Annotated in this window: 41 protein-coding genes and 1 pseudogene (2 of these 42 running past the window's edge); 12 read left to right on the top strand and 30 right to left on the bottom strand. The window is 54.1% G+C overall.

Annotated features, from left to right (window positions below; genetic code table 11):
• A protein-coding gene (locus M1D70_RS05760) for an RCC1 domain-containing protein (RefSeq protein WP_456289400.1) crosses the window boundary here: on the bottom strand, positions 1 to 2,685 show its 5' portion. Its footprint begins 1,167 nt before the window's first position; the window shows 2,685 of its 3,852 coding nt (coding positions 1-2,685); it begins with the start codon at positions 2,683 to 2,685; its stop codon lies beyond the left edge, outside the window.
• A 192-nt stretch (positions 2,686 to 2,877) separates the two neighbouring features.
• Here M1D70_RS05760 and M1D70_RS05755 point away from each other — a divergent pair, with 192 nt between their 5' ends.
• Positions 2,878 to 5,499 (top strand): LuxR C-terminal-related transcriptional regulator, encoded by a 2,622-nt coding sequence (locus M1D70_RS05755; protein ID WP_456289399.1) that lies wholly within the window; start codon positions 2,878 to 2,880, stop codon positions 5,497 to 5,499.
• Between the two features lie 91 nt (positions 5,500 to 5,590).
• Here the strand turns inward: M1D70_RS05755 and M1D70_RS05750 are convergent, their stop codons facing one another.
• Positions 5,591 to 6,943: an MATE family efflux transporter gene (locus M1D70_RS05750; protein ID WP_012819299.1), complete on the bottom strand. Its 1,353-nt coding sequence runs from the start codon at positions 6,941 to 6,943 to the stop codon at positions 5,591 to 5,593.
• Between the two features lie 396 nt (positions 6,944 to 7,339).
• On the opposite strand from M1D70_RS05750, the gene M1D70_RS05745 reads away from it, so the two are divergent.
• Positions 7,340 to 8,614: a chitinase gene (locus M1D70_RS05745; RefSeq protein WP_456289398.1), complete on the top strand. Its 1,275-nt coding sequence runs from the start codon at positions 7,340 to 7,342 to the stop codon at positions 8,612 to 8,614.
• Positions 8,615 to 8,735: 121 nt separating this feature from the next.
• Here M1D70_RS05745 and M1D70_RS05740 read toward each other — a convergent pair whose 3' ends face one another.
• Positions 8,736 to 9,101: an MmcQ/YjbR family DNA-binding protein gene (locus tag M1D70_RS05740; RefSeq protein ID WP_009594400.1), complete on the bottom strand. Its 366-nt coding sequence runs from the start codon at positions 9,099 to 9,101 to the stop codon at positions 8,736 to 8,738.
• A gap of 147 nt (positions 9,102 to 9,248) precedes the next feature.
• On the opposite strand from M1D70_RS05740, the gene M1D70_RS05735 reads away from it, so the two are divergent.
• Together M1D70_RS05735 and M1D70_RS05730 are read left to right on the top strand one after the other, a co-directional pair.
• Positions 9,249 to 9,641, top strand: coding sequence for a hypothetical protein (locus M1D70_RS05735; RefSeq protein ID WP_456289397.1), 393 nt, complete (start codon positions 9,249 to 9,251; stop codon positions 9,639 to 9,641).
• 80 nt (positions 9,642 to 9,721) lie between these two features.
• A complete protein-coding gene (locus tag M1D70_RS05730) occupies positions 9,722 to 10,477 on the top strand; it encodes a YheC/YheD family protein (protein ID WP_456289396.1) in 756 nt (251 codons plus the stop codon).
• Positions 10,478 to 10,584: 107 nt separating this feature from the next.
• Here the strand turns inward: M1D70_RS05730 and M1D70_RS05725 are convergent, their stop codons facing one another.
• The 3 genes from M1D70_RS05725 to M1D70_RS05715 all read right to left on the bottom strand — a co-directional run bounded on the left by M1D70_RS05725 (position 10,585) and on the right by M1D70_RS05715 (position 12,200).
• Positions 10,585 to 11,094, bottom strand: coding sequence for a CYTH domain-containing protein (locus tag M1D70_RS05725; RefSeq protein WP_456289395.1), 510 nt, complete (start codon positions 11,092 to 11,094; stop codon positions 10,585 to 10,587).
• A 129-nt stretch (positions 11,095 to 11,223) separates the two neighbouring features.
• The gene (locus M1D70_RS05720; RefSeq protein ID WP_456289394.1) at positions 11,224 to 11,688 is read right to left on the bottom strand and encodes a DinB family protein; all 465 of its coding nucleotides are present in this window, start codon (positions 11,686 to 11,688) and stop codon (positions 11,224 to 11,226) included.
• 197 nt (positions 11,689 to 11,885) lie between these two features.
• Positions 11,886 to 12,200: a DUF2628 domain-containing protein gene (locus tag M1D70_RS05715; RefSeq protein WP_456289393.1), complete on the bottom strand. Its 315-nt coding sequence runs from the start codon at positions 12,198 to 12,200 to the stop codon at positions 11,886 to 11,888.
• A gap of 273 nt (positions 12,201 to 12,473) precedes the next feature.
• Between M1D70_RS05715 and M1D70_RS05710 the strand changes: the two genes are divergently transcribed.
• On the top strand, positions 12,474 to 13,448 hold the full coding sequence (locus M1D70_RS05710; RefSeq protein ID WP_009594389.1) for an aldo/keto reductase: 975 nt from the start codon (positions 12,474 to 12,476) through the stop codon (positions 13,446 to 13,448).
• 84 nt (positions 13,449 to 13,532) lie between these two features.
• Here M1D70_RS05710 and M1D70_RS05705 read toward each other — a convergent pair whose 3' ends face one another.
• Positions 13,533 to 17,588, bottom strand: coding sequence for a tail fiber protein (locus M1D70_RS05705; RefSeq protein WP_456289392.1), 4,056 nt, complete (start codon positions 17,586 to 17,588; stop codon positions 13,533 to 13,535).
• Positions 17,589 to 17,855: 267 nt separating this feature from the next.
• Positions 17,856 to 18,794, bottom strand: a complete 939-nt coding sequence (locus M1D70_RS05700; protein ID WP_009594401.1) for an aldo/keto reductase family protein — start codon at positions 18,792 to 18,794, stop codon at positions 17,856 to 17,858.
• A 160-nt stretch (positions 18,795 to 18,954) separates the two neighbouring features.
• Between M1D70_RS05700 and M1D70_RS05695 the strand changes: the two genes are divergently transcribed.
• A complete protein-coding gene (locus M1D70_RS05695) occupies positions 18,955 to 19,293 on the top strand; it encodes a winged helix-turn-helix transcriptional regulator (RefSeq protein ID WP_009594357.1) in 339 nt (112 codons plus the stop codon).
• Between the two features lie 140 nt (positions 19,294 to 19,433).
• On the opposite strand, the pseudogene M1D70_RS05690 reads toward M1D70_RS05695, so the two are convergent.
• The 3 genes and pseudogenes from M1D70_RS05690 to M1D70_RS05680 all read right to left on the bottom strand — a co-directional run.
• A pseudogene (locus M1D70_RS05690) lies at positions 19,434 to 19,640 on the bottom strand (KGG domain-containing protein); the annotation flags it as partial.
• Between the two features lie 72 nt (positions 19,641 to 19,712).
• The gene (locus M1D70_RS05685; RefSeq protein ID WP_009594388.1) at positions 19,713 to 20,564 is read right to left on the bottom strand and encodes a manganese catalase family protein; all 852 of its coding nucleotides are present in this window, start codon (positions 20,562 to 20,564) and stop codon (positions 19,713 to 19,715) included.
• 151 nt (positions 20,565 to 20,715) lie between these two features.
• Positions 20,716 to 21,465, bottom strand: coding sequence for a MerR family transcriptional regulator (locus M1D70_RS05680; protein ID WP_456289391.1), 750 nt, complete (start codon positions 21,463 to 21,465; stop codon positions 20,716 to 20,718).
• Positions 21,466 to 21,649: 184 nt separating this feature from the next.
• On the opposite strand from M1D70_RS05680, the gene M1D70_RS05675 reads away from it, so the two are divergent.
• Positions 21,650 to 22,606 carry an LCP family protein gene (locus tag M1D70_RS05675; protein ID WP_009594405.1) on the top strand — a complete coding sequence of 319 codons (957 nt, stop codon included), beginning with the start codon at positions 21,650 to 21,652 and terminating at the stop codon, positions 22,604 to 22,606.
• Positions 22,607 to 22,651: 45 nt separating this feature from the next.
• Here M1D70_RS05675 and M1D70_RS05670 read toward each other — a convergent pair whose 3' ends face one another.
• Positions 22,652 to 23,431: an AraC family transcriptional regulator gene (locus M1D70_RS05670; protein WP_456289390.1), complete on the bottom strand. Its 780-nt coding sequence runs from the start codon at positions 23,429 to 23,431 to the stop codon at positions 22,652 to 22,654.
• Positions 23,432 to 23,606: 175 nt separating this feature from the next.
• Between M1D70_RS05670 and pyk the strand changes: the two genes are divergently transcribed.
• The gene (gene pyk / locus M1D70_RS05665) at positions 23,607 to 25,022 is read left to right on the top strand and encodes a pyruvate kinase (protein ID WP_009594353.1); all 1,416 of its coding nucleotides are present in this window, start codon (positions 23,607 to 23,609) and stop codon (positions 25,020 to 25,022) included.
• Between the two features lie 146 nt (positions 25,023 to 25,168).
• Positions 25,169 to 26,383: an L-dopachrome tautomerase-related protein gene (locus M1D70_RS05660; RefSeq protein ID WP_456289389.1), complete on the top strand. Its 1,215-nt coding sequence runs from the start codon at positions 25,169 to 25,171 to the stop codon at positions 26,381 to 26,383.
• Positions 26,384 to 26,444: 61 nt separating this feature from the next.
• Here the strand turns inward: M1D70_RS05660 and M1D70_RS05655 are convergent, their stop codons facing one another.
• The 7 genes from M1D70_RS05655 to M1D70_RS05625 form a co-directional block, all read right to left on the bottom strand.
• Complete coding sequence (locus tag M1D70_RS05655) at positions 26,445 to 28,340, bottom strand: cyclic nucleotide-binding domain-containing protein (RefSeq protein WP_456289388.1); 1,896 nt, start codon at positions 28,338 to 28,340, stop codon at positions 26,445 to 26,447.
• 57 nt (positions 28,341 to 28,397) lie between these two features.
• Positions 28,398 to 29,012 carry a hypothetical protein gene (locus M1D70_RS05650; protein ID WP_009594390.1) on the bottom strand — a complete coding sequence of 205 codons (615 nt, stop codon included), beginning with the start codon at positions 29,010 to 29,012 and terminating at the stop codon, positions 28,398 to 28,400.
• A gap of 306 nt (positions 29,013 to 29,318) precedes the next feature.
• Positions 29,319 to 30,281 (bottom strand): phosphotransferase enzyme family protein, encoded by a 963-nt coding sequence (locus tag M1D70_RS05645; protein ID WP_456289387.1) that lies wholly within the window; start codon positions 30,279 to 30,281, stop codon positions 29,319 to 29,321.
• Between the two features lie 46 nt (positions 30,282 to 30,327).
• On the bottom strand, positions 30,328 to 30,672 hold the full coding sequence (locus tag M1D70_RS05640; protein ID WP_456289386.1) for a hypothetical protein: 345 nt from the start codon (positions 30,670 to 30,672) through the stop codon (positions 30,328 to 30,330).
• 21 nt (positions 30,673 to 30,693) lie between these two features.
• Positions 30,694 to 31,659: a peptide-methionine (S)-S-oxide reductase MsrA gene (gene msrA / locus M1D70_RS05635; protein WP_456289385.1), complete on the bottom strand. Its 966-nt coding sequence runs from the start codon at positions 31,657 to 31,659 to the stop codon at positions 30,694 to 30,696.
• A 209-nt stretch (positions 31,660 to 31,868) separates the two neighbouring features.
• Entirely contained in the window at positions 31,869 to 34,466 is a 2,598-nt protein-coding gene (locus M1D70_RS05630) for a glycoside hydrolase family 95 protein (protein WP_456289384.1), read from the bottom strand.
• Between the two features lie 78 nt (positions 34,467 to 34,544).
• Positions 34,545 to 37,325 (bottom strand): discoidin domain-containing protein, encoded by a 2,781-nt coding sequence (locus M1D70_RS05625; protein WP_456290391.1) that lies wholly within the window; start codon positions 37,323 to 37,325, stop codon positions 34,545 to 34,547.
• Positions 37,326 to 37,607: 282 nt separating this feature from the next.
• Here M1D70_RS05625 and M1D70_RS05620 point away from each other — a divergent pair, with 282 nt between their 5' ends.
• Positions 37,608 to 39,428, top strand: coding sequence for a glycoside hydrolase family 97 catalytic domain-containing protein (locus M1D70_RS05620; protein WP_456289383.1), 1,821 nt, complete (start codon positions 37,608 to 37,610; stop codon positions 39,426 to 39,428).
• Positions 39,429 to 39,670: 242 nt separating this feature from the next.
• Here the strand turns inward: M1D70_RS05620 and M1D70_RS05615 are convergent, their stop codons facing one another.
• The 7 genes from M1D70_RS05615 to M1D70_RS05585 form a co-directional block, all read right to left on the bottom strand.
• The gene (locus M1D70_RS05615; RefSeq protein WP_456289382.1) at positions 39,671 to 41,515 is read right to left on the bottom strand and encodes a cache domain-containing sensor histidine kinase; all 1,845 of its coding nucleotides are present in this window, start codon (positions 41,513 to 41,515) and stop codon (positions 39,671 to 39,673) included.
• On the bottom strand, positions 41,512 to 42,537 hold the full coding sequence (locus M1D70_RS05610) for a response regulator (RefSeq protein WP_009594380.1): 1,026 nt from the start codon (positions 42,535 to 42,537) through the stop codon (positions 41,512 to 41,514). The genes M1D70_RS05615 and M1D70_RS05610 overlap by 4 nt, the downstream gene beginning before the upstream one ends.
• 211 nt (positions 42,538 to 42,748) lie before the next feature.
• On the bottom strand, positions 42,749 to 44,329 hold the full coding sequence (locus M1D70_RS05605; RefSeq protein ID WP_456289381.1) for an extracellular solute-binding protein: 1,581 nt from the start codon (positions 44,327 to 44,329) through the stop codon (positions 42,749 to 42,751).
• 138 nt (positions 44,330 to 44,467) lie between these two features.
• Positions 44,468 to 45,340 (bottom strand): carbohydrate ABC transporter permease, encoded by an 873-nt coding sequence (locus M1D70_RS05600; protein WP_456289380.1) that lies wholly within the window; start codon positions 45,338 to 45,340, stop codon positions 44,468 to 44,470.
• Positions 45,341 to 45,356: 16 nt separating this feature from the next.
• A complete protein-coding gene (locus tag M1D70_RS05595) occupies positions 45,357 to 46,307 on the bottom strand; it encodes an ABC transporter permease (protein WP_009594379.1) in 951 nt (316 codons plus the stop codon).
• 413 nt (positions 46,308 to 46,720) lie between these two features.
• A complete protein-coding gene (locus M1D70_RS05590) occupies positions 46,721 to 47,755 on the bottom strand; it encodes a glycoside hydrolase family protein (protein WP_456289379.1) in 1,035 nt (344 codons plus the stop codon).
• Positions 47,756 to 47,762: 7 nt separating this feature from the next.
• Positions 47,763 to 49,577, bottom strand: a complete 1,815-nt coding sequence (locus M1D70_RS05585; protein WP_456289378.1) for an alpha-L-fucosidase — start codon at positions 49,575 to 49,577, stop codon at positions 47,763 to 47,765.
• A gap of 521 nt (positions 49,578 to 50,098) precedes the next feature.
• Here M1D70_RS05585 and M1D70_RS05580 point away from each other — a divergent pair.
• Together M1D70_RS05580 and M1D70_RS05575 are read left to right on the top strand one after the other, a co-directional pair.
• Positions 50,099 to 50,671 (top strand): PadR family transcriptional regulator, encoded by a 573-nt coding sequence (locus M1D70_RS05580; protein ID WP_456289377.1) that lies wholly within the window; start codon positions 50,099 to 50,101, stop codon positions 50,669 to 50,671.
• Positions 50,655 to 51,635, top strand: a complete 981-nt coding sequence (locus tag M1D70_RS05575) for a BtrH N-terminal domain-containing protein (RefSeq protein WP_456289376.1) — start codon at positions 50,655 to 50,657, stop codon at positions 51,633 to 51,635. Before M1D70_RS05580 ends, M1D70_RS05575 begins: the two co-directional genes overlap by 17 nt.
• 131 nt (positions 51,636 to 51,766) lie before the next feature.
• Here M1D70_RS05575 and M1D70_RS05570 read toward each other — a convergent pair whose 3' ends face one another.
• From M1D70_RS05570 to thiD, 4 genes are all read right to left on the bottom strand, one after another.
• Complete coding sequence (locus tag M1D70_RS05570) at positions 51,767 to 53,785, bottom strand: fructose-specific PTS transporter subunit EIIC (protein WP_456289375.1); 2,019 nt, start codon at positions 53,783 to 53,785, stop codon at positions 51,767 to 51,769.
• Between the two features lie 544 nt (positions 53,786 to 54,329).
• Positions 54,330 to 56,282: a BglG family transcription antiterminator gene (locus M1D70_RS05565; RefSeq protein ID WP_009591765.1), complete on the bottom strand. Its 1,953-nt coding sequence runs from the start codon at positions 56,280 to 56,282 to the stop codon at positions 54,330 to 54,332.
• A gap of 251 nt (positions 56,283 to 56,533) precedes the next feature.
• A complete protein-coding gene (thiE, locus tag M1D70_RS05560) occupies positions 56,534 to 57,208 on the bottom strand; it encodes a thiamine phosphate synthase (protein WP_456289374.1) in 675 nt (224 codons plus the stop codon).
• On the bottom strand, positions 57,205 to 57,671 hold the 3' end of the coding sequence (gene thiD / locus M1D70_RS05555) for a bifunctional hydroxymethylpyrimidine kinase/phosphomethylpyrimidine kinase (RefSeq protein WP_456289373.1). 541 nt of this gene lie beyond the right edge of the window; the window shows 467 of its 1,008 coding nt (coding positions 542-1,008); its start codon lies beyond the right edge, outside the window; it ends in the stop codon at positions 57,205 to 57,207. Before thiD ends, thiE begins: the two co-directional genes overlap by 4 nt.

Raw genomic sequence — 57,671 nt, 5'->3', positions numbered from 1 at the left:
CACTGTCTCTAAACGGGCTTCCAGCTTAGCCGTATCCAATTTCATCGATACGATGGTATGTCCATTGGCCTCATGGAACAAACCTGTAACCATCCCTTCCTGAGATTCATCGTTTATCGTAACGTTGACGTCCACGCTATTCGAAGGTACGGCATTGCCCGATAAGCCCGGTATAGCCGATCCTTGGCCGGAACCTCCTGGCGACGAGCCTTCCGGCTCTTCAGGCGTCCCGCCACTGCCTCCGGATGAAGCTCTAGTTACCGTCGTTCTGTATTTCATATGCTGGCCGTCAGGCGCCGTCACCACAACCTCGATGACCTGGCTGCCTACGGCGACGGGGAAGGACGGGCTCTCCTGGCCGGAGAGGAGATCCATTGGCCCCCATATCAAATTTCCGGCCTCGCCGTACACGCTGGCCGTTACCGTCGCCCTCGCATCATATACCTGTGCCGTTACCGTGAGGCGGTCCGTATCGCCGGCGACCTGCGCTTTGTAATCATTGTGATTTCTGGCGAACTCAGGGCTCAGCGCTACTTCTCCGCTCGACGAACGCAGCGCCAATGCTTGCAAATCAGCGTCGTACGCCGGATCCTCATGTTCCCTGACCGTAAAGCTCCAAGCATCCGCCCCCTGAATGCCGGTAAAACCGGTACCCGAATGGTTACCGGTAAAAGCACCCGGCTCGATCTCGACGTAATAGGCTGCCCCTGCATCGAAATCGTTCAGCGGATCTATGCTCGCCGCGTTCCCGAGAATCGTGACGCTCCCTGCATCGGCAGCATCGACGCTCTCGACGACGCGATGATCCGAGGCAAGCCTAATCGTAATCGATTTACCGGATACCGACGTCACTTCTTCATTAAAGACAACCTGCAAGGTTACATCTTTTTCCACGCCGACAGACTGGGGGGACGGCGTGTAAGATACGGCCTTTAGCTCGATCGGTGCCTGGATCGCCTTCCATTGGGCATACAGCGTAACGTCCTCCGTACCGAATATAAGCTTGCCACCGGCAGGATAATCGATTCCGCTTCCGTCGACCTCCGTATTCCAGCCGTCGAAGACATGTCCACCCTTGCCCAGCTGCCCCGTATTGCCCGCCACGACCGCTTCGTCGCCTCTGGCAAACAAACCGCTGCTTACCGGAACATTCCCTTCGGTGTGTCCGTTGCCGTCATAGGTTAACGAGTAGATTTGCGGCCATAGGGTTGTCACCTTCAGCATGCGGTATGCACTTTTCCTGCCGACGGCATCTTTGACCATGACGTTAAAATAATGATCCGTGCCTGCGGCAAGCCCGTTCACCACCATCCCGGTTTGATCCGCCGCGTAGCTTCCGACGGGCTTTCCGTTCCTCTCCATTTGGCTGACGTCCCCGATATTCGGGCTGCCGGACGAATATAACAAATACTGCAATTTGTGCTGCTCCGTCATATTGTCCGAGGCTTTCGGCCATTCCAATGCAACGGAGTCTGACGTGATGCTATGCGGATTCAGGCTCCCGCTGCCCGTATCCGGAGACGTGGTATCCAGCACGGCTTTGGTCAGGGTAGGTATTCCCCTCGTATTGTTGTACGTCCCGTCTCCGAGCTGTCCTCCAGAGTTATAGCCCCAACCCCAGACGGTTCCATCCTTTTTCATAGCTACGCTATGAAAGCCGCCGGCGGAAATTTCGCGTACATGCTCGATACCCGTCACAGGGACCGGAATGAGGCTGGAAGCATTCGAGCTTAGGCCCAGCTGCTGTTGACTGTTATCTCCCCAGCTCCATACGTTTCCTGCCTGGTCCACTGCAAGGCTGTGATAACCTCCACCCGCAACGGCAACGATATGCTGCAGGTTTCGAACCTGCACCGGTCTCGTCCGGTGCGTTCTCGTACCGTCGCCAAGCGTACCGTACGTGTTGTTTCCCCATGCCCACACGGTGCCGTCTTGTCTAATGGCCAAACTATGGGAACCGCCGGCGGCGATCGCCATGACGTCCGTCAGCCCGGCAACCTGTACCGGAACGTGCCGCTCCGTCGTCGTCCCATCTCCAAGCTCCCCGCTTTCGTTCACGCCCCAGGCCCATACGGTGCCGTCCGATTTTAAGGCAAGACTGTAGTATCCTCCAGCCGCAATCGCCGTCACATCGCTTAGACCGGCCACCAGAACCGGGGAGTTTTGTTGTGTCGTCGTTCCATTTCCCAGCTCGCCGTTGTCATTTTTCCCCCAAGTCCAAACGGTGCCGTTCTCTGAAAGCGCCATGCCGTGATAGGCCAATCCGCCCGATATCGCCTTGATCCCGCTCAGACCCGGAACTTGCGCGGGAGCGTTCACATTCGTTATCGTTCCTATCCCTAACTGTCCGTTCTCGTTTGCCCCCCAGGTCCATACCGTTCCATCCTGCCTTAGCGCCATCGAACTGCGGACGCCGGAGTGAATGTCAATGACATGGTTCAAATTCTTCGCCATGACCGGAGTTGTCCGGGTATTCCAGGTGCCGTCACCCAGCTGCCCCCTGTCTCCGTATCCCCATGAGTAAACTTCACCGCTGCTTACGAGCGAAGCGGTATGATAGTACCCGGCTACAAGCTTCGGTGCAACGGCCGCAGCCGCAAAGGCTTGGCGATATCCCAATAACCCATCCAGCTGCAGCAGCAGCAAAGCCGCACACAGCAGGATTTTTCCTGAACGCCTTAGCATAATCTCCTCCTTCGTTTCATCAGCGTTATGATAGCTGCGGCCCGTTTAGGACCGCGGTACCAAGGATGCTATCAAAATTATGGGAGGAAAACGATTGACAAACGTTAACTTTTCATCTTTTTTTTCATATAATCTAGTTATCGCGACTCAATTTCCGTGAAAATAACGTTTCGTATATTGCGAGGGTATCCTATGAAACTACTGACCGACTCACCCATTCTGAAAATAAAAATAAGCCTTCCCGGTCTGAAGGAGCATCTGATTCGCCGGGACCGGCTGCTGCAGGATATGGCAGCAGGCCATAAGGGTCAGCTGACAACCGTCATCGCGCCTGCCGGTTACGGCAAGTCGACGCTGCTGGCCCAATGGGCTCATGAAACCGACGAACGAAGCGCCTGGGTTTCGCTGGATGAACGGGATAACGATCCCGTTCGCTTTTGGAGATACGTGACGGCCTCGCTGGCCTCGATTCTTCCCAAGCCCCAAGGAGCTCGTCTCATGCACCATACGCAGCTGCTGCCAAGCGCCTCGATTGAAAGCTTTCTGGATACGCTGATCAGTGAATTATACGAGGATTCCGAGCCCCTCAATCTCATTCTTGAGGACCTGCACAGTATTCACTCTTCAACCATCCATGGAGGAATTTCCTACTTGATCGACTACCTCCCCGAACATATTCATCTTCTCATCTCGTCCCGGACCGAGCTTCCATTCCCCACGATCAAGGGCGTGGTAAACCATGAGGTCCATCTTATCGGCATGAAGCAGCTGGAATTTACCTACGAGGAGACGGAGCGTTTGTTCCGCCATGCGTCAAACGGCGGCCATCCCATTCTGACCCCGATGGAGCTTGATACGTTACGGAACCAAACGGAAGGCTGGGTTACCGGGCTCCAGCTTGCCGTAATTACCATGCGAACCGGCAGCGCTTTGGAAGGATTCGTGGATGATATGAAGGGGAATCCGCTTCTCGTATCCAAATATCTGTTTCAGGAAGTCGTAAGCAAGCTGTCACCCGACGTGTTCTCCTTTTTGCTCCAGACCGCGGTCCTTTCAGAGCTGCATCCGCAGGTTTGCGATGCCGTAACCGATCTCAGCGACAGCCGTCCGATGCTGGAGGAGCTGCAAAAGCTGAATCTGTTTCTGGTTCCGCTGGACGAACATCATGCCTTCTTTCGTTATCATCATTTATTCTCGCAGTTTCTGCTCGACCTGCTTCAGCGCGAGTTTCGCGTTGAATATACCAAGCGCCACCGGCTCGCCGGGCAGTATTATGCCTCCGTCGGCTCCATGGATGAAGCGATTGACCATACGTTGTCAGCGCAGGACTTCGGGCATGCCCTGAACTTGCTCGAGCAGCATATGCAATCCGTGCTCGAACTTGGAGAGATTGCCACCTTGCTGAAATGGTTTGACCGCATCCCCTCCAGCTATCCGATGACACCCGAAATGTCGCTGGCGCATGCTTTTGTCTTGGTACTGACAGGAGATCTCGAACGTTCCGAGCGCATGCTGTCCCTTATTGAGGAAGCCTGCGCTGCGCTAGAATCATCTGACCGAAGGGAGCAGCTTATGAGTTCCATCCTGTTCGTGCGGTCCAATCTTGTTTTCCTGAACGGTGACTTCGGCAAATGGTTCGCCTTCAGCGAAGGCATCCTCGACAACCTGATGCCCGACAATCCGATGTACTACCAGTTCGATTACAATCGGCGGGAGCTTTACGTCAGGCGTACCTCGCTCGGCATGAAGGGAGCTCTCTCCGCCGATACGGAAAGAATCGCGCATCTGTTTACCGGCGTGCTGGAATCCCACGGGTGGGCGCATTCGCTCATGAACTTATATGTTAAACAATCCTTGTGCGAGGGATATTATGAATGGAACCGGCTGGCGGAATGCCGGCAGCTGCTGGTGCAGATTCGTAACGCGCCGCCCGCCAAAGAAACGATGGGGCTGTTCGTGCCGCTGCATATCACCGAAGCCAGGCTGTTCGCTGCCGAGGGCAAATTCCATCTAGCCCATTATGCTTTGGATGAAGCGTGCTCCGCTGCACATGCCAGAAAATCGAGCCTCTGGCTCGCCCCGTTAAAGGCTGTCAGAAGCTTGATCTATATCCGGGAAGGGCGCATAGCCGAAGCACGGAAGGAAGTAGCCGAGCTCCCCGTTGCCGTCAAGGACAAGCCCGCCTATAGCCGGGAAACCGAATACCTGGCGTTAGTCCGCATGTTAGGCAGACAGCGCAGGGAAACCGAGGCGCTGCGCCTCCTGGAGCTGTTAAAACCTCAGGCCGAGCGCGAACAGCAGCGATCCAGCATCATTGAAATCACAAGCCTGCAAGCGCTGCTGGAACATCAGCGCGGCCAGCGGCAGCAGTCGCTTCAACTACTAGGCGAAGCCTTGCGTGTCGGGGCACAGAACGGTTATGTCCGCACCTTCCTCGATGAAGGGGAGGACATGCGCCAGCTGCTGCAGCTGTATTCGAGCCGCCTCGGACAGGAAGACGGCTTGAGCCTGGAGGAGCTTCAGACGATTGAATATGCACGCACGCTCATGAAGTTTTTCCCGGGTTATTCCGAAGCGGATATTTCATCCGCCGGGACATCCCAGCAAACTCTTCCCGAACAGCTGAATCGGAATGAAATGAATTTGCTGCATCTGATTCGCCAGGGCGCCGCGAATAAACAGATGGCCGCAGCACTCGGCCTGTCCGAAGGAACGATCCGGGTGTATTTGTCCAGATTGTACGGCAAGCTCGGCGTGACGACACGCACGCAGGCTCTGGTTAAAGCCCAGTCGCTGAACCTGCTGGAGGATTAATTGGATAACCCTACAAAAGAACCCCGGGACACGAATTCCCGAGGTTCTTTTTTTACGCTATGGATTTACCTTATAATAACCGTCCGCACCATCATGAGCTGAAGGATCGAATCCATTTGAACCGGTTTACCTTCACGATCGCCACAAAACACTTCAGGATTTGATCCGATTTCAGGCAGATGAATACGGCAAGCGGCGATAAATGGAACACAAAAGCGCATAAGGCGGATGAGGGCAGCACGATCAGCCACATAAATATCAAATCGTTGTACAGCACAAAGCGGGTGTCTCCGCCGCTCCGCACGATGCCCGTCAAAGCCGGCATCTGGTAGGCCGTTCCGACCACGGTGATCGACAGCACCGTCATGAAATGCAGGGCAAGCGTTTTGGCCTCATCGGATATCGAATAGAAGCCCAGCACGAAATCCTTGATCACAAACAGCACGGCCCCCGTCAATAAACCGAGCAGGATATACAGAATCTGCAGCGTTTTGGCATACGATATGATTTTATCCATCATGCCCTCGCCGATGGTCTTCCCGATCAGTACGGCCGTTGCGCTGGCGGAAGCGTACACGATGACCGTCACCATCTGGAAAATCGTTGTTGCAATGCTGTTGGCGGCGATCGCGGATTCCCCCATATGCCCCAGGATGGCGGTTTGTGCCGCCATGGCAAGCCCCCATATCGTATTGGACATCAGAATCGGGGAGCCTACGCGAATGTACTGCTTGAAGAGCTCCATATCGAACTTCAGGAAATCCTGCAACTTTAACAGAATCTTGCGATCGAAACGCTTAACATACACGATGACGATCACGCATTCAATAATCCTCGCCGTCAAGGTAGCGATAGCCGATCCGGACACGCCCAGCTCCGGGAAGCCCATATACCCGTAGATCAGGATGTAGTTCAAGCAGATGTTGATAACCAAGGTGGACAGCGATACCACGAAGCCGATTTTTACCGTTTCCACGCTTCTTAAGGAAGCCAGCAAGGAGCTGGTGACGGCAAAGAAGATATAAGAGAAGCAGATGATGCGCAAATATTCCACACCGGCAGCTATGACGTTCTCTTCCTTGGTAAACAAGGACAATACCTCGTGCGGGAAAAAGAACACGATGACCCATAACACGATGCTGAGAAGGATGGCCATGCGCATGCCGATGCTTGCCGCTTTTTTGATCAAGCCTAAATCCTTGGCTCCCCAGAATCTGGACGACATGATGACCAAGCCTTCGCATACGCCCAGAACCAGCATGTGCAGCAGGAATTGGATCTGGTTCGCCAGCGCGACGCCCGACAGCGCCGACTCGCTGTATCCTCCCAGCATGACGTTGTCCGACAAATTCACGCCGACCGATATCAGGTTCTGCATCCCGATCACAAGCGTCAGCCAGAAAAAACTTTTGTAGAATCCTTTTTCCCGAACAAATAAACTCATGTCAGCTAACCTTCTTCGACTATAAGATGATGAATCTCTAATATATACGAAATTATGCAAATGAACAGAACCAAATGAAGTGAAGCATCCTTCCCGCCGTATAGTAGATTCATAGAATCAAAACATAATAACATTATAATGTTTTTACGGTAAAAAACTAGTCGTCTGGTTGCACTCCATTACGAAAGCCGGTAATCGAACTTCGACGGCATCCTGGAGGATTCCGCAGCAAATCCCCTGCCCCTTGTCTCATCTCTCCCCGCCTGATCGCTCTAAAGGTCATGTAACATGATAAATTCGCGCGATGCCGTGGGATTTCCTGACTATGTACAAAACGACATACCCTATATATGATGGCAATGTAATTCCATCCCAACGATATAGAGGAGAATGTGTATGACCGTGTGGAAATATCCGTTATCCCGCAACATGGTTCAGCGCAGCATGATTGCAGCCCTCAGCGCTGCCCTCCTTATGACCCCGCTTCATGCCCTTGCTGCCGATGAGGCGCTCCAAGCCAAGGCATCACCAATGAAAACGCCGTCCAGCACCCCGTCCGACACCACGGCTTTCGCACAATTCACGGGGAATCCAGCCGATTCCCTGGCGATTGGGGAACATCGTTTGATCAGCCGCAAGGAGATCGATCGGCACTGGGACGGCCTTGATCCGGATTACACGCCGGAGAAGTCGATCGAAGCGGTTAAAGCGCTGCTGTCGGAGGAAGACTTCGAGGCTCTATTTCCTTACAGGCTAGGTTCGGCCGCATGGTTTAACGTCGCCAAGGGCAAAGAATACTATAAAGCCGATCAGACGGACTATTTCTCCTACGACAACCTGATCCACGCGGTGGCCGAGGTGTCCAATCTGAAGATCAAGATCCGCACGCGGCAAGGAGCTCCTTCCGCCCAAGAGATTTACCGATTGGACAAAGATGCCCGGGTCGAAACACTCGTCGTGCGTTCGGCGGATTTCCATTCGGCCGAGAACCTTAACCAAGCGATTGAAACCGTTATCATTGACGGCGGCACCTTTCTCAAGGAAGGGTTCAAGAAGGACCGCAAGCGCGAACTGGCCGCCTTCCTGGCCAATCTCTCCCACGAAACCGGCGGGGGCTGGGCTGCCGCTCCCGGCGGTCCGCTTCGCTGGGGATTGTTCTGGAACGAAAACATCGCGGGCCGGACAGGGATCAACATGGATGCCTTCGTTGATCCGGCAAGCGCAGAGCTGTATCCCGGATCGCCGGACAAGCGCTACTATGGGCGGGGACCGATCATGCTCAGCTGGAATTTCAACTACGGACTCTTCAGCTCCATTATCTATGGGGATAAACGCGTGCTGCTGGACCATCCCGAGATCGTTGCCGCCGACGGCAAGATCGGCTACATGACCGCCATCCTCTTCTGGATGACGCCGCAGGACCCGAAACCTTCCGCCCATGACGTGATGGTCGGCAGATGGAAGCCTTCGCCGCTCGAGAAGTTCAGGGGACTGGGCAGTCCCGGCTTCGGCACTACGGTGATGGTCTTGAACGGCCTGGAAGCGAACCTCGGGGAAACCGAGGGCAGTCCCGTGCAGCGGCGCGCCGGGCATTACCGCGATATCACGGGCCGCATGGGCGTCGATATTACCGGAGAGAAGGTCGATACGTTAGGGATGAGACCGTTCTGATATGGAACCCGCCTGAAGCTTGGATCCATCACGTTTGATGGATCATGCAAAATCGCCCTTGGCGGATGGATGGCTTCCGGCCACCACGCTGCCATAGGGCGATTATGTTCTGAAGCAGCCTTCATACCAGCCGCTGGGATATGGCTGCGCGCTGCGCTTTCGGCAAACTCTTCAGCACCAAATCGTAGGAATGGTCGATCATATCGCGCAGGTCCGCTTCCGTTAAGGAGCCATCGACGGTCACCGTGTTCCAGTGCTTCTTATTGAGATGGTATCCGGGCTGCACGGCGTCATGCTGCTCGCGCAAATTCTCCGCGATGACCGGATCGCATTTCAGGGAAATATGGCTGACCTTCTCCCCTGCCGTTGTGGTAATCAGGGCAAACATTTTGCCGCCGACCTTCATGACGATCGGAAGCGGTCCGAACGGATAATCCTCGGCTGCGGCTTTCTTCGAAAGACAATAAGCAATGAGTGGGCTTCGCACCTGGAAATTCTCTCCTTCAAGATCAGATCTATTTGATTATAGTAGATGATGTTTCCCTGTTCAATTCCGTTTGATATGTTGTTCATGCTCCGTTCATACAACTCTTGTATATTGGGACTGATTCAATATGCAAGGAGGAATTTATCCATGTTGAAGTACAGCAAATGGCTGATGCGCATTGCGGCCATTTATATGCTCATCGGCGCATTGATCGGAGCGGACATGGCAGGCAGAAGCAGCTACAGCATGGTTGCAGGCCACGCCCATATCCTGGTGGTAGGCTGGCTGACCTTGTTTGCCTATGGCATGTTCTACTACGTCTTTCGGGACAAGCTCAGCATGAAAAGAACCGCCGCGATGCACTTCTGGACGAGTTTGCTCGGGGGCGGGATCATGCCGCTGGGCATGCTGATGTATTACCAAATGCAGAATACGGCAACCCTGCTGGCCTTTATCATTCCAGCATCGATTTTGCTTGTCGCAGCAGTTTTATTTATCACCTTATTGTTTTTCGATAAAAAATTGTTTTCGAACACATAGCTTGGCTCAAGGCCATCGTGGAGGCTTGCTCTACTTTATCGGCATATGCTGAACAAAAAAGAGAGGTGAGCCTCTTAACTATGAGCTATAAAAGCAGTACCATCAAAAGCAAGTGGAAGAAAACGAAATGGTTGAACGAAGATGCTTACTTCAGGCAGTACGTACCCCATACGCTGCCGTTCAGCAAAAAAAACCTGAATGCTATGCTGGCGGACTACACCACGGTTTTCTTCAAACCTACGGATGGCTCTGGCGGCAATAACATCATCCGGATCCGCAAAACCGGCGGAGGCTACCAAAGCCAGCTGAACACGACGAAAACGTCGTACTCGAGCTCATCTCAGCTGTACCGCGACCTGAATCGCTTTGCAGGGAGCAGACCTTATCTGCTGCAAAAAGGAATTCGCTTGGCCAAAAGCAATGGCAAGCCGTTCGATATCCGGGTGATGGTCCAGAAAACCCGAGAGGGCGCCTGGGTCGGCACCGCCCTCTTCACGAAGGTCGGCAATCCGAACAAAGTTGCCACCAATTATAATCAAGGCGGCTCCATCGGCACGTTCAAGAAAACGATGAGCGGCGCCAATTTCGACTCGGCCTTCACCCAGCAGCTCGAGTCTGAACTCAAGGGACTCGGCGTTGCCGTAGGCAAAAACTTTGACCGCCATTATAAAGGATTCAAGGAACTTGGCCTGGACGTGGCTATCGATTCCAAAGGGAGACCGTGGATTCTCGAGGTCAACACCAGACCGCAAATTTATCCGCTCAAAAATCTAAAGGACCGCAGCCTCTACCATAAAGTGCTGTCTTACGGTAAGCATTATGGGCGTACGAAATAAACGAGGATACTTCAGTCGCTTAAACCAAACGGCCGGGCATCATGCCCGGCCGTTTTTGGCTGTAATCTCATTTTAAAAACTTATGATCAGGATACCTGGAAGAGCGCTTAGGTTTCCCTGCCTGCTTGAAGCTGCAGATCCCGCCATACCTTCTTGTTGCTGTATTGTTTGTCCGTGCTGATATCTTGTCCGAACCATGCCGGCGGCACAAAGCCGTCAGCGGCTTCCAGGGAAGGAAATTCGACTTCCAGCACAAGCAAGCTTATCTGCGCATAATCGTCGATTTCGATGATCGTGCTGCCCCAACGGGCGGTTACCCGTCTCTTGGTCAACGGAATCGCCCCATGCGCCTTGACTACCTGATCGTAGAGACCTTCGGAAATCGCATATTCAACTTCTTCCCGGGCAATTCCCCACCCTTTTTTGAACGTATGGGTGAATTCGAGCCGACCCGATGTCAGATCCGTTATTTTTCGGACCCGCAGCTCCTGGTCCCCATCCAATGCCAAATACGTCTGCTCGATGAACTGCTCCTTCTCGACCACGATGATTCCTTCCTGAATCAACTCATCGGGATAAGCCTCCAGAAGGTATTTGCGTTCGATTTCAATCGCCATGAGTGTGATATCCTCCATTCGTCATTCCCATTCTGCTGATTCCATTATAAGGACCCGCAGCCCTAGCGACAAATAAAAAGCGATAGAAGGTATACGCTGGGCATACTTCTATCGCTTCGAGTTCATACATTACTTTATCAATTTTCTATAAGCCTTGATCGTCTGCGTGTGCATGCCTTCGTGGTACATGCTGAATGTAAGAAACTCGCCGACGGTTTGGAACGTCACGGGACCGATCGTCAGCGGGTGTGCCGAGGCCTGGTCCAGGCGATTCGAGAAGGTTTCGCGGATCCGGGCGGTTTGCTCCTGCAAAAGCTCTGCCAGCTCAGACAGCGCAGGCGGCTTCGATGTCCAATCGGCCGGCTTGGTTCCGGTTGCAAACCATGCCTCGAATCCTTCCGGAAGACGCGGCTGCTCGCCCGCGGTCGCAAAAGCGAACTGCTCGGTTACGGTGTAGATATGCCCGAGATTCCAGCGAATGCTATTCGTAAATCCTTCCGGGATGATATCCGCTTCCTGTTCCGTTACATGTTCCACTGATTTCAAGGTTGCTCCTCTGGCAAAATCCAATTGGTTGAAAATCGCTTCATTCATAGCATAATCCCCCTTCCAATTCGTACGTAACTATCCTATCGTACTATTCAGCCTATCGCAAGGAGTCCTAAGACAATTCGCGTAACCTTTCGAATTTAGACACGAATCGCTTCATCGATTAGCTAAAGAATATAGTAAAGCCTGGAGCTGTGAATGAAAGATTCACTCAGTTCCAGGCTTTATGCATGCAGATAGAATTATGCCGCTCTAGCGATGATGCGGTTGTTCTCAAGAACGGCTCTAGCTTCCTCCGTGGCAGGACGATAGCCTTTCTCCAACAGCTCCTTAATATAAATCTTGTTATACACGAACGAGAATATGATTCCGCTGATCCAGGCCCCGATTCCCAACGTAAAAGGACCGACTGCGGCAGAGATAATAAACATGATGACTGCCCACTTCAGATCGCCTCGGAACAATGCCGGGAAGAATGCAAAGAATAACGTCGTCCAGCTAAAACCTACCTTCACTTGTTTCGTTACCCCAGCATCATTTTTCAGATAAATCTTCATGATTCACACTCCAACGATTAGTGAAAAAAGAAGTCGTACTCCAACATCCGAAGTAGTTCTTAAGCAGTAAATTTTATGGTTAATCCGAATCTTTTCTCCTACGACTATATTACCATTTCATGGTATGGAAGTTAATCACTTTTTTTAGATATTGTCGAAAAAAGATGTAGAATCTTACATCTTCATCGCGTTTTTGCGTTCGATCCATTTGAAGCGACTCTTGGATCATGTTTATACTATAGGAAATCTATACATAAAGGAGTGGGATCAAGTATGAATTACCGCCGTCTTGGCAGCAGCGGCCTGAAGGTTTCGGAGCTGGGGCTCGGCACGAACGCTTTTGGCAAAAGAGCCGATCAAGAAACATCCACCCGGATCCTGGATCACGCGCTGGACCGTGGCATCAATTTCATCGATACCGCCAATATTTACGCCGGGTCGGAATCCGAGCGCATCATCGGTGAGGCGCTGGCGGGCAAACGCCATAACGTCGTATTAGCCACGAAAGCCGGACTCGTGAACGGCCAAGGACCGAACGAACGGGGCTCCTCCCGCTATCATCTGCAGCAAGAGCTGGAGAACAGCTTGAAGCGGCTGAAAACCGACTACGTAGACCTGTATCAGATCCATACGTTTGATCCGGAAACTCCCCTTGAGGAGACCTTGCGCACGCTGGACGACATGGTAACATCGGGCAAGGTCAGATATATCGGCGCCTCCAACTATGCCGCCTGGGAAATCATGAAGGCGCTCGGAATCAGCGAATTGCGCGGATATGCCCGTTATGTATCGACCCAAACGAGTTATTCCCTGGCAGACCGTACGCCAGAGCTGGAGCTTGTCCCCCTCTGTCTTGATCAGGGCGTTGGCATCATTCCGTATTTCCCGCTGGCCGGCGGCATTCTCACCGGCAAATACGGTCAGGGGGCAAGCAAGCCTGCCGGCTCCCGCGCGGAAACGGACCCGAACTTCAATCGCTTCCTCGAAGAGCGCAATCTGAAGCTCGGTCAACAAGTCAGCCAGCTCGCAGCAGAGCACGGCCATTCTCCCAGCGCACTGTCCATTGCCTGGCTGATGGACCGACCTGCCGTCTCGACCGTCATTGTCGGGGCTACGAAGACCGAACAGCTGGACGATAATCTGAAAAGCCTTGAGATTAAGCTGGACAAGTCCCTGCGTTCGAGCCTGGATGAAATCAGCGACGGCTTTGTTCATGCCAAGCCGTTTGCAACGTATCGGTTGGGGTAACCGCGGTGTTCGATTAATACAAAGAGCTGCTCCGGGACCAACGGCCCTTCGGTGCAGCTCTTTTTCTTCTATACTCGAAAACCACTATTTAGACGGCATATCTCCGATCATCCCCGATGCCGAAAGCATCCGTAGAAGAATCGTTGCCGTTTCCGCCCTGGTCATATCACTCCGAGGTCTCAGCTTGGCATCGTAACCGCTCATGAGTCCGCTGTGAACCGTTTCGGCTGCAGCCCCCTTCGCCCAGTTTGCCAATTCGGCACGGTCTTGGAAAGCAGCCAGCACAGCCTCCGAATCCATGGCCTCTACCATTGGGGAAACCTCAGCGAACTTTAACGCTCTTGCGAAAATAACCATCGCCTCCTGTCTGGAAATCAAGCCATTCGGCAAAAAGGTCCCGTCGGCATACCCGTGTATGAGTCCGTTCCCGCTCGCCGCCGATACGGCTCCCACATACCAGTCCCGGGAAGTTACATCTTGAAACGAGCTTGTATTGCCTTGCTCCGTTAAACCGAGCGAGCGTACCAGCATGGTGACGAATTCCGCACGGGTTACCGGTTCATTCGGATGGAATCCGGCGGCGCTGCCGCCAACGATAAGGCGTGACGCCATCTCGTTCACCGCCGCCTCGGCCCAATGGCCTTTCATATCCGATAGTTCTTCTTCGTGGCTGAGTAAAGCATACGTCCCGCTGTATAAACCTTTTATTATGGCGTAAGTACGGCCTTCCCGCGCAACCAGCCGGGTCGGTGCGTGATGGACCTTCCCTTGATCATCCAGCAGAACCGCCGTTGTCACGATGGCAGCTGACCCCTCTGCCACGGGAACTTCCAGCTCCACATAAGAGGAATAGCTATTTCCGCTCAGCCGTTTTCCTTGATCGTAGGCTGCGACGCTAAAGTCTATGGAGCCGTAATGTTCACCAAAATACTTCCCGTTCCCGACCTGCTTCAGCTTAGCGCTGATCGAGGCGTTGCCATCGGCAAGGACGAGATGGATCGCGCCTTCCTTCGTTTCGGCAAGACTGCCGATCTGTTCGGAAATGGCTTGAACCGGAATACGGACGCTGCTGGCCAAGGTCTCGAATGCAATCATCGCGCCGCTTGCTTCAAGCGCTTTGGCGGATTTCCCGTCCAGAACCACCACGGCTTGATCGAGCTCCTCCGTGGCGCGCAGCCGGACGATCGGTCGGCTGTTCTTCTCCAGTGCCAGCAGCGATTGGAGCCTGTCTCCGTTCACCTTGACGGTCAGCACGGTCTGTCCATTCTCTTTCGTAACCTCCGTTGATATCAAGCCGATCTGTAAAACGTCGTTTACATACGACTTGACGTCGCTGCTGCCTGCCGGGCTCTGCCCTGAGCCTGCCCCTTGACCTGCTTGAGAACTCCCGCCTGCCCCAGGTCCTTGACCTTCCGAAGATCCTGATCCGCCCCCCGGCGTCCCCGGATTGGATGGATTTCCGGGTTCCGGTTCAGGTTCAGGGGAAACGGCTGCCTCTCTGGTCACATCCAACGTGTAAGTCTTCGCAGCTCCATTCTGAGCGGTAACCACGAGATGAATGCTGTTGCTTCCTACCGCTAGGCTGATCGGATCTGATGCCTGTCCGGCGGAGACAGCCTTACCGTTTATCGTCACCGTTGCCTGAGGATCGGAAACGCTCGGCGTTATGCTAATCTCCGTTATACGGTTTCCAACATGGCTAATATATCTGGTGACAGCAGGGTTGAATGCCGGGGCAAGCGTTCCATGCGATAATGCTAATCCGCTTAAATCCGCATCGCCAGAAACGGGTATCTCGGCACCGGCCGGTGTTGCGCTCACCTCTTCCGAAAATGCACTGGAGCCCCCGTCATTTCCGGCTTTCACCGCAAAATAATAGGTCGTTCCGATCAGCAAATCCCCTGCTGAATACGTCGAACCCGTAACCGTTGCGATTGGTGCGCTCCCATATACGCCGGACCCCGTCCCGGAATAAATATCGTAATAAGTCGCACCCGTTACGGTGGACCACCGTAAGGTCACCTCACCATCCCCCGCTGTGGCCGTCAGATTGGCAGGCGCTAACGGTGCTGCGACAGGCTCAGCCTCCGTTGTAAAGCTCCAATCCCCAGTGCCCTTCATGCCTGCATAGAGGTTGCCTGCTGTATCCTGAAATGCGCCCTCCTCTATTTCGACGTAATAACGCGTAAGGTACGATAGCTGTCGCGACAGACTTACCGCAACCTTCTCGTCGATCACGCTGACGCGGGCGCTATCGGTTACTTCGATCGACTCGATCTTTTGACCGTCCGCCGCTCTCATAATCGATATGTATTTGCCGCTGCCTGCGGTAACGGGTTCATCGAACGTGAATTCAAGCTTCGTCCCGATCGGCACGTCATCCGCCAGATGCAGAGGAGCCCGATCCACCACGACAGGCGCATCCGAATCGATCCATTTAGCAAACAGCGTCAGGTCAGCCTGAATCGGCGTCGCGAAATCGAATGGAAACTGGAGGGCTTGATCCGTATACCACCCTCCGAATGCATAACCGGATTTCACCGGATCGACGGGCTTCGTTGCCGCCGTATGATGAGGGACGACCTCGTCTGCCACGGGCGACCCTCCGTTGCTGTCGAACGTCACGGTTTTAGGGAAATAGATCGAGAAACGGACCTCAGTCTTATTCCCTGCACGGTCGGTTACGACGAGATTGAATCCCCCTTCCGTGTTAACCCTGTCTCCGCTCTGGAACGCTTGCTGATTGAGCGTTGCCCTCCCTTCATTGAAGAAGATATGCAGCTCCCGATCATACTGGCCTCCATCCGTCACGCCTGAGACCACAGGTGCGGTTTGGTCGATCTCAAAATCGGCCTTGACCGTTTTGCCGCGAGGCGACTCGACGACCAGTCTATACTGGCCATCCTTGCGGATAGTCGTACCGCTGGCAATTGGCTGCCCGTCCAGCGATCCCGTGCCATGGGTATAAACAGGCGTTACTTCGTGATTATAAAGTCCTCCATCGGTTATTCCGCTTATCCGGGGTTCAGGCTCCGCCACGTGGATGGTAACGCTGGTTACGCTGCCGCTCTTGTTATTGTTGCTAGCGATATATGTAAAAGAATCTGTGCCAACAAAATCGACATCCGGTGTATAAGTAAAGGAGCCGTTTCGATGAAACACGATCTGTCCATGAACCGGCAAATCCACGATGTTGGCGATCATGACATCGGAATCATTTTTCAGAACACCCGGTGCAGAAACGCTTAATACGGTGAACTCCGCCGTCGTGTATTGATCCGGCACGCTAACGGGCTGAACCCGCTGCAAGACAGGAACGATTCCCGTATGGAATACATAATACGTTGTCAGCGGATCGCCTCCAAGATCGGGAATCGCAAACGTTTGATCCGGCGATCCCCCGAAAGCGTTGCCGATTAAGCCGTACAGCGCCATGTTCGAGGCAACATTCAGCAGTTTACCGTCCGCCTTAAAGGAAGCGAGGGCAGGGATATCCAGAGGAAACAGACGCGTCTCGCCTGTGTATACGGCACCGGCCGTACTGGGTTGGATCCCCGACTTAGCGGCGAAATACCGGATTAGGGGCTGCACCGGTTTAATCTCCGGCAATTTAAAGCTCCCCTGCCAGTCTTGGCCGAATGTAGTGCCGTAAACGCCGTACAGAGCTTCAGAACCACTTAAAGCACCCCCATCGGCCGCGACCCAGTTATCATTGAACTCTATGTTATAGGGAAAGAGCCGAAGCTCTCCCAGCATCGTATTGGTGGTCAAGCCATTGTTCCTTGGGTTTAATCCCTCAACCGCTATATAGTACCCCATACCCGGCACGGGTTCTTCCCCCCGTAAATCAGGCACTGCAAACGTCTTTTTTCCATCCCCTCCGAATTGGTCCCCCAAGAATGAATACAAACCCGCATATTCGAGACCTAACGGCAGCTCCTGCCCTGCACAGTATATCCACCCTTCCGGACCATCCCGGTAAGGAAATAGCCGGATTTCCCCCAGATAGTGAGAGTTTGGAGGATTCGCCTCAGCCCTCTTCGGAGACGCGAGCACGCCCAGTGCTACCTCGAAACCTATTAGAATGGACAACATGACCTTCAACCATTTCGCAGATGCCATTTGCCTTCGTTTTTGCATAATGCAGCTTCTCCCCCTAATGCATTTGTCCTATTATAATACTAATAAGTATTATAATATTACTAGAGAGTATTATAAAGGACAACCGGTATTTTTCAAGTATCTAAACCTCCGCCAAGCTGAGTGAAGAAACCAACCTTCCTGACCAGGAGCATGCAAAAAAAGATGGCCCTGAACCAAGTCAGAAGCCACCTAATTAAACCAATCTATTATTTTATCCCCGGGTTCTCTTGATCCCCGGTTCATCGAATAGGGTGCTTTCGCTTCCTATTTCAATATCTCCTCGATGCGAGTCTGAACATCTTCGCTAAGATCGATACCGGATGCCTTCGCATTCTCGGTTACCTGCTCCGGACGGCTTGCGCCGACCAGTGCGCTGGCTACGTTCGGCTGACGCAGAATCCACGCAAGCGCCAGATTGCCCACGGACACGTCAAGCTCAGCCGCAATCTTCTCCAGCTCGCGAACCTTCGCGATTTTCTCTTCGGTAATGCCTTTGCGCATCCATTCCAGCTTCGCTGCTCGGCTGTCAGCCGGAATATCGGAGGCAGAGGTATATTTCCCCGTCAGCAGGCCTTGTGCCAGCGGGGAGAATACGACCTGCCCAATGCCGGAACGCTCGCTGAGCGGAATGATTTCCTTTTCAATATAACGTTCAAACATATTGTAGATGGGTTGATTGACCACGATGCGGTCGAGGAGGTAACGATCCGCTACCGTCAATGCCTCCGCAATTTGCGAAGCCTGCCACTCGCTGACGCCGACATAGAGCACCTTGCCCTGCCGAACAAGGTCGTCGATCGCGCGAAGCGTCTCGTCCAGCGGCGTTTCCGGATCATGGCGGTGGCAGTAGAAAATATCCACGTAATCGTGGCCAAGTCGCTTCAAACTGGCATGTGCCTGCTCCATAATGTGCTTGCGTGACAAGCCCCGGTCGTTCGGGCCGTCGCCCATCGGCCAGAAGGCCTTTGTCGCCAGCACGTACGATTCGCGCGGATACGCTTTCAAGGTCTCGCCTACCAATACTTCGGCTGCGCCCTTCTCGTAAACATTCGCCGTATCAAAGAAGTTAATGCCCAGATCATAAGCCGTTTTAATCGCGTTAACCGCATTCTCGCGTTCAACGTAACCTCCGTATGTAAGCCAGCTTCCCAAGCTGACCTCACTGACCTTGAGACCTGTGCGTCCTAATCTTCTGTATTTCATGGCAAATCCTCCTTCAATAGATTAACATGGATGCTACATGAACTATTCTAAAGTAGTTCCTATTCCCACGGAAGAAGTGAAATGTTCTTCACTATATTATAAGAAGGATAGCTGATATACTGGAGTATAGTTAATAGAATACCGGAAGGAGCCTATGGTTATGGGAAATAAAGCGAGCAGTTACATACCGAAAACTCCCGAACATATCGAATGCAATATCGAAAAAACGCTGCTGGTCCTGGGGGGGAAATGGGCATTTCTCGTCATTCGGGAGCTCTTTGGAGGCACGAAACGATTCGGCGAGCTGCAGCGGCAAATCCCGAATGTCAGTCCGCGGGCCCTGACCACGACGCTCCGCCACTTGGAAGAACAGGGCGTGCTGGAGCGCGAAGTATTCCCTACCGTTCCGGTTACGGTGGAATACACTCTGACGCCGAAGGGCATGGACCTGCATGTCATCTGCAAGGAAATGAAGCTGTGGGCGGCACGGTGGACTTAAAATCAAGATAGCTGACAGCGTGCGGCAAACGATCCGAACCCGACGGTTAACTTAAAAAAAGCAACGGCGGATTCCGTTCAACGGAAACCGCCGCTGCTTTGTTAAAAGCTTGCTATTTTTAGATTTGTAGATTACATTTAATCGTTATTGTTTTGATTGCCGCGGGATTCTCCGCCTTTGCGGCCGATTTCCTCGTAGAAGTCCTTATCATGGGACTCCGATGTGGCCTCTCCGCCCTTACGGCCGATTTCTTGGTAAAACTCCTTGTCGTGATTCTTGGCCGTTGCTTCGCCGCCTTTGCGTCCCGCTTCTTCTCTGCTCATTTTGTTACCGTTGTTGTTAGCCATTGTTCATCACTCCTAAGTTGTTTTTTGTTGCTGCTATGTCATGTATTTAACCCTTCGGAAAAAAATTAAACATTACTTTTCGATTCCCTCGTTCACCACATATGGGCCCGTTCCAAGCGTGGAGTGCTGGTGTTTGGCGGGAGGATTTAATACGGGAACGTCGCCGTAAGCCGCCGGATTCGCCACGTATTCGAAATTGCCGGTACCGTCCGGCAGCGGGCCGTTCGCCCAGCGTCCTTCGCGGCTCTCCTCGCCGACCGAGAAATTCATGAATTGGCGGGTCGCTTCTTCTACGCTGCGCTCGCGCGGGAACGAAGCAGGAGCAATCGGGCCTTCCATCGCCTCGATCTCCTCGATCGCGGCCAGCCACTGATTTTGATGCATGATATCGCGGGCTATCATAAAGGACAGCATGTCTCGGACACCCGGATCCGTCGTCTGCTCATACAAGCGTACGACCTGGACCAGCCCTTGGGACTCCGCGTTCAGATTCGCGCGGAAGTCAGCCAGCAGATTTCCGCTCGCGATGATGTACTTGCTGTTCCACGGATACCCGTTGCTGTCCGTCGGGGTCGCGCCTAGTCCCGATACGATCGCATGCTGAGGATTCATGCCGCCGAGCGCAGCGGCAATCAACGGATCCTTCGCCGCTTCGTCGACCTGATCTGCGGGAGCGCCATCCAGAAGCTGGGCGATCATCGTGCTCAACATTTCGACATGGCCAATCTCCTCGGTTCCGATATCCAGCAGCATATCTCGATACTTCCGATCTGCGCGGCAGTTAAAACCTTGGAAGAGATACTGCATCATGACGGACATCTCACCATATTGACCGCCCAGCACCTCTTGAAGCTTTCTCGCATATACCGGATCCGGCTTCTCGGGTTTCGCCCGGAACTGAAGCTCTTTCATGTGAATAAACATCAAAGTCGTCCTCCTTCGTAGATGTGATGATTAGTCCGAGTATTTTTTACCCGGCCCGACTGATCTGAAACCGTACCGGCTGGTTCATTCGGAATCCATGTATACGTCAGAAATGACAAAAGCCGCGGCTCGCGCGGCTTCATCATAGGATTTACGTCAGATTCGCATACGCCTCTGCAGCCGCATGCAGGTAATAAGCCAGCCCCGTCTGCTGTTCTTCGAGCATCCGAAGATGGAATTCATCGTTCAGGAAAAACTTCGTTTGCCCCGCAAAATCGGCGGCGGTAAAGGCGTGGCCCTGCTCGTTCAAATATTGAAGATGCTTCCGAATCGAATCCCGAACCCACTCATCATCGTGCCTGATTCCCGTTATCAGCGCATTAGCCATGCCGGCCATAAAGCCTGCCGCTTCCTTCGCTTGCTCGTTCATATTGGGAACATCCATCGGTGCTCCGTCAAGCAAATCCACCTCGTACTGCTCCTTCAAATGTTGATTCTGCTCAGCCAAGGCATCCTTCCACTCTTCTTCGCTATCAAACCCATTGAACAATTCTTCCGGTTTCATGCTTTTTCCCTCCCCAACATATTCTATGGACTGCCTCAACGTCTGCAGAATGAGCTCCAGCCGATTCCACCGGCCCAGGAGCAGCTTCTCCTGCTCCGTGAGAATGGAGAGCCGATCCGGCGTTTCCTCCATCAGCTCTTTAATTTGCTCCAGCGGAAAATCCATCTCTCTGTAGAACCGGATTTGCTGCAAGCGCTCCAGTTCCGCTGCCCCGTACAAGCGATACCCCGCATCGCTGATCTCGGCAGGCTGCAGCAGTCCGATTTTGTGATAATGATGCAGTGTCTTGATGGTTACCCCTGACATTTCCGAAACCTCTTTTACCGTGTACAGCATGCTGTTCCCTCCTTCGATCTATAGTCTAAGGCCTCCCCTTGGAGGAGAGTCAACATGAACATGGATCCCGTATTTTTCGAATCTCTCGAATCGCTTTTCTCAAGAAAATATGATTTTTGCTGATTATTTTGCTAGAATGGTCCATTATGCACTCAGTTCAACAGATAGGATGTTATAGGAAACGATGAAAAGGAAATGGTTCAAATACGCCATGCTCTTATTATCCGTTGGAATCTTGGGGATTATCTCGTACTATACCTACGCTATCATACAATTCTCAAACCAAATCTCGACCGCTTCGAATCCGGTGAAGCCAACGGGCAGCACGGGGGCCGCACAGGAAGAGGTCATTGAAATCCCGAAGTGGGAGGGCAAAGAACGCGTCAATATTCTTCTAATCGGAGGAGACTCCCGGGGAGACGATGCCGGAAGATCCGATACCATGCTGGTGGCCTCCATCGATCCCGTTACGAAAAGCGCCCATTTGTTCTCGATTTTGCGGGACACCTACGTGGACATCCCCGGTCATGGCAAAGGAAGGCTGAATTCGGCTTTTGCTTACGGTGGCATCGAGCTGACCAGACAGACCATCAGCGATTTGTTGGACCTGCCCATACATAAATATGTTTACACCGATTTTGTCGGATTCATCGCCCTGGTCGACGCCATCGGCGGGGTCGACATTGAAGTAGAGAAAGACATGTACTACACAAGCAAAGCCGACAAGCACATGTACGACATCGATTTAAAACAAGGGCTGCAGCATCTCGACGGCAAAATGGCGCTGCAGTACGTCCGATTCCGGCACGATGCGAGGTCCGACTTTGCCCGTACCGAAAGACAACGGATTCTCATGACGGAAGTCGCCAAGAAAATGCAGACCACGAGCTCGCTCATCAAGCTGCCCGGCATTCTGGATTCGATCGCGCCTTATATCGAGACGGACTTAAGCCCGAAGGAAATGCTGAAGCTGATGGCGCTCGGGTTTGACGTGAACCTGGACAAAGTCGATCAGCAGCAGATCCCGCCGTTCTCGCTGTTGACCAACGAGAAGGTCGGACGGGCCCAGGTGCTCGGCGTGGATAAAAACAAATTGCAGCAGTACGTGAAGGAATTGTTCGAAAGCGATGCCGCTGAATAAAGCCAGCAAGCAAACAAAAGAGGGCGTATGCCCTCTTTTTTTCGGCTAGACCGTCCGCGGACGCTCGTGCAGCAGCTCCGACGGAGCGCTGCCTGTGAACCGCTTATAGATTCTGTAAAAATAGGAGAGGTCCTGATAGCCGAGAAATACTGCAATTTCCTGTACCGTCAGCTGCGATTCCGTCAGCAAATACGCTGCGCGTTTCATCCGCTGGGCGTGCACGTACTGGCTAATCGTCTGTCCCGTGACGCTCTTGAAGAGCGCCGCAGCGTAATTGGGCGTTTTGCCGATGGCATCGCCGAGCTCCTCTTTCGTTATTCTCTCCCGGTAATGCCGCTCAATGTAAGATTTCATCCGTTCCGCATGCAAGTGCTTCTCGGGCGTGATAACGCCCCGATCCAGCTCTCGGCTGATATAAATCAACACTTCTGTCAATAATGCTTCTATCATCATTGCATAATAAGACGGGCGCTCCCGCCACTGCTGGTGGATCGCCTTCAAACGTTCGTGGATCAATTCGTAACAGCCCGGTTTATGCTTCAACGCTTCTTCCCGTTCAAGCGCGGACAAAGCCGTGGACGGCTCTCCCGTCCATTGAACGACCATTTGCGTGTGCGTCACGGTAGGGATGCTTTTGCCGTAATACGGAACGCCGGCCGGAATAAGCAGCAGTTCCCCCTTCTCCATAATCTGCTTATCTCCATTCACCCAATATACGCATTTTCCATAGGTCGCCACGGTTAGACGCCATGCGCTCTTTCCATGGTCTGCTTCCTCATACCAATCGACGCCGCTAATTTGCCGAACTTCAACCGGAGTGACCATAATTTCACCTCATATGCATTACTATAATCCATTCATTGTACTATAGTTCATATCATGATTCGACAAGACAGGCTACAATGTGATCATTAGGGTAGCTCATGGGCTTTACATTTCTAGAAGCCCGAGTGCTGCAACATTGCCGCAGGGTGCAAATACAAAGGAGGAACAACCAATCATGCTTAAGACAAAAATCATCTGTACGATGGGGCCTGCATGCGATTCCATCGAGCTGTTAAAAAATATGATTCAGGAGGGGATGACGGTCGCCCGATTGAATATGGCACATGGCGAGCCGGAGGATCACGTGGCCCGGATTCGGAATGTTCGCCAGGCCGCATCCGAATTAAACACGTATGTCCCGATCATGATGGACATTAAAGGTCCCGAAGTCCGGATCGGCAAGCTGAAAGAGGCTTCCTGCCTTCTGAAACCCGGTGAGGAACTGATCCTGACGACCGAAGAAATTCTGGGAGACGCCCAGCGCATCTCGGTCAATTATGCCGAGCTGAATCTAGTCGTGAAACCGGGAGACCGCATCTTGATCGATGATGGCCTCGTAGACCTGAACGTCATTCGCGTCGACGGACCGGACATTCTTTGCAAAATCGTCAGCGGCGGCGTGCTCAAGCCGCGCAAAGGCGTCAACCTGCCCGGCATCAAAACGACGCTTCCCGGCGTCACCGAGCGTGACGTCATGCATATCGGCTTCGGACTGGACAACGACATTGAGATCATTGCCGCATCTTTTGTGCGCCATGGCGACAACATCCGCGAAATCCGCAGCATCCTGAAGGAACGCGGCGCGGAGCATGTGCAGATCATCTCCAAGATCGAAAACGGAGAGGGCATGGAGAACCTGGACGACATCATTGAAGCCTCCGACGGGATCATGGTTGCCCGCGGCGACCTTGGCGTCGAAGTGCCAATCGAAGAAGTGCCGATGATGCAGAAAGAAATGATCGATAAATGCAATCTGGCGGGCAAGCCGGTTATCGTGGCAACGCATATGCTGGAATCGATGCAGGTCAATCCCCGCCCTACCCGCTCCGAGGTGAGCGACGTGGCTAACGCCGTTATCCAGGGCGCAGACGTGGTCATGCTGTCAGGGGAATCCGCCGCTGGCAAATATCCGGTGGAATCCGTGCGTACGATGGCGGCAGTCGCCCGCCGCGCCGAGACGATGATCGATTATAAGGACCAGTTCGCTTTCAAATCACGACAACAAGTAGCCGATATTACCGAGGTCATCAGCCAAGGCGCGGTCAGCTCTTCCCTCGTGCTGAATGCCAAAGCCATCATTACGTCAACGGAGAGCGGATTTACGGCGCGGATGATTTCGAAATATCGTCCGGAAGCACCGATCATCGCCGTCACGCAGCATGAAGAAGTGCTGGCTAAAATCTGCCTGCTCTCCGGCGTCATCCCGGTAAAAGGCGACAAGGTCACCACAACGGACGAAATGTTCGAGTCCGCGACCCGCAACGCCATCAAGACAGGCTACATCGAAAAAGGCGACATTATCGTATTGTCTGCCGGCGTTCCGATCGGTCAATCCGGCAACACGAATCTGATTAAGGTTCTGCAAGTATAACGAAAAACACAAACTAGACCTCTCCGATGATTTAAGCAGCGCCAATCCGACCTTCTGGGCATATAACGAACTCAGAGGAATAAGCTCGTAAGGAAGGCGCTGCCCGTTTCGGGTGAACCGAACACGTTACCGGAGGTCTTGCCAGAATGTATATACCTTATCATCCTATGGGGATGCAGCAGCAGGCTGCCCTTCCCCATGCGAGGAAAGCTCATCACCCAACAAGTCCTTACCAAATGCTGTTCCACTGGAACCGCTTGGACTGGAACTTTCCGAATGCTGCGATGAAGCAGCGGTTCGAGCTGCATCAATACTGGAAGCACTGCATGCCTGCAGGCGTCAAAGTGGACCGACAGGGGCGTTTCTATGTCTCGGTTCCGCGCTGGGCGGAAGGCGTTCCCGCCACGCTCAACACCATCGTGATGGTGAACGGCAAGCCGGTGCTGAATGCTTTTCCAAGCTGGGAGTGGAATACGCCGGGAGATGTGCGAGCGCTGCAATCCGTCCTGGGTTACGAGATCGATGAACATAACCGGATGTGGATTCTGGATCAAGGAAAAATCGCGTATAATACCTCGCCCGAAGGCTCGCAAAAGCTGGTTATCTGGGACCTGAGCGCAAATCGCCTGATCGACTCCATCGTCATCCCGGATGATATTGCACCGCCCCGGACATCGTTCCTGAACGATATCGTGGTGGATAACCGAAACGGTTACGCTTATATCACCGATTCGGGCTCCGGCTGGCCGGATCACGAGGTATACGGCGGCATCATCGTCTACAATATGAGAGCGAAGAGATTCCGCCGGGTCCTGGACAGCCATTACAGCACGCAGGACGTGCCAAGGTTCCGGTTCGAGATCGATACGGAGCCGGTCTACCGCAACAAGCCGGTCCGGATCGGCGCGGACGGCATCGCCCTGTCGGCGGATCGCGAAACGCTCTTCTACTGCCAGGTAACCGGACGCAATCTGTATGCGATCGATACGGGGCTGCTGCGTAATTTCGATACCCCCGATCCGCTCATTCGGAATTCCGTTCAAGCTCTGGGCAGCAAAGGGACGACGACCGACGGCATGCATGCCGATAATCGAGGCCATGTCTTCTACACCATGCTGGAAGGCAAAGGCATCGGTTATTATTCACCCTGCACGCGCTCATTTCACAAGCTGCTGTCCGATGACCGAATGCTGTGGGTGGACGGGGTGGCTTTCGATCAGCGCGGCTCGATCATCTTCAACAACAACCGCCTGCACCGCATGTTCGAGGAGCCGCAGAACATCGACTGGGACGATCCTTACAATCTGATTATATGGAGAGCCTACATCGGCCGGGATGTGAAGTCGTATTTATATGGTTGACGGTTATGAAAAAGGGTTAGGCAGTTCGGGCTTTCAAGCCCTCTGCCTAACCCTTTTCGTATCATAACTGCAATGCCTGGCCGCAGCGGCCGCAGTACCGCGTCCCTGCAGGCGACACGGTGCCGCAACCCTCGCAGGTTAAAGACGGCGGGGCGGTGCCCGGTCCTTCGGAACCGCTGCGCTTCGAATCGGAGCCGACCGCTTGCCGGAGCCGTTCCTCTACCTGCTGGGCGGGATTGACGGCCCGATGCATCGCCCTTTCCTCCTTCGTGCCTTGACGAATGAGCGAAAAGAGCAGCGCGATGCCGATGCCCCCGACCATGACCATGCCGACCATTTTCCACAAGCCCGCCGCATATGGATAGTCCCAAGCCGCATGCAGCAGGATGCTGATCAGCAGTAGGGCAGCCATCCTCAGGAGCCGATGCGCGGTCGAGCCCCGTTTGGCGGATTTCCCCAGGCCATACCACAGTCCGGCTGCGGCAATGGCCGTCCAGGTGCCGTGCCCGAACGGGGACAGCAGCGCCCGGACCCACAGCACAGCCAGCATCCCCGAAGTCGCATGCTGCTGCAGATACATGAAGCCGTACAGAATGCTCTCAACCGCGGCAAAGCCCATGCCTGCCGCAGCTCCGAATACTACGGCATCCATCAGGAAACGCTGCTTGCGCCCGCGGAGAAAGAAAAAGCATACGAGCAGCTTGGCAATTTCTTCGATAACGCCGATCAGAAGCGCTGCCTGCACATGCTCGATGGTCGTTGTCTCCAGACCGCTGCCGACGGACCAGAAGCGTTCCAGCACCCACGCAACCGGCACGGCGATGATGCCGGAAGCCGCGAATACGGCTGCCAGCCGAATGGGCTTGAATCCGAGCAGCTGGGAGCTGCGCATATAAGCAACAAACGAAACCGGTCCAACGAATCCGCCGGATATCAAAGCGGCATATATCCATACCGGCTGTTTCAGCCAAATGGCTAGCCCTGTGAACGCAACGAAAATGCCGCCAAGCGCCAGCAGCACATCCATCCAGCGATCTTTTTTGGGAGGGGCCGGAATGACGGCTTCTAGGGTCGCGGCAGCCTCGACTTCAGCTTCCGGCGCCTGCTCAGTCTCCGTGAATTGCAGCTTCGCCGATACCTCTTCATTGAGAAGTTCGGGCTTTCGAATCCGCAGCACCTCATGAAATTGCCGCCTGACCGGTTCGTACTGCTGCAGGACGAAATGAAACTCATCCCTGCCCATCACCATCAGCTCGCCGTTCTCAAGCGCCGTCACCGTGCCCGTATGGGCTTCGCCGCTGAGCAGGTCCATCTCGCCGAAATAATCCCCGGGCTTATAGACCGCCTTCTTCCGGCGCCCGCTGCGCACCTCGAACCGTCCTTCGGCAATCATATAGAAACGGTCCGCCATGGTGCCTTCCGCGACAATGACGTCCCCTTTGTATACTTTCCGCCTGACCGTGACTTCGGCAAGACCGCGCAGCTCCGCGTTCGGAATCGCGGCCCAGATCGTCGCCTTGCTCAGCATCGCATGCATCGTGCGGATTCGGGCCGAGAACGACAGGCTCTCGTGAAACATCGGGCTTGCCGCGGCAAGCCGGCTGAACGCGTTCTGCTCCAGCCGCAATGCCGTTACTTCGCCGATCGCCTGGGCACCCGAAGTCCTTTTTTCCTCAAGAAACAGGGAGACCTCACCGATCAATGCGCCTTCGCCCAGAACGTCCAGCGTCACCGTGTGGCCGATCAGATTCCTCGAAACGATCTGAACCTGCCCGCTCATGATGAAATAACAGGAATTGCCGTAGCTTCCCTCTACGATCAGCGGGTCCCCGTCATGAAACAGCTCCTCATGCATGGACTGGACGGCACCTTCCAATTCATGCAGCGGCACCCCGCGAAACAGCGTATGATTACGCAAAAACTCCATGGCCTTCGTCGTCATCTGCAATCTCTCCATAGACGAAAAGAATCCGCCCGACGGCAGATTCCTCTCTATTCATTATGTACGACTCTATTATCGCATATTTCCGATGATGCTGCTGCGTGATTCTTCCATTTTCTTAATAAAATTCGTCATGACGTCAAAGGCTTCATTGCGCTTGTTGGTCATCGACTGCAGACGGAGCATGTCCATTTGCTGGGAGTTCGATAAGCTGTCGATCGATCCCTTCAGCTTCTCTGTTGCTTGATTGAGCTCTTCTGCCGTATATTCCTTCTTGGATGCATCTGCGATGCCTTCCGCTGCCAGCTTGCCGGCAAGATCGTCCGGTATCGAATATTTGCCGTCCACTGCTTCTCCGGTCAAAGCGCTGTTAATGCCTGCCATGGCGTCGTTCTTCTTGGCGATTTCCTCGTTCCGCTTCTGCACGTCCTGAATCTGGTTGTTAAGCTGCGCATCCAGCATCTGTGTCCGCTGCTGCTGCACGACCATCAGTGCGCTCTCAATATCCATGCTGGACAGATCGATCTGTGCGACGTTGCCGATCCCGCCAATGGAATTGTTCGTTGCGCTTCCTCCTACGGCCTGCTTGACCGACTGGTAAGCCTGGTCGTTCATCATGATGCCCGTGCCGGCCACTACCCCGACCAGAAGAGACGCGGCCGTGGATAAAATCATTTTTCGATTCATCGTTTCAACTCCATTCCTCTAATTCTTTGTGCCTAGTACGAAAATCATAGCAAATGCATGAACGGCGAACAAAGCAATATTTACCATATCTCGACAATTTATATAGAATTGAAGGGATTTTTTTCGCTTCCGCCCGCTCGCTGCTTGTCCGATGCGATCTATGGGGATGAAATCGGCTGATGCCGCCTTGAAGCCGCGACAAAAAACCACACCGTGCCCGATGTGGTTTTCCTGGTTCGATTAGCCCACTAAAGCCGTTCGGTTGCTAGCAACCAGCATCCAAGCTGCGCGTCATGGCTCGTGCGGTTACCACGGTTCCTTGAACCCCTGCCTATCCTGCTCGCAATCGCGCAGCAGCTTCGTGCGAAGCCCCTCATACCAAGAGGGGACATCGGCCAACTCGCTGTCCTCCAGGGATCGCAGCACTCTGGCAAAACCGTACAGACGGCTGAATCTTTGAAATCTTGAAAACTCTGCCTCCAGCTCGTGATCCAGGCTTCGGATCGAGCGATACCCTTTCAGGAATGCCTGCTTGGCATGCTCCGACTCGGCATCGGCAAGAGCCGTGACGATATCCGCCGCATACCAATGGTACATGGCATCGTCGAAATCGATCACGCGGAATGAACCTTCCTTCGCTTCATAAAAGATGTTATCCAGCTGGAAGTCATAGTGGATCAAGCCGTACGTCTGTCTCGACGCCGGCAGGAACTGCAGCCATAGACTGACCCGATGAAGCTCATCCATAGCATCCTGCTCCCCGGGATGCCGCCGCAGCACCTGATCGATCAAACGCAGGATGTCCTCCGCGCTTCTTCGCCTTACGGCTCCAGGTTCATATCGGCTGGACAGCGTATGCAGCCTTGCGAGCGATTTCCCCCAGTCCCTGCATTGGGACACGGTGAGATTGTCATGCAGAGCAATCCCTCCTGCGGCGCGAAACACGACGCCGTGATACTGCCCCTCCGGTTCCTGAATCGTCTCGATCCATTTCCCGTTCACGGAAGAAATCGGCGCGACGCAAGGGTATTCGTGCTTAAGCAAATACTGCATGAATTCCACCTCGGCCGTCAGCTGCTGGGCCGCATGTTCTTGCTCGAAATTAAACCGGAGGAAATAACGCTCTCCATCGTGGTTAAACACATACACGAAGTTGGAGCTGGCCCGCCAAAATTTCAGCGTTCCCTCATCAAACTCCCAGTTGCGGATCAGCTCGCGGGCGGCCTTGTCGCCAGCAAGTCCGCGAACCATCGTCGTTAACTTCATCATTTGCCTTTTTCCTCCCGCTACAGCATGAGAGGATTTAAACCTCGACTTATCCTAAGCAACAAGCCCTCTCATCATCTGTATCCCATTGTGAATATGAATCGTATTCAACAACGTCACTCCTTTCCGCACATGGACGCAAGTATTGGGTCTTGCCCAATCCTATTCTAACGGAGCTGCCAGCCATGCGGGTGGGAGAGAACGGGTATAGATGAAGTTTACGGCACGATCCTTCTCCCCCGCCTTCTTCCTTAGATAATCTTTTGAATGCGAACGCCAGAATCAGGCTCATGACGATATACATCAACACTTTGGAAGCTGGGCTATACGGGGAGAGCAGTATCCCTGCCAGAAAAAACAAATTCACTACAAGGTACAGCAGTTTGATTATCATAAGATGACCTCCATCCGTTCCCTACTCAAACAGCCCGGCGAATTCACCATAGCCTTCCCGGACCAGCGCTTCCTCCGGTATAAAACGCAGCGCCCCGGAGTTCACCTGATAATGCAGGCCGCCCGGCTGGGGCCCGTCATGATACAGATGTCCCAGGTAAGAGCCGGACAATCTGCCGTAGAGCGCGGTGCGTACCTTGCCGCCGCGGAGATCCCCCTTTTTGCTGATAAATCCTTCGTTCAGCGGCTTCCTAAAAGCCGGCAATCCCGTACCAGCATCATATTGATCGGTCGAGCTGAATAGAGGGTCGCCGTTCACCACGTCCGCGTAAATCCCCCGGCTTGCGTGATTCCAATACGGATTATCGTAGGCTGGCTCGTCCAAGCCTTCTTGCGTCACCGCGTATTGGATTGCGGTAAGACGCCTGCGCAGCTCATCCTGGTCCTCTTTCCGCCTCCAATGCCGCTTCGCAAAAGAATCCCGGCCGGAACCCTCATAATATCGGTTATAGTCGTACCGGTGGGTATTATAGTAGTTCTGATGGACATCCTCCGCGGGATAAAAGGGACCCGCCGGCAGGAGCGGCGTCACGATCTTCCCCTTGAACCGGCCGCTAAGCTGCAGGCTGCGCTTGGAGGCTTCCGCATGCTCGCGCTGCTCTTCGCCATGCACGAAAATCGCCGACCGGTAAGATGCCCCGCGGTCCATGAACTGGCCTTCCGCATCCGTTGGATCAATCAAGCGCCAATAGATGTCCAGCAGCCGTGAGTATGGAAACACATCCGGATTAAACCGGATTTGCACGGCTTCGTAATGCCCCGTCGTTTCCGTTCCTACTTCTTCGTAGGTCGGATTCTCCGTATGGCCGCCCGTGTAGCCGGAAACCAGGGAAAGGATGCCGGGCAGCTCGTCAAACGGCTTCACCATGCACCAAAAACAACCGCCGGCAAATGTCGCCAATGAGGTCTTGCCGCTTCCATGCTTCAAGGCTATCGCTCCTTTCATCCATCGTTGTCGGTTTCATGTTGATATTAGTGTAGCCTTGAGGACGCAATGGCAGCAAGTTTCATAGGATTTAATTGGTGTAATCGGCGATTTCTCCTCCAAGATCGAGCCAGGAGTGAGAAAGCAACCCGCTTAGGCGCAGGCCTTAGGAGGGGGTTGCTTTCGTCGTTTATCGAGGTACGCCGGCCATTTTATTCTTCAACCGTTCCATAGGCGTCCTCCACAGGCCGCTCCAAGCTGCAGCTGGCACCCTGCTGCATACGGATGGAGTAGCCATGGCCTCTGGGGGATATCGTGGTACTCGTCAGAGTTACCTCTCCCAACTGTTTTTCCTCTATGAGGACAAGTGCCGCACGGGACCAGACCCTGCACTCGCCAGCCCTATCTGCCCGAATCTTCACCTCGCTCAATTCGCCTTCCTCCCAGCGCATGTCGACAACATAGCCGCCGCGGGCCCGCAGCCCCTTCACCTCGCCGCTATTCCACTGCGGGGGCAGGGCGGGGAGCAGCCTTAACTCTCCCATATGCGACTGCAGCAGCATTTCGGCAACGCCGGCAATCCCGCCGAAATTGCCATCGATTTGAAAAGGCGGGTGGCAATCCAGCAGATTCGGATAAGTCGAGGAAGACAGCAAATTCACGAGATGCTCATGCGCTTCCGCTCCGCGCTGCAGCCTGGCGTAATAATTGATGATCCAGGCGCGGCTCCAGCCCGTGTGGCCGCCGCCATGCGCAAGCCGCCGCTCCAAGGTCTTGCAAGCCGCCTCGGCAAGCTCCGGCGTCCGGGCAGGATCAATCTGCTCTCCCGGATACAGGGCGAACAACTGCGAGATATGCCGGTGCCCTGGGTCAGCCTCCTCGTAATCGTTCAGCCATTCCATGATCCCTCCATGGCGTCCAATCTGCGGTGCCGGAATTTCCTCCAGCGCCGTTTGAAGCTCCCCTAAGAAGGCAGGCTCATCTCCGACGAGATGGCCGGCCTCCAGGCAGGCACGGAATAAAGCCGTCGCAATCTGCCCGTCCATGGCCGGCCCCATGCAGAGGCTGCCGACGGCTCCGTTCGAAAGCACGAATCGGTTTTCCGGCGAAACGGAAGGGCCGGTCATCCGTCTCCCTACCTCATCCACGGTCATATAATCCAGCAGGAATTCTGCCGCTTCCTTCATGACCGGATACGCCCGCTCCCGCAGGAAATCCGCATCGCCGCCAAACCGGTAATGCTCCCACAGATGAAGGCACAGCCACGCGGCTCCCATCGGCCATACGGTACAGGTCATCAATATCCCTTCGGGCCGGGTTTCTCCCCAAAGATTCGTATTATGATGCGCCGCGAAACCGCGGCAGCCATACATCTCCCGAGCCGTATCGCGGCCATTAGGGAGCATCCGGTCAATCAGGTCGAACAACGGCTCGTGGCACTCCGCCAAGCCCAACAGCTCTGCCGGCCAATAGTTCATCTGAATGTTCACATTGATCGTATACTTGGACTCCCAAGGCGGGGTGAAGCTGTCATTCCATATGCCTTGCAGGTTCGCAGCAAGAGATTCGGGCCTGGAACAGGAGATGAGCAGGTATCGCCCGTACTGCACGTATAACGCGATCAATTCGGGGTCGCTATTTTCCGCGGAAGCACCTTCCGTCTTCACTCTATCCTTCAGCAAATTCAGCCGCCGATCGGTGGGCAGGGACGGCTGGTCGTCTTCTATTCCATTAGGATATTCGACTCGATCCGAAGCGCGGATTACCTCTGTCCCATTCGAAAAGGAAGTTCCACTATCGACACATTCCGTCCTGCCCGCCCCGTTCTTGCCTGTGCCGAGCGTTAGGGAGAACCGTTCAAACTTCTCCCGATACTCCGCCTGATGACGGTTTACCAGCTGCTCGTACGACATGCCTGCCGCACGATCCAGCTGTTCCAGACAGACCTGGACCGGCTGCCGGCATCGAAAGGAAGTTTGGGCTGACAGCAGCAGCGTAACGGAATCCGCTCCTTCTACCGAGAGAAAATCACCGATGGCTCGAACGGCTCCTCCCACAGCGGCAGCGCGCAGCGCCATGCCAAAGGAAATGCCGTCCGCACCGCACTCTCCCTCCATCAGCAGGGTGTCATGACGCAATGATGCCGTCCCCCCATCAAACGGACGGCGCATCAGGTTCGCCGCAAACGTCAGCGCCCCCGGCCTGTCGGCAGACAGGCGAATGACCAGCACGCCATCCGGCGCACTGGCAAAATACTGCCTGCGATACCGGATGCCCCGGGACGAATAGAATACGGTCACCATCGACCGCTCCAGATCCAGCTCTCGTTCATAATGCTCCACCGTTTCCTCCCCATCCAGGAATTTGAGCAGCAGATCGCCCAGCGGCTGGTACGGCTGCTCGTATTTCGGGGAGGACGTCATCGCCATTCGGGCTAAATGCTCGGCCTCGGCTTGTCGCCCATCGAAGAGCATCTGCCTGATCTCGCTCAAATACCGAGAGGCGTTAGGATTGCCTCCTCTCCCCGGACCTCCATACCAGAGAGAATCTTCATTTAGCTGCACGCGTTCAAGCGAAGGCTTGCCAAAGACCATGCCTCCCAGGCGACCGTTCCCGATCGGCAAAGCTTCATTCCACTCGGCTGCCGGGGAATCGTACCACAACCGCAAGCCCCGATTTGCGGAGATGTCAGACCGCCGCGCAGCGGTTCCATCTGTCCCCCCCACCCCGGGCTGCCCCGCAAACTCACGACCTGCCTGATGCCCTTCAAGAGAATTCTCGGCATTACTTCCTGTTGTCTCCCTCTCCATAATCCAACACGTCTCCTTCTTCAAGAAAAAGGGGATGCTCAGCGTTTTCCCTGAACATCCCCTGTTCGCTAAATATGATTAAGGCTGTTCCGGTATATCCAAAGCACCGCCGCCCACCGGGGCTCGGGCCAGATGATCTACCGCTTGCTGCCCCAGGCGATCCTTCAGCTGCTGAATGAATAAACTCTGGAGTGCCACATGCCGATCGGCATATTCCCAATAACCGTCCTCGCGAGGTCTTGGATCGTAGGCACTCGGAACGAGCGGCTTCACGTTCAGGCCGTCTTCGGTAGGGATATGCCCGATGACATAGTTTTGGGCAGTGGGGGGCTTCTGGGCGACAAGCCCGCCTTCGGTATTCCACATGACGTAATTCGCGCCGGCCCACCCGTGTCCGCTGCCCAGCCATCCCCGGTCGCGGACGCTGATGCGCGCGCTGACGTTGTCGTATAAACCGCCTGTCGACCAGCGATGGTGCGGCTCGCTTGTATTGTATTCGCGAGTGGCCTTATTGTCGTACATCACGTTCGGCCCTTGCACGCGGCTTTCAATGACGTAAGCATGACGGGAAGTCTCCGTATAATTGCGCTGCACCAGATTTAACTGCCCCTGGATGAAAAAACTGTAACGCCGCCCGCCGGTAATAATGCTGACCATGTCGTGCATTTCGCTGTCCTGCACCGTGACCCACTTGGCCTGCCGCCCGACCTGCACCAAGGCATAGGAAAAATGGTAGCCGGCCACCTCTCGCACCCAGGCATTCTTCACGCTGTTCATCATGATGAAACGTTCTGCATGGTCCTCATCGGAGTAATACGGGGTGTCCAGAACATCGTTATCCATCTTCGTGTCGGTTTTGCTCGGATCAAAATCGGATATGGCGCGCATGTTCTCGATCCCTACCTGCTCGATTCGCGATTCGTCCGTCGCCTTGAATAGCTTGCCCCCGCCCCATTGACGCTCAACGGCATTCGCTAACGGAGCGTCCACCGTAATCCGGTTGCCGTCGATCGCCGTAATCACGCGGTCAAAATCCAGATTGAACGGGGACCACTGCTGCGTTCCTCCGGTTCCTGGCCGCATGTAGATATGATCCATGCCGATTTCATGAATCCAGCGGTCGTTGCCGATCCTCCGGACGATGACGGAATCGCCCACCTGATAGTCAGAGGCATCCTGGACATGGAAGGAACGCGAGCCTGCCGGAACGTGCAGATCCTGGATATCGGTCTCCGTGCCATCCACAATCGTTGCACCATTCGTTCCGCCCACGACGATCAAATTTCTGGCCGTTGTTCCCGTGCCCCGGATGATGGTTCCGTCCTCACTCTTCCCCTCGCCCCTCAGCACGACGCCGCTCGCCTGGATGTTCAGCGATCCGCCGACCAGATACGTGCCCTTCTTTAGAAGAACGGCCCCCCGGAAGCCGTCCGCGTCGCGCGGCAGCTGCGACACCTCATCGATCGCCGCTTGCAGCATCGCCGTATCATCCCCCCCGGTCGGCTGCACGGCAATCCTCGCCTGCACGTCGGGAAGCTTCACCCCGCCGCCCATATAACCGACATTCGAGAAATCGATGATCCGATTTCCTTTATAATCGGGAACATACACCATTCTTCCGTCTTTTCCGGTATATGCGATATGACTCTGACCGTCAGGTATTCCTTTCTTGGGCATGACGGTGTAAAACAAGCTGTCGTAGTAAGTTCCCCCGTCCGCGGCTTGGAACGTCATCCTCACTTCGTGCGTGCCCGGTACCTTCATCCCGCCCGGAAGAGTGATCGATTGACTTATCCCCGTTTGCAGCGGCTTTGTGTCCAGCAAACCTCTGGATTGGCCGTCCTTGAACCATCTGGCGCTAACGGTCCCATCCGTATTCGGAGCAATCGTGACGACAGGCAATGGCTTGCCGTCATCCAGGATCGCCGCCTCGCCGATCTTCTGGACTAACGTCGGATGCGTGAACGAGCTGAAAGCAATATATTTCGCATCCCGGAATTCCTGATCATCCTTCACGACAAACCAGAAATCCGGCGTCCCAACCGTTTGGCCATTAACGCTGATTTCCGCATACATCCGGGTGGCGCCGACCTTGACTCCGGTTACGGAACCGGCTGTATCCACGGCCATGCTGCTCCCCGCAGCATGGTATTGAACCTGGCCTTGAGGCAGCGCAACCCACTCTCCGTTGGCTCGTTTGCCGCGCACCTCCAAGGCCGACGTTTCTCCAATGTCCAAGGTCCGTTCATCATTGTTGTTATAAGGAGTGCCATCCGGCTTCACGAAAGCCAGCTCCGTTACGTCCGACGGAATCCCTTGATCTCCATCCTGCATATAAATCTCCAACTCCTTAAGCTGAACATTGAGATTTCGGCTGAGCTGCAGAGTCACCCGTACTTGGGAAGCGCTTACGGAATTAAACGCCATGACTTCCTGACCGTCCGCTCGAATGCCCCCATTTTTCGCATAGGCTCTGGTCCAAGACTCGCCGTCAAGGGAATAATCAATCTCGATGCTGCCCAAATTATCTCCCCGGTTTAAGTCCAGGACGACCTGGTTGAGAGACTGCTCGCTCCCCAGATCCACCTGAACATGTACACTCATGTCCTCACGGTCCGTGCTGGCCGGCTGCCAATAGGTATCCTTGCTGCCATCCACGGCTTTCCCGGCTTCACGCCCGCTGATCTCCGAACTGGCCGTTGCCGGCCTATTCATTGCCTGGTTGACCCGCTCCACCCCATCGGCTGCCACCGTTTCCCCCTGTATTGGCGGATTTCCGAACGAAAACAGCAGAATACCCAGCAGCAGTATGATACTTCCCCTTCTTATCTGTCCGTTACGCTTGCGCACCTGTCTCATCAATCATCACCCATCCTTTGTCTTATGTAGTGATTACGATTCACCGCAATTAGAGGATACCCTCCTTTCAAACGCCTCTTGATACTTCCATGTTAAAACAGCGGCCTCCCGCCAGACCATGCCGTAACTTGCGGAAGGGCCGTGTTTTTTTACGGAGTAACATAACATAAGAAAACACAACCCGGAGCGAACGGAGCCGTATGCTAAGCCTTCCCTTTGTCCGTTACAATGAGGCTGCAATGGGTACGTCATTTTGGTAGCGACAAGGAAGGAGTTTCGTTTATGGATCATGAGCTGTCCCCATCTCTGTCGGCGCCGTTTTATGCTCAGCTTCATTCCCCTGACGGGAATTTGCAGATCACCCTGGAGCAGGCGCATAACGGTCCCCTCTTGTATACGGTTATGAACAAGGGATTCCGGGTTCTTGACAGATCCCCGCTCGGACTCATCACGGACAGATACCAATTTCAGCAAAATATCCGCATCCAGGGGGTTGAGCACAACACGATCACGGAGCGTTACGAGCTAATGACCGGCAAGCAAAAATCGCAGTCTTACGAAGCAAGCGAGCTGGTGCTCCTAACTTCCGTCGAGCATCATCAGGTGAGGATTCGATTCCGCGCTTTTCGAGACGGCGCTGCTTACCGTTATGAGCTGCAAGGAGAAGGTGATATTCGCATCGAGAACGAGATCTCCGGATTCCATCTGCCGGGGGATCGGATGCTTAACGTCTGGGCGCAGCCGTTCATGCGGTGTTATGAACGAACCTATGACCACGCCATGCCGGACGATCTTCGGGGAGGGCATTTCGGCTTCCCGCTCTTGGTTCAATCGACAGAAGAGCAATGGCTGCTGCTGACAGAAGCTGCCGTGGACGGCGGTTATGGCGCCAGTCACCTTGCAGCCGATGAGCAAGACGGCCGGAAGCTTCGCATCTCGTACGCTCCGGATCAGGAAACGCCGATTGCCGCGCAGCTTCCGCTCTCGACGCCCTGGCGCGTCATGATCATCGGATCGCTCGGGGATCTGGTGACTTCATCGGTAACGACTCATCTATGTCCCCCGCCCGTGCTGAAAGACACCTCTTGGATCGCTCCGGGGAGAGCAGCCTGGTCCTGGTACGCGGAGGGCGATTCTTGCGGCGATATGGATGCTCAGCGGCAGCATGTCGATTTTGCCGCCGGAATGGGATGGGAATACGTCGTCGTTGACGGCGGCTGGGAGGGTGTGCTGGATGCGCCTCAGCTGATCGATTACGCGAAGGAGCGCGGCGTCGGCATCTGGCTGTGGACGCATTATCAAGGGCTGAACACGGAGGAACTCCGTGAAGAGAAATTACGCCTGTGGGCCTCCTGGGGTGCTGTTGGGATCAAGGTCGATTTCTTCGACAGCGACAATCAAGAGACGCTCCAGGTCTACGACGCCATCGCCGAATCCGCCGCCATGCACCGGCTAATGGTTAATTTCCACGGATCCACCAAGCCGAGCGGGGAGCACCGGACATGGCCTCATGTGATGACTAGAGAAGGCGTTTACGGCGCGGAATACTACCGGGCGCAGAGTGAAGGCCCGAATGCGGTTCATCTCTGTACCTTGCCGTTTACGCGAAATGTGATCGGATCCATGGACTTTACGCCGGTCACGTTCAGCAGGAGGACCAACACGACCCAAGGGCTTCAGCTCGCACTGGCCATCCTCTTCGAGTCCGGCATCCAGCACTATGCGGACGCGATCTCCGTGTTCGCGGACCATCCAGGCAAGCCGCTGCTGGCCGCGGTTCCGGCCGTCTGGGATGAGACGCGGCTGCTGGAAGGTTATCCGGGCCGGTACGTTACGATCGCCAGACGATCCGGCGCGGAATGGTTCGTCGCCTCCATCTGTGCCGCAGGAGGACGAGATGCCCGAATCCCGCTGGATTTCCTTGAAGAACATACGACATATCAAGCGGTGATCTATCAGGAGCAGGCAGAGCCGGACGAATATCGTTATCGCTCCGTTCTTCCTCCCATTGAGATTCGCACGGAAACCTGCTGCAGCACAGATACGATCACGAAGCGCCTGAAGATATATGGAGGTCTTTCCATCCATCTCACGCCGCTTTGAAATGATCTTTACGGACGGCATGGACGTCGTGGACGCCAATCGTGAAACGTTAACCGATCATAGGCTTCTGCTGAAGGCGCAGAGCTTCAGGGAACCTTCAAAAGCTGGTTCTATGAAACTCTGCGATCCCGAAATGCGACCCGAGAACGCGAAAAACGCTGCCCTTACCTTAAGGACAGCGTTTCTATTTGCACTTCGAGCACAGAGTCTGACCTATATGCCCGGGAAAGGCAGGCCATGCGCTAAACACGCGGCGGACTCGGCATGACCATGCGGATGGTGGTTCCCGTCCCCACGCCCGCGGAGGTTAGGCGCAGTCCGTAACTCTCGCCGAATACCAGCTGAATCCGGCGATGCACGTTAAGCAGTCCGATGCCTCCGGTACCGCTAAGGTTCAGGGAGGATTCCGGCGAATGATTCGTGTGGTCGTGCTCGTAGGACAGCCGTGCCGCAACCTCGTGCAGCTGTTCATCGGTCATGCCGATGCCGTTGTCCGTCACGCTGACCCAGAAAGCATCGTCGCTGCATCCGGCAGAGATGATGATGTGCTGCGAGGCTTCGATGCCGTCCGGAAACGCATGCTGGAATGCATTTTCGATTAAAGGCTGAAGCGTCAAGCGCACCATTTTGTACAGGAGAAGCTCGTGGGGAACCTCGACCCGAAGATCGAATTCCATGTCGTGCCGGTGCTTCATGATGGTCATATAATTCAGCACATGGTTCAGTTCGTTCGCAACCGTAATCTCCTCTAGCGAGGTCAGTAAGGAGTATCGCATCATAAAGCCCAGCGAAGACACCATCTCGGTAATCTCGGACGAGCCTTCAACCTCGGCATAACAGACGATGGTCTCCAGCGTGTTGTACATGAAATGCGGATTGATCTGCAGCTGAAGCGCCTGAAACTCGGCCTTCTGCCGTTCGATGATCGTCTTCTGCTGCTGCAGCTCGGTCTCGTATACCCGCTCGATCAGTTCCGACAGCCGGCTCACCATCAGATTGTACCGCTGCATCATTTCCGTCAGCTCATCCTGCCGCCGTTCAGGAAGGTCCAGGGGAATCCATCGGCCCTGCTCCGTCTGCCGCATCCCGCGGATAATCGTCTGGATCGGCTGGGTAATGGAACGGGTGAAACGGTAAGCAAGCAAACAAGCGGCGACGAGACTGATCAAGCCGATCGTCCAGGCCGTCGTGCGGATATTGGCAATCGGCTGGCGCCACTCTTCCAGCGGAATCGAGGCTACCAAGCGCCATCCGGAATAAGGAGACATCCGGGTCATGAATACCCGCTGCTCTCCATCGACCGTCGTATATTTAAAGGATTCCTCGTCCGCGCCCATAATGGCGGCGGTCAGCTTCGAATCCCGGGCGGGAGACGAAGCGTTGTCCTCCAGCCCTTCGGGCTGGTAAACCACGTGACCGCTGGCATCGGCAATATAGAAGTATCCCCGTTCACCCAGATCGATGCCTTTCCACAGGGAGGACAGCTCCTGGGAGCGCACCTCCATGGCGAGCACGCCTTTTTCCGCCGTGGAAGATAAACCCTTCATCTGTCTAGTCATGCGTATCACGCTGCCGCTGCGTCCCGGAATAATGCTCTCCGTATGAATCATGAGGCCGCTTTCGTCTTTTGTGGCATGGCGGAGCTCCGTCAGCTGCTTCGACTTGTCCTCTTCGCTGAACACCGGCGCCGTAAAGTCCGAGCCGAAGCTGTACGACGCGTTTCCGTTGTAAGACAAGAGATACATCGTCAGCAGCTCGGGCCCCCGGTCCATCAGGGGACGGAACACCGTATCCTTGATCGTGGAGCTGATGTGATAGTATTCGTAATGGTCCGCCGGGTTCGGCAGATCCACGAATTTCTTCAATTCCCGGTTGGTCAGCAGGGAGATCATCGTCCGGTCATAGGATTTGATGTACAGGTCCGTGTGATTCAAGGCATTCTGCACGATTTGCGACAGATGCCGATCCAGCTGCCGATCCAGCTCCGCGGAAGAACGAGCGTACGTGACGATGCCGATCAATAACGAGGACAGCGCTATGATCGATACGCAGTACAGGAAAAGCTTGCGATACAGTTTATTCTTCATCCGTTAAATCCCAGCATCGTCCGATATTCCGTCGGCGTGTGTCCCGTTACCTTCTTGAACATCTTCGTAAAATGGGGATAGTCCTCGTAACCGACGTTTGCCGCCACGTCGATGATCCGCATATGCGGCAGCGCAAGCAGCTCCTTCGCCCGTTCCATCCGCCGGTGAATGCGGTACCGGACAAAGGTTTCATTGGTCATTTTTTTAAACATCGCGCTAAAATAGGTCGGCGTATACCCCGCCATCTCCGCCACTTCCTCCAGCGTGATTTCCTCGGACAGATGCGTGTCGATGTACGCTTTCACTTCATCCAGCGGATTCTTGAAATTCCCCCAGCGCTGGGTCACCAGATCGGCCGTCATCCGCTTAACCCTCAGCTCGAATTCATTCAGCAGCTGTTCCTGGGCCGCATGATGGCCGATGGGTTCGATCACGGAAACCTCCATATACCCCTTCGATACCAGTCGCCGGAAAATCATCCCCACTGCATCATCCAGCAGCTGCTGAAGCTGCGGGACGCTAAGCCCCGCTGCCTGCAGATGCGCCCTCCAATCGACCAACAGCTCATCCAGCCGTTCCGTCTGCAGCATCCAAATTTCCTGCCCGATGTTTTCAATCCAATCGACGTAGGAAGCCAGGGAGACAATGCCTTTATTGCGATGTTTTACGATCGCGTCAAAGGTCTGGTGCAGCACCACGCCCGTCACCGGCTTCAGCAGATAATGCTTCACCCCGTAAGCCAGGCACTGCTGCGCATATTGGAATTCGCCGTAACCCGAGATGACGATGATCTGAATATGCCCATACAACTCATGCAGCTCCTGGCACAGCTCCAGCCCGCCCATTCGGGGCATGCGGATATCGGTCAGCAGCACATCCGGCTCGGTCTCCTTGATCATCGAGAGCGCATGCTCGCCGTTTACGGCCGTATCGATGGCGTCAAACTGCAGGCGATAGGTTTCCGCCATCTTGACCAGCCCTCTTCGGATGACAGGTTCGTCGTCAGCAATCAACAACCGCATTATTTTCAGCCTCCTGTATGTAGAAGAATTAGGGATGAGGCAATCATGAAATGGAACAAGAAGGTATCCGCGAGCGGCTGCCATGCATGGCAGACCGGCGGATACCTTGAACTTTATTTATTCACTCACTTCATTTAAACGCTTACATATTGGATTCATTGTACAGGATTTTCGGGATAAACAGGAGATGTCCTGCTGCCTATCTTGCATGTTATCTTGTACGATCCACGACGTTCTCCTTGTTCTTCCAGCGTTCCGTCGCTTCCTTGATGATCTCGTCCCCGCCCTTGGCGCGATATTCCTCGAGCACCTTCGGCCACTCGGATATCGGCTGCTTGCCGTAGATCATCTTCACCATGCTGTCCAGAATGAATTTCGGTCCCGTATCCCCGGTCGAGGCCAAATCCGGGAACTTGGAGAAGCTGTTCAGATTCGCCGTAAAGGTAATGCCGCCGCGGCCTTCATTGCTGAGCACGTCGCTGAACGCCGTAATGACGTCCTGGCCGTCCTCGGTCAGGGCCGTCTGCTTCTTGTTGTAGGTCAGCTCATGCACGAACCACAGCTGGTTGGCCCGGAACCCCGCTTCGTCAACTTCCTCCTTTTTCACGGGCCATGTATAGTTGACCTTGCCGTCCTCCATCGTGTAGTTCTCGCCCTCGATCCCGAAGGAGAAGAACATATCGGCTTCCTCCGTCAGCATCCAGTCGAGGAATTTAATGATTTCGATCGCTTTTTCCTGACCGACCTTGTTGTTGATGTAATACGTGGTCGAGATCGAGCTGTACAAGCCGAGGCCGCCCTTGCCGTCCGAGCCCGTCGGCGAAGGATAGATATCCACCTTCATCGAAGGATCCACTTCCTTCAGCTTGGCGCGGAAACCGATCAGCCCCTCGCCGTTGGACGCCCACATGCCGGCTTTGCCGGAATTGATGTTCCGGCCGTAATCCTCCTGGGACAGGGAAGCGAAATCCTTAGGGATCAAGCCTTCGTCGTACATCGTCTTATACGTCTCCAGTGCCTTGGTCATGTTCTCGACATCGAAGAACTTCGGCACGACTTCCCCGTTCAGCTCCATGAACTGGAACGGCAGCACGTCGTATGCCCCTAGGAAGGTATCCGCGTATTTAAAGCCCTCCCGGTATTGGAACGGATGCTCTATACCCAGTTTTTTGAAGGCGCGCAGCATATCCAGATACTCTTCCACCGTCTTCGGCGCTTCCTGGATGCCTGCCTTCTCCATCAGATCCGTACGGATAAACGTGGCGCGGCGCGACGGGTTCTCCAGCCAGGCCGGAATGCCGTAGATTTTGCCGTCGTACGATACTTCCTCCCATGCCGCCGGGGTGACCATTTTCATCAGATTCGGCGCATACTCCTTAAGGAGGTCATCCAGCGGCATGAACACGCCCGCTTCCACCGAGCCTGACATGGAGCCCGTTGTCGGCCCCCCGCGCATATTGCCGACCACGTCCGGAATTTCGTTGCCTGCAAACATCAGACTCATCTTCTGATCAAATTCCTTATGGGACATCAAGCGAATATCGAGATCGGTGTTCGTCATCTCCTCCAGCTTCAGCACCCATTTGTCCTTGTTGATGTCGGGCGACGATTCGATGTAGGTGTTGCCGCCCGTGGAGAATGAAATCGAGAATGCCAGCTTGCTGGAAGCCGTGCCCTGCTCGTTCCCTTCCGGCTGGGTATTCCCTGCTCCTTCTTCCGCTTTCCCCCCGCACCCCGCAAGCAGTGTCATCATCATGACGCCGATCAGTAAGACCGTCCAACTTTTTTTCATCAACCTCTCCCCTTTTCGCAAAAATAGACAAGTGGTTCATTCATGAGGTAAGCGCTTTCGTAAAATCCATTTCATCGTAGCTCATAATCCTCATGCGCAGAATTGGCGTTCTTATTATGGATTTGTGTTCTTTTACGATCAGGATTTGATCGAACCGATAAGCATGCCCTTGATAAAATATTTCTGCAGGAACGGGTATACCAGGATGATCGGCAGCGTAGCGATGACGATCGTGGCCATCTTGATGCCCTCCGGGGACATGTTGGCCAAGTTCTCGAACGTGGTGTCCATCTCTCCCATCTGATCGGTAATCACGATCTCCCTCAGGCGAACCTGCAGCGGAAACAGCTTTCGGCTATTGATATAGTATAGAGCGGACGAGTACGAATTCCAATGCGCCACGGCGTAGAACAGTCCCATCGTCGCCATCAACGGCTTGGATAGCGGAAGCACGATGCTTGATATGATCCGCAGCTCTCCGCACCCGTCGATCCTTGCCGAGTCGATGATCTCATTAGGCAGATTCATGAAGAACGAGCGCATGATGAACAGGTTGTACGCGCTGATGGCGCCCGGAATAATGAGGGCCCAGACCGTATCCAGCATGTTCAGCGATTTAATGAGCAGATAGTTGGGAATGAGCGGCGCACTGAAAATAAAGGTGATCAGCACGAGCATGAGAATGACTTTCCGTCCCCGATATTCGTTGCGCGACAGCGGGTAAGCCAGCGAAGCCGTTGCGATTAAGTTGATTCCGGTCCCTACGACGGTCACGAATACGCTGATCATAAAGGAACGCCATACCGAGGTATCGTTCAATACGATGGCGTAGTTGGAGAGCGTAAACTCAACCGGCCACAGGCCGACGTCCCCCCTGGAGATGGCCAGATCGCTGCTGAGCGATTGCGCCGCTACGTGCAGGATCGGAAAGATCATGGCGGCCGACACGACGGCCAGGAAGATATAGTTGAACATTTCAAATACGAATTCGCCTGTTGATCGTTTTATCATGTTTTCGGTCACCTGCCTAGTATAAGGAATTTCCGGTCGTTTTGCGGCTTATGGCGTTACCGCCCACAATGAGCAGCAGCCCGATGAGAGATTTGAACAGCCCGATGGCCGTGGTGTAGCTGTACTGCTGTCCAAGCAGACCGACGCGATAGATGTACGTATCCAGAATATCGCCCTTGTTCTCGTTCAAGGCGTTCAGGAACACAAACACCCGTTCAAACCCGAAATCGAGGAAGTTGCCGATGTTCAGCAGGAACAGAATCATGATCGTGGGCAGAATCGACGGAATCGTAATCGCCAAGGTCTGGCGCCAGCGGTTCGCGCCGTCAACCCGTGCAGCTTCGTACAGGTCCGGATTGATCCCGGCCAACGCCGCCAGGTAAATAATCGTTCCCCAGCCCGCTTCCTTCCAGATGCCCGAGCCGATCAGAATGCTGCGAATGTAGCTTTCCTCGCCAAGGAAGTAAATCGGTTCGAGCCCCACCCACATCAGGATCTGATTGATGATTCCCGTGGTCGGAGACAGAATGCCCACCGCAATCCCCCCGATAATGACCCAGGACAGGAAATGGGGCATGTAGATGACCGTCTGGAGCACCCGCTTGTACAGGACAAGACGAATCTCGTTCAATAGCAGGGCCAGGATGATCGGTACCGGAAACGCAAAGACGATGCTGTACATCCCGATCAGGAGGGTGTTCCAGAATATCCGCAGAAACTCCTCGTACTGAAACATCCGGTAGAATTGGTCCAGTCCGACCCAAGGACTCTCCCATATGCCTTTGAATAAGTTGTACTCCTGAAAAGCCATGGCACTGCCGAATAAAGGGACGTATTTAAATACGAGAAAATAGAGGATGCCCGGAATCGAGATGAGGTATATCGCCTTGTACTTGCGAAAGCTGGATAACCATTCCCGGCTCCGCGCTGACGGTGTTAGCCGCGTGCTTGGGTTGATGTTCGCCATAAGGACCTCCCGTTGTAAGTTTGCCTTCGTATTCATCCTATAAGCGGAGCGCTTCGCCAACAATGGCGGCATTTGTTTGTCGATGTGTTTTTTTACGATTGTGTTTGTAGAGGGCGGTACGAAAGGGGTGTAACACAAAAAAGAACCCTTTAGGGAACCCGGGTCTAATGCGGCCAAGTTTCGCCAAAGGGCTTATGAGGCATGGACACAGGTCTACTGTGTCCATGGGGAACAACCTTGTCCGTCGTTTTACGAACCTCGCTCGTTTACGATGCTCGGTTCGGTGTCGCAGGACGACGGTCTGCCGGTTGGCAGGAGAGATCCGATGGATCATCTGGATCGTAAATATACCACCGTGCGGCTTCGTAGGATAAAACAAACTCATCCATCTACTCGCACCGGAAAAGGATAACCTATTCTTGCTCCTTCTCCGCAATCTCCCGAATCGGAATCGCCATGTTCCAGGTTTCCGTGCAGTCGTGAAATCCGTTGGTTCCATCCGAGGTCGCTGCGAACATCCAGGCCGGACGACCGTCCTCCATGAGCAAAAACGGCCGTTCCAGGTTGCCCATCAGCCGCTCCGCGCCATCATCCCACAGCACCCTGCGGGAATACGCCGGCTCCCCTGGCCGGGTTGTCATCTCCCACTGCTCTCCGTTCGCCGACCACGCATGGACCCCGCTATAGCGCTCTCCGCAGATGGAGCCGTCCATGTCCTTGGCAATCATCTCGTACCCGCGTGCCGTACGCCAAATGAAGGGATCTTCAATATGAATGGCAGGCGGAAACAGCGGCTCAGGCTTACGGGCGTACGGACCGTATACCGATTCCGCGCTGGCCAAGCCCAGCTGCATGTTGCCATAGGTATGCCCTTGATAGGGCCGGGATTTATAGATCAGCTGCACCGAGCCGTCGGCATGAACACAGGGTGCCGGATTGGACACGAAAAAGCTGTCAAACTGATTCGGACGGGGCAGCAGAACCGGAAGATCCCTTCGTGTCCATGGGCCGGTTACGGAAGGGGCGGTCGCTACGCCGATCCGTTTGTTGGCCCTGGCCACCACGGCGAGCGGATCATTCGGCAGCAGCACCTCCCCTTCCTCAGGCAGCGGAAACGGAAACGTCGTGCCCATATAATAGAGCACATACGTGCCGTCCACCTTCACGATATGCGGATTGTGCACGCTGCAGCCGTCCCAATAGGCCGGAGACCGGGTCCCAAGCACCGTCTCCTCGTACACGTACGGTCCGGCCGGATGGTCGGCGGCCGCACGGACGATCTCCGAGGCCGCAAGCCATCCGGGATGCATGGGCAATGACTTCGGCCAACGCGAAGCAAACATATGGTAGCGGCCATCTTCGCCCCGGATGACGCTGCCGCACCAGACCCAATATCCCGGCATTCGAAAGCCTCCTGCAACCGGTGCAGGATCAAATACGATTTTCATTGATTCCTCACTCCCTCTCCATTGGCAGCAGCGTAACCTTGCGCAAATTCATCAAAGCATCCGATGCCAGCGATATTCCGCGGACTTCAAGACGGTGTATGCCTGCCCGGCGAATCGTCAGTCGACCGATCTCAAATTCTCCCCAGCACCCGTCCCCGCCCGTATCGTAAACGGTACAAGCCAGCTTCTGTTCATCCAGGGACAATTCAAAGCGTCCCCCCGCCTGAGCCGCTGAGGCGGACAAGGTGACGACGATTCGGCAGTGGACCGGCGCTTCTTCTTCCGAACGAAACGCCCATTGAACAGCCGCATTGGGAGCGGTCCACCCGGTAACGCCGTCATGCCCTCTTTTTCCGTTGTCGCAGCGCAGGCCGTCGCCCTGGATAACACCATCATATGCCCAGAACGTATTCGGCATTGAAGATATGAATCTAGGAGTCCCGTTGCTCTCCAACTGCTCTCCATCCAGCTTCAGCTCAATCACGGTCGCATAGGCGTCCTGAGGTACCGAACGCACATCAATCTGCCAGTCCCACGGCCCAAGCTGCCGGATCGGCAGGCGGTCCTCCTTCGCCTTCGCTCCGATAGGCTTCGCATATTGAACTCCATTTGCGAGACCGGGCAGGATCAAATAACCGTCCTGCGGCCAATGTCTGACCAGCAGGTACAAGCTGTTCTCTTCCGGCTTCCATGTGCAGTAGCCCCACTGCGGCGTTCCGATCGGACTGCCGCTCGTACCGTATATGGCCTCGCCGTTCCGCTCCAGGAAGCTGCCCACCGTCTCCAGCAGGCTTCTCGACGTCTCGTCAATCGCCCCGTTGCCGAGCGGGCCGACATTCAGCACCAGATTGCCGTTCGCCGCTGCCACGCGCAGCAGTTGGTCGATCAATTCCTCCGGACTCTTCCAATGGTCATCGCCATACCGGAATCCCCAAGAATCATTCAGCGTATGAATCGACTCCCAGTCCTGCTGCACCGGATGGAATCGCAGCTGGTTATCATGCGGATTCCCGTAATCCGCAAAGCGGTCATCCCGGAGCCGCTTGTTAATCAGGCAATCCGGCTGCAGCCGGCGTACCCGATCATGGAACCACACGGCGTGTTCGTCGCTGATCTTATGGCCGCAATCAAACCACATCAACCCGATCGGGCCGTAATCGGTCAGAAGCTCCTCGACCTGGGGAAGAGCCTTATCATGAAGGTAACGCTCAAAGCGTCCCCGCTTATCCTGATCGTCGATCCAGTCCTCCAGCAGATCCCATGCGCCGATATTCCCCGGGTAATCCAGCGTGTTCCCCTGCGAATCCGGGTGATGCCAGTCCATGGCGTGAGAATAGTAAATCCCGAGCCGAATCCCCTCGGCCTTGCATGCCTCTGCCAGCTCCTTGATCGGATCTCTCGGGAAATTCGCATGCCGGGTAATCGAATAATCGCAAACCTTGGAATCGTACATGGCAAACCCGTCATGATGCTTCGTCGTCACGATGAGGTATTTGGCCCCCGACCGCTTGGCCAGCGCTACCCATTCATGCGCATCGAACCCCTCCGGGTTCATCCTGGCTGCAGCTTCCGCATACTCAGCTACAGGTATCTTCCCCCTGAGCTGGATATGCTCCGCATAATTCGCATCCACTCGCTCGCCCTTCCACATTCCGCCCAGCATCGAATAAGGCCCCCAGTGCACAAACAGCCCAAAGCGCGCTTCCCTCCACCAGGCTATCCGACGGTTGCGATCTCGGTCATTCCCCCGTTGACCGTCTGCGATAACATTCGAGTGCTCCTGCGCCAATCCGGCCCCGTCCATGTATTCATCCCGCTTCATGTGGTCCCTCCTCACCTGCCAGTTAACGGTCCGACAGTCTAATAACCTCCATTATAGAAGGTACGCTGGTCCGACCACTTTGTTTTTTTGGGTTGAGGTTGTGTTTTGTTGAGGTAGGGGGAAAGTATGGTTCATTCGATAGATATGTAAACTGTAAATGAGTTGAATTTTCTTAGATTACATTCATTGTCAGCCTGAGCATAGCGTAAAAAGAGCTTCGCTCCCGAATAGGAGCGGCTCCACAAATTTCGATGTTGATCAACCTAAATTAGTTCATTACCTGCCGGATTCTTATATATCGTTTTACTTCCATCCTTCACCATATTACCTTTCGGATTGCCCTTATCATCTGCCCCCTGCCCCTTACCGCCTTGGCATGGCAGCCCATCCGGCCGTCTCCAATCGAAAGACTGCCGGAGGAAGAAACCACTTTTTAGAATCAATTAGAGTTCCATTATTGATCTTATATTTCACTGGTGTTATATTACATATGCGAAATATTAAAGACAAGGGGGTCCTTCATGCACCCTATTTCAAATGTGGAATTTATGCTGCTGCAAATGATCGCAGAATGTCGTCAAGCTTCGGGGTACGATATCAAGAAGTTAGTCGATCAACGAGGCTATCGGGAATGGGCGAGCATCGGCACGACTTCAATTTACGTAGGGCTTAGGAAACTGAGCGATAAAGGATGGATTGCATCCGAGGAATCCGACGAAAAATCCGGCAAGGGCCCCATGCCGACCCGGTTTGTCCTCACCGAAGCCGGTATGACCAGGCTGAAAGATGAAATCCTTGACAGTCTTTCGTCAGCACGGGAGCGCGACAACCGCTTCGATCTCGGTTTGGCCGCTATGCCACTTATCGGGAACGACATGGCCATGGCTGCATTGCGGAAACGGTTGGATTTTCTTCGGAAGGCTTCAGAAGGCATAAAGCAAAAATTCGAATCCCAGGGCGGTGTTCGATTGCCGCTGAACGTAAGGGCGCTGTTCTTGCATCCGATCAGCCTAATAGAGAGTGAGCAAGCGTTCGTTGCCAGTCTAATTAACGAATTGTCGAAGGAGACCAGGGAAGATGACCACATTCATTGAAGGTTTCGTTCCTTACCAAGGCGAACATTGCGAAACGACCACCATGGGCAATTTAATGCAATATACAGGAGTCCAACTATCGGAGCCGATGCTGTTCGGACTCGGACAAGGGCTCGGATTCATTTATTGGGACTCGAAGGGAATGGATTTTCCGTTCATCGGAGGAAGGGTGAAAGTGGATAAGTTGACGGCCAACCTCGCCGACAGGCTGGGTTTGACCGTGAATGTCCAAGAAACGTCGTCCGTCGACAAAGCGTGGCGGAACGTACGGAGCTGCATCGAACGCGGAATGCCGGTTGGGCTGAAATTGGATTCCTATTACCTGGACTATTTCACGAACAAAGTGCACTTTGCCGGTCACTATGCGGTCCTATACGGCGTGGATGACGAATATGCCTACATGGCAGATACCAGGCAGCAGGGCGGACTGGTGAAGACGCGTCTGACAAGCTTGGCCGCAGCCAGAAACGCAAAGGGAGCCATGAGTTCCCGAAATCGTTCTTATACGCTCGAGCCAATCGACGCCTTACCGCCGCTCGTACCCGCTTTGCGCGAATCCTTGACCAAGAATGCCCAGGACTATCTGAACCCGCCCATTCGCAATATCGGGAATAAAGGCATTGCAAAAATGAGCAAAGAGATCCTGAAGTGGCCTTCCCGCAGCAACCAGTTCGAACATGATTTATGCCTGACCGCATTGCTGATGGAGCGTGCGGGAACCGGTGGTGCTTTGTTTCGGAATCTGTATCGGGATTACTTGAAGGAATGCGCCGATCGGTTGGAAGACCCGAGAATCGAACAAGCCTACCTTTTGTTTACGGAGATCGCGCCAATGTGGGCCAGTGTCTCCGCATCAATCGACCTTGCGGGAAGATCAGGTAACACCCAGGAGCTACAGCAGGCGTCCAACCTTTTGCTCGAGATTGCGGATAAAGAACGCGCAGCCATGGAGTTATTGTTGTAAAAGCGATTGGCATGCCGCCAGCTGACAAGGAAATCCGTGGATTTTGCGAAAGCAAGCCGAGAAACGTACAAAACCAGCCCCGCTCATTTCTGTGCGGGGCTGGTCTAGGTGAATTCACTCAGTCTCTTGAATTAATGCACCTGATCGAGCAATCGATAGGCCTCTTCCTTCGTTGTCACCGCCAAGAGCGCTTCCCTGAAATCATCGTCCATCAGCTTGCGGGACAACATTTGCAGCACTTTCAAGTGCGCATTCTGTTTACTATTACGCGGCACGGCAATCATAAAGATCAGTTTGGCTTCGCTCCCGTCCAGACTCTTCCAGTCGACGCCATCCTGCTGGATACCAAAAACCACGCTTGGTTTCAGGACAGCATCCGATTTACCGTGAGGAATCGCAATATTCATGCCGATGCCGGTGGAGCTTTCTTGTTCCCGGGCTAATATGGCCTGTTTAAAATCTCCGTCAGCTCTGATCGCCCCATTCCGCTCCAATACACCGATCATTTCGTCGATGACAGCATCCTGTGTTGCTCCGACCAGATTCAGGTTAATGAGATCCGGTGTCACAATATCCGTCAATTTTTCAACGCGGATAGCAGAAACCTCCGTTGCTGTACCATTATTGATCACGGTTGAATCCACTTCAGCTGAGTCCGCAGCCAAGGGTGCATCCGCGTCTGCTGTCGACGATTCACCTGCTCCGGCAGGATCCTCTATCGCTTCTGGTCCTTCCCCAACAACTGCCGGAGTCACACCTGCAACATCTTTCTTGAGCAAGCTCACCATGATAATCGATACGGCTGCGCCGCCTATGACAGCGAGGAAGAACATCAAAACATTATCAACGGCACCGAGTACGGCTACAATCGGACCGCCATGGGCTACGCTGTCACCGACACTGCCCAACATGGCAATCACCGAACCCGTCATGGAACCGACCATGATACTCGGAATGACGCGCAGAGGATCTTGTGCCGCGAATGGAATCGCTCCTTCGGTAATACCGAACAATCCCATCGTAAATGTTGCTTTTCCAGCTTCACGTTCCGCAGGTGTAAACTTCCTTTTGTTCATCATGGCCGCCAGTCCCATGGCAATCGGAGGAACACAGATGGCAACGGCAATTTGGCCCATAATTTCATAGTTGCCTTCACCGATCATGGCCGAGCCGAACAGGAACGCAACCTTATTCACGGGACCGCCCATGTCAAAAGAAATCATCGCGCCCAGAATAAGCGCGAGCAGAATCGAACTAGTACCCTGCATTCCTGCGAGCCAGACGGTTAACGCTTCAAACAGATCCGCAACCGGAGCACCAATCACAAAGACGAAGATTAACCCTACAACCAGCGAAGCCAGTACCGGGATAACGATAATGGGCATAATCGGCTGCAGCGACCGAGGAACCTTGATCCTTTTAATAGCAAGTGCAACATAACCCGCCAGGAAACCGGCAATAATCCCCCCGATGAATCCAGCTCCTGCTTCACTTCCATAAAAGCTGCCGTTCGCAGCAATGAACCCGCCGACCATACCTGGTGCAAGACCCGGCCTGTCCGCAATACTCATGGCGATAAATCCGGCAAGGATCGGAACCATGAAGGTAAACGCAGCCGCGCCGATACTCTCAATCGTTTTCCAGATGGAATCTTCCGGTATCACCAGACCACCCGGTGTTTTCACGCCGCCCATCGTCAGGGCGATTGCGATGAGCAGCCCGCCGATCACGATAAACGGCACCATATAGGATACACCGTTCATCAAGTGGCGATAGATCGGATTTTGTTTGGGTTTGTTCTCTCCTGTCATAGCTTCAGCCGACTTGGACTGTGCCTGGTAGACGGGCACATCCCCTTTCATCACCCGTTGAATCAGTTCTTCCGGACGACGGATACCATCCTGCACCCCAACGACAAGCAGTTTTTTACCCACAAACCGGTCCTTCACCACCGTCTTATCCGCTGCGATAATAATGCCATCCGCTTCGCGGATATCCTGCTCCGTGAATTGATTCTCCACGCCAATGGAGCCTTGGGTCTCAACTTTCATCTCAACGCCAAGCTTCGCGCCTGCCTTCTGCAGATTCTCAGCGGCCATATACGTATGTGCAATTCCGTTAGGACATGAAGTAATCGCTAATATTTTCATGTTCGTCATTCTCCTTCGCTGTCATGTTCCCGCTTACATTTATAGTGTACACGCTGAAAACGCTGTTATCGGATGAACTTTTTACCGGAACTTCCGGAAAAACAGGTTTATTTCGCAAACAAATATCCCCATAAAGTGGAGCCTATGATGCTTATTCCAAATACTCTAAGGGGGACCCCAACAACATGTAAAAAGCAGGACGGTATACCGTCCTGCTTCGTCATCACAGTTTCAAATAGTGCGTGTTCAAAAAGGTCGATTTTCAGCACCGAGAAGGTTGGATGAAGCTAGGGACGTCAGGAGCGGAGCGTACGTTTTGGGTACGTGAGCACCGGAAGGCCCGGCTGAATTCAAGATTCGATGCCGAGCTGCTTCCTGATTCGCTTCGTGTTAGATATAGAATTTATGAGTTATCAGTGGAACTGATGAAATTCTATATCGCAAGAAAACCTACCTATGCATCGCGGTCGCTCATCCTTGAAGTGGCCTCGATAGAGGTTTTCTTATCAAAAGCGGACTTTTTGAACAACCTCTACTACTAATTTTACCCTTTTAACGTATTCAGCAACCGCATCGCGTCCGTCTCCTTAGACAACGCACTGACCAATGCCGGCTGCTCACTGATCCGTGACAATTCCCTGAACAGCTGCCGCATCTCTTTCCGCTCATCATGCTTGATAGCAAGTAAGAACACAAGCTCTACCTTCTCGGTTCCCCAGGTAATCGGCTGCTTCAAAGTAACCACAACGATGCAGGACTGTTTAACCCGCTCCGAGCTGCCATGAGGGATGGCAATGCCTCCTCCAATCGTCGTAGCAGACATATTCTCACGATCCAGCACACTTTCCGTATATCCTGCCTGGACATACCCTTTGTCCACCAGCATCTGCGCAAACTTGGAGATTAACTGTTCTGGACGCTCGACCTCCTGCTGAGGAAAGATGAGAAAAGGCGTCGTATATTTCAAAAAGACCGATTCTTCAGCCGCCCTGCCGTCCGGCTCATCGAGCCCCCGAATCGCTTGCTCCAGCTTCCGCTCGTCACTGGCCTCAAGCAGAGGGGAAACGAGGATATGAGGTGTTTTTAACTCGGGCAGATCAACGGTCGTAATGACAAGATCCACCTCATGAGCTGCCAGATAATCCTCAACTTCCGCTTTGGACATCGTTGTCTCTACATGCACGGACGGGAATCTCCGTTCCACCTTCGCGAGAAGCAATTGGGACATCCCGACGCCCATATGACACACGATTATGACCTTCTGAGGGTGGCTGTCGTTCTGATGAAGCCGTTCTACAGACGCCTGAAAATGCAAAGTCAAATACGCGGCCTCCTCTTCGGGAAAGTATAGTTGGAGCGCTCCCCCTACCTCTTCCAGTGCCATGATGACGCGATCGAACATATAGGGGTACATCTTTTTGATCTCGGCCAGCATCGGATTGGACACAGCCAGACCATAATGAAGACGGTTCATGGTTGTGTACAAATGCACTTTCAACCCGTTCAATAATTCCTGGTCTTTGGAAAAAGGGATCATATTCAGCTCCGACATCCGCCGAATCAGTTGCTCAACCAACTGTGGCAGCAGAGGGTGGCTATCTGCCAGATCGCCCCGCCGGGCACTTCCATCCTTCTGCGTGTATCGGAACTTCCCGCCAAGCAGGTGCAGGGTTAGATAAGCGGTTTCTTCCTTGGAAAAAGGGACGGCGAACAGTTTTTGCAGCTGCTTCAAAAAGTCTATCGCCCAGGCAAATTCCGCTTTGTTCTCCAAAAAGGCTATGTCCTGCGCAGAGAGTGAAATCGGCTGTCCCAGCTTGGTCCGTTTGACCATAAGCAGTATATGCAGCATCAGGCTTTCAAAGGCTTCATCGGTGAAGCGGAGCTGATGCCGCCTCTGCAACGCCTTTAACTCATTGTATACGGTGGCGATCTCGTGCGGTTCATACTGGTTACGCATCATCTGCCCCGTCAACTCCGGACGGTTGATCAATTGGTTCAACCGCGCCAGCGCCATCCGTTTGTTCTTCTCCGAGCCCTCAATCATGAAGCCTACTCGCTGCTTCGTCATTAAGCTCAGATCAAAGCTCCGCAGCCAGCCCTCAATCTTTTCCATATCCCGACGGATAATCGCCTTGTTCACGTAAAACGGTGAAGCCAGGTTCTGCAGGGTTACGGGCTTTGCGTTCATCAAGAGCCGATATGCCAGATGCAGCACCCGTTCCTCATCGGATTCATCCTCGGCGGTACTCTCGTTGGAATACAAGCGGTGGAATAAATCAGCCTGATCCGCTTCCCCGATCTCCAGATAGACGCCAAGTCCCGGCCTTTTCACCAGATGGCCACTGGAGTGCTTAGCCATATATTCTTCAATCACCTTCAGATCGTTTCGGATCGTCTTCTCCGAGCACTCGGTCTGATCCGCCAGATCCTGAACGAGCCACAGCCGGTTCGGTTCCATTAACAAATTGCGAAAAATCTCTTTTTGCCTATTATTCATTCCGATCCCCTATTCAACTTAATGGGAGTGCTCACTCATCGTAGAGCGGGTACATTGTCCTACGTATATCATATCCGGGTCTCTATGGCAAACGGATCTGGGAGGTTACACGAGAGTGGATCAAAAGAAATGGCATGTTGACGGAATAGCTGAGCATACACAGTATTCTAAAATCTGACGTAAACAAAACAAGGGTGCCTCTGAAGTCGGCCCCCTTGTTTCATGATCCGATTATAATTCCTATTTACATCTTAAGAAATCTCTTCGGTTGCACGGCGTATCTTATCTACAATAGCCTCTACAACTTCCCGCGCCGACTGCGCTCCCGTCACGGCGGATATTACCGCGACGCCATCCGCACCCGCTCCACTCACTTCCTCCACTCGCTCCACGGTAATCCCGCCAATCCCAACGATTGGCAGATGGATTCCAGCTTCGCGAAGCTCACGGAGAATTGCTGGGCCTTGCGCAGTTCTGGCATCATCCTTCGAGCGGGTCGGATAGATCGGCCCGATCCCAAGATAATCGGCGCCGTGAAGAATCGCGCGCCGCGCTTCCTCCACCGTGTGAGCGGAAACACCGAGAATCCGGTTGCCGATCCGCTCGCGGACGGAAGCCGCGGATTCGTCGTCCTGGCCGACGTGCACGCCGTCGGCGTCCAGCTTCAATGCCAGCTCCACATCGTCATTGACGATGAAGGGCACGCCTGCTAGGCGGCACTCGGCCTGGATACGGCGGGCCAGCTGAATCATCGGCTCCCCGGCGAGTGCTGCTTGCCCCTTCTCACGGAACTGGACCATCGTTGCGCCTCCAGCCAGTGCTTCCTGCACGACCAAGCTTGGCTCGACGCTGCAGTTCACGCTGCCGAGCACGAGGTACATCCGCAGATGCCGCCTCATGATCTCGGGTGCCACTCTGCCCGTCATCGCAGCACCTCCTGACGGCGGCGATTGTATGCCCAATGATTGGTCGGGCCCTGTCCCTGCCCCAGGTTCAATCCGTCCTCAATGGCCGCTTGAATGAATAAGCGCCCGCTCTGAATCGCATCGAATGCGCTCAAGCCTTGGGCCAGGCCTGCGGTAATGGCCGCAGAGAAAGTACAGCCGGTACCGTGCGTATGAACGGTATGGATTCGTCTGCCATATAATTCTGTGAAGGCCGTACCATCGTATGCGAGGTCGATGACCGGAGGACTTTCGGGATTACCGTCATCGTTGGAAAAGAGCGGACGGCCCCCCCTATACTCCCCAGCAGGCATGGCAGTGCTCGTTTGACCGTGCGTCCTTTCGAACTGAGGCAGCTCTTCCTGCTGCATACCCGCCGCTATAGCTGGTTCCCTGCCTCTTTCGTGATCTGTGCCTTCACCGTTACCAAGCATTCCCTCGTCAT

The sequence above is a fragment of the Paenibacillus sp. AK002 genome (assembly GCF_053903045.1).
Note: the sequence above shows the minus strand (reverse complement) of the source record. Positions and strands in the feature narration are given on the sequence as shown.

What these genes read in the sequence shown, in the direction of transcription:
- M1D70_RS05755 (WP_456289399.1), top strand. Translation starts at nt 2,878, where the DNA reads ATGAAACTACTGACCGACTCACCCATTCTGAAAATAAAAATAAGCCTT.
- M1D70_RS05750 (WP_012819299.1), bottom strand. Translation starts at nt 6,943, where the DNA reads ATGAGTTTATTTGTTCGGGAAAAAGGATTCTACAAAAGTTTTTTCTGG.
- M1D70_RS05745 (WP_456289398.1), top strand. Translation starts at nt 7,340, where the DNA reads ATGACCGTGTGGAAATATCCGTTATCCCGCAACATGGTTCAGCGCAGC.
- M1D70_RS05735 (WP_456289397.1), top strand. Translation starts at nt 9,249, where the DNA reads ATGTTGAAGTACAGCAAATGGCTGATGCGCATTGCGGCCATTTATATG.
- M1D70_RS05730 (WP_456289396.1), top strand. Translation starts at nt 9,722, where the DNA reads ATGAGCTATAAAAGCAGTACCATCAAAAGCAAGTGGAAGAAAACGAAA.
- M1D70_RS05725 (WP_456289395.1), bottom strand. Translation starts at nt 11,094, where the DNA reads ATGGCGATTGAAATCGAACGCAAATACCTTCTGGAGGCTTATCCCGAT.
- M1D70_RS05720 (WP_456289394.1), bottom strand. Translation starts at nt 11,688, where the DNA reads ATGAATGAAGCGATTTTCAACCAATTGGATTTTGCCAGAGGAGCAACC.
- M1D70_RS05715 (WP_456289393.1), bottom strand. Translation starts at nt 12,200, where the DNA reads ATGAAGATTTATCTGAAAAATGATGCTGGGGTAACGAAACAAGTGAAG.
- M1D70_RS05710 (WP_009594389.1), top strand. Translation starts at nt 12,474, where the DNA reads ATGAATTACCGCCGTCTTGGCAGCAGCGGCCTGAAGGTTTCGGAGCTG.
- M1D70_RS05705 (WP_456289392.1), bottom strand. Translation starts at nt 17,588, where the DNA reads ATGCAAAAACGAAGGCAAATGGCATCTGCGAAATGGTTGAAGGTCATG.
- M1D70_RS05700 (WP_009594401.1), bottom strand. Translation starts at nt 18,794, where the DNA reads ATGAAATACAGAAGATTAGGACGCACAGGTCTCAAGGTCAGTGAGGTC.
- M1D70_RS05695 (WP_009594357.1), top strand. Translation starts at nt 18,955, where the DNA reads ATGGGAAATAAAGCGAGCAGTTACATACCGAAAACTCCCGAACATATC.
- M1D70_RS05685 (WP_009594388.1), bottom strand. Translation starts at nt 20,564, where the DNA reads ATGTTTATTCACATGAAAGAGCTTCAGTTCCGGGCGAAACCCGAGAAG.
- M1D70_RS05680 (WP_456289391.1), bottom strand. Translation starts at nt 21,465, where the DNA reads ATGCTGTACACGGTAAAAGAGGTTTCGGAAATGTCAGGGGTAACCATC.
- M1D70_RS05675 (WP_009594405.1), top strand. Translation starts at nt 21,650, where the DNA reads ATGAAAAGGAAATGGTTCAAATACGCCATGCTCTTATTATCCGTTGGA.
- M1D70_RS05670 (WP_456289390.1), bottom strand. Translation starts at nt 23,431, where the DNA reads ATGGTCACTCCGGTTGAAGTTCGGCAAATTAGCGGCGTCGATTGGTAT.
- pyk (WP_009594353.1), top strand. Translation starts at nt 23,607, where the DNA reads ATGCTTAAGACAAAAATCATCTGTACGATGGGGCCTGCATGCGATTCC.
- M1D70_RS05660 (WP_456289389.1), top strand. Translation starts at nt 25,169, where the DNA reads ATGTATATACCTTATCATCCTATGGGGATGCAGCAGCAGGCTGCCCTT.
- M1D70_RS05655 (WP_456289388.1), bottom strand. Translation starts at nt 28,340, where the DNA reads ATGGAGAGATTGCAGATGACGACGAAGGCCATGGAGTTTTTGCGTAAT.
- M1D70_RS05650 (WP_009594390.1), bottom strand. Translation starts at nt 29,012, where the DNA reads ATGAATCGAAAAATGATTTTATCCACGGCCGCGTCTCTTCTGGTCGGG.
- M1D70_RS05645 (WP_456289387.1), bottom strand. Translation starts at nt 30,281, where the DNA reads ATGATGAAGTTAACGACGATGGTTCGCGGACTTGCTGGCGACAAGGCC.
- M1D70_RS05640 (WP_456289386.1), bottom strand. Translation starts at nt 30,672, where the DNA reads ATGATAATCAAACTGCTGTACCTTGTAGTGAATTTGTTTTTTCTGGCA.
- M1D70_RS05630 (WP_456289384.1), bottom strand. Translation starts at nt 34,466, where the DNA reads ATGGAGAGGGAGACAACAGGAAGTAATGCCGAGAATTCTCTTGAAGGG.
- M1D70_RS05625 (WP_456290391.1), bottom strand. Translation starts at nt 37,325, where the DNA reads ATGAGACAGGTGCGCAAGCGTAACGGACAGATAAGAAGGGGAAGTATC.
- M1D70_RS05620 (WP_456289383.1), top strand. Translation starts at nt 37,608, where the DNA reads ATGGATCATGAGCTGTCCCCATCTCTGTCGGCGCCGTTTTATGCTCAG.
- M1D70_RS05615 (WP_456289382.1), bottom strand. Translation starts at nt 41,515, where the DNA reads ATGAAGAATAAACTGTATCGCAAGCTTTTCCTGTACTGCGTATCGATC.
- M1D70_RS05610 (WP_009594380.1), bottom strand. Translation starts at nt 42,537, where the DNA reads ATGCGGTTGTTGATTGCTGACGACGAACCTGTCATCCGAAGAGGGCTG.
- M1D70_RS05605 (WP_456289381.1), bottom strand. Translation starts at nt 44,329, where the DNA reads ATGAAAAAAAGTTGGACGGTCTTACTGATCGGCGTCATGATGATGACA.
- M1D70_RS05600 (WP_456289380.1), bottom strand. Translation starts at nt 45,340, where the DNA reads ATGATAAAACGATCAACAGGCGAATTCGTATTTGAAATGTTCAACTAT.
- M1D70_RS05595 (WP_009594379.1), bottom strand. Translation starts at nt 46,307, where the DNA reads ATGGCGAACATCAACCCAAGCACGCGGCTAACACCGTCAGCGCGGAGC.
- M1D70_RS05590 (WP_456289379.1), bottom strand. Translation starts at nt 47,755, where the DNA reads ATGAAAATCGTATTTGATCCTGCACCGGTTGCAGGAGGCTTTCGAATG.
- M1D70_RS05585 (WP_456289378.1), bottom strand. Translation starts at nt 49,577, where the DNA reads ATGAAGCGGGATGAATACATGGACGGGGCCGGATTGGCGCAGGAGCAC.
- M1D70_RS05580 (WP_456289377.1), top strand. Translation starts at nt 50,099, where the DNA reads ATGCACCCTATTTCAAATGTGGAATTTATGCTGCTGCAAATGATCGCA.
- M1D70_RS05575 (WP_456289376.1), top strand. Translation starts at nt 50,655, where the DNA reads ATGACCACATTCATTGAAGGTTTCGTTCCTTACCAAGGCGAACATTGC.
- M1D70_RS05570 (WP_456289375.1), bottom strand. Translation starts at nt 53,785, where the DNA reads ATGAAAATATTAGCGATTACTTCATGTCCTAACGGAATTGCACATACG.
- M1D70_RS05565 (WP_009591765.1), bottom strand. Translation starts at nt 56,282, where the DNA reads ATGAATAATAGGCAAAAAGAGATTTTTCGCAATTTGTTAATGGAACCG.
- thiE (WP_456289374.1), bottom strand. Translation starts at nt 57,208, where the DNA reads ATGACGGGCAGAGTGGCACCCGAGATCATGAGGCGGCATCTGCGGATG.